This window comes from Microvirga sp. GN3, from assembly GCF_055792825.1.
Genome location: NZ_JBVVAK010000034.1, coordinates 1 through 55,767, shown reverse-complemented (window position 1 = coordinate 55,767; position 55,767 = coordinate 1). Strand labels below are relative to the sequence as shown.

Here is a 55,767-nt window from a genome sequence, read left to right as displayed (position 1 = left end):
GACGGGAAGTGGCTTGACGGCCGGCCCGCTGAAATGCGTGGCGCTGAGCTGACGTTTCGTTTCGGACGTGAAGCCAAGATCCAGGAACGCCGTTCGCGGATCGAAGAGGGATTTCGCTGCCGCCGTCTCGTCATAGCCGAGAATGGCTTCAAGCTCGGGAACGATCCTTGGTGCTGGGGCTGAGACAATCGCCGCCAGTGCATCCGACGTTGCATCCGGCATGGCGGCAGCCGCGAGCTTGATCTCGCGCGGGCGCTGCGGTGGAAGGGGCACCGTCGCGACGATCTCCTTGAGGCTTTCCGGATCAGCCGAGGCAACCATCGTCGATGTGCTCGGAGCCGGATTCTCAGTCTGCTGCGCGGGTGCGGTGTTCTTGCCGCCAAAGAGATTGGCAAACAGATTGCCGATAGACGGCCCGCTTCCGGCCGAGGCCTGCGTGGCGAGAGAGGCGTTGCGGGACAGGATCTCGGCTTTCGCCAATTCGTAACCTGCCAGCGGCTTGCCGTCGGAAGGAAGGTGAAGGGTCTTCCCATCGGGGAACAGCTGAACAAGCTGCTGCTGGGTCATGCGCGGCCAGGCGCGCACATTGCCGGTATCCACATGGACGAAGGCGGAGGACGCATAATAGCCCACGCCGCCATACTGCATCTTCATGGCGACGGCGCGCAGCCGGGCCGTATCCACATCGGGTAGACGGATATCCATGGCCTTGCCGAGCATGTGCTGGCTATTCTCGGCGACACCGCTCGACCGGCGACGCAAGGCGCCGTTGGTTTCCGGCGACCGATAGGCGGAGATGATGTTGATGGGCTGCGAAGAGCCGGATTCCCGGTAGACTTCCCAGAGAATATCGAACAGGCGCGGATCCATCTTGGCCGGCTTTTCCACACGCCAATCGCGCAGGAACCAGTTGAGCTGCTGTAGCCCGGCGGAGTCGTATTGCCCATTGCGCCGGAAGGTTACAGTCAAGCTTTCCCGCGTGTGAGTATGGAAGAATGAGAGGGTACGCGTCTCTCCGAAAGCGGCGGCATCCTGAACGCGAGCTGTCGCCAGTAGGAGAAAAGATGCCGTACTTAAGAGACTTAATGCCAGATAAGATGCGCTCTTCCTGCCGGGCAGGTAGCTGCGTTTGGACGCAGATACTGCCCTGCGTCCGCCAGCCGATCGTTCGGATCGGGCGAAAATTCGCGCCATGGTTCGTTAGTTCCCGCGTCCCTTGAGCGACGTGTGATCGTTAACCATGGCAAAAATAGGCGCGAACCGTACCTTTTTGCTTAATCAGGAACGCGCAGCGGTCTGATTTCGCTTGGTGCGACCAGAAAGCACCACCACCTTCGTGCCCGTCGGGGTGTGATTGTACAGGTCGATGACGTCCTGATTGATCATGCGGATGCAGCCGGATGACACATTGGTGCCGATGGTCCATGGCTCGAAGGTGCCGTGGATGCGGTAGAGGGTGTCCTTGTTGCCCTGCCAGAGATAAAGGGCGCGGGCGCCAAGAGGATTGCCGGGACCTCCAGGCATGCCGGCACCGCCGGGCAGTTCACCCATCTGCTCCATGAGTTCGGGTTGCCGCCCGAACATCTCCTTCGGCGGATACCAGTCCGGCCATTCCTGCCTGTCCTTGATGGTGGCGGTTCCGGACCAGCTGAAGCCCGAACGGCCGACGCCCACTCCATACCGCACGGCCATGCCATCGCGCATGACGAGGTAGAGATATCGCGCCCGGGGATCGATCACGATGGTGCCTGGCGGCTCGGTCGTGTCGTAATGAACCACCTTGCGCAGGTAGGCCGGATTGATCCTGGATAGCTCGATCCCAGGAACCGGGAAAAGATCGTCGTCGATGGGGGCGTACATGCGCTGATAGGCGGACATCTCCCGCACCGACTGGGCGTAGCCGCGGTGGATCGGCAGACCGGCGCCTACGGCAGCGGCTGAGGCTCCAAGCAGGAAGGTTCGGCGGCTGAGGTCCATTATGCTCTCCCCGACAGACTTAACTCGACAATATGAAGACGCTGGACCCCGCGTCTCGGTTTCATGATAGCTGCTATGCTTCAGGGTTAAGAGAAAGCCTGGCCGTTCACATTCGGGCGAGCGCGGGGCAGGGGCAGCTCATTATGGCGATTGAAAATCTCTCGTGGTCGTGGCTGGCAGGAGTTGCGCTGCTCGGCATCGTGTTCGTTCTGGTCCTCTTCTGGACCCGCAAGCCGCGCTATCGCCGCCACTCGATCATGACGGAAAACGAGCGCGAATTTTACCAGCGTCTTCTTGCAGCATGTCCCGATTGCCAGATCTGGCCCCAGGTTCCCATCCTGGCGCTCGTCCGGCCCGATGCGAAGGAAGGCAGCCGTGCCTTCTGGATCGCCTTCAAGAAGATCTCGAACACGCGCGTCGATTGGGTCGTCATTCAGGACATGGAGGTCATCGCGATCATCGAGCTCGACGACCGCTCTCACGATGCCCGGAAAGATGCGCAGCGTGACAAGGTTCTGAAGTCATGCGGCTATCGCGTCATCCGGTTCAACTCGAACCGCAGGCCCGATCCGCAGCAGATCCACGATGCCATCTTCCAAGTGCAATAGGGACTCAGGCGCGCATTGCCCTTCGTTCGTCTGCTCGGAAGCTCTCAAACACCTCCTCCCGAAGCACATCCGGCCCCGACAGGTAGCGGGCGGAATGATGGAATGGCGTGACGTACCGGACCCCGGCTTCGCGGGCGATGGATCCGGCTTCCCACGCGGTCAGGTGAAGAGACGCGATGGCGAGCGCGCGGTCGCGCTCCAGAAAGACGGCTTCAATGAAGAGTTGGTCGGCTTCGCGGGCGAGCTGCAGGATTTTCGCGCGGTTTTGCGGATGCGGCGCCGCGTCCGTGACATAAGCGACCGCCTGACCGGAGGCGATGTGCAACGCGCTGCCCTTCAGCTCACCCAGGCGGATGCTTCGTCCTCCAGGGATGGCGACGGGATGATCGTCGGGCATACCGAGGCGGACAGCCCGCTTGGCATCGTTGAGCCAGGGGCCGGTCGGAAGATCCAACTCGTTCAACATGCCTCGCCACACATTCACTTGAAGCACCTCCCGTAGGGCGAAGGCGAGGGAAGGGATACCATGGTCGAGGGCGACGCACTCGATCCTGAACTCACCTTCCATCAAGGCGACGCTTTGCGGAAAGACGGGCGGCTCGATCTCGCGTCGGGTGAAGGCTTCACGAGCATGGAACTCAGCAGCTTTCGTCAGACGAAGGCCATCGCAGTCCATCGCTCTCAGGCAGAAATCGACCGAATTCTCGTCCAGAAGATTCCAGGTGAAGCTTCGGATCCTATGTTCCACCTGCGCCACGAAGCCCGGCGGGCCGATGAGGGTCAGGGGAAAGGGGCGGTGAAGGCAAAGGCGAAACAGCCGGTCGAAGCCGGCCATGTGGTCCACGTGCGTGTGTGAGACGAAAACGTGGCTCACCCGCAGCAATTCGCGAGAGGAAAGGGCGCCGACATCGCCAAGATCGAAAAGGATCGCCCGGCGGCCATAGCGAAAATCGAGATAGAGGCCCGGATCGCCGAAAGGATCGTTCACAAGGCGAGGTTGAACAAGCCAGCTCATGCGGCGCCAACGGCCCCGATCTCGGCAGGTTCCCTCATACGAGAGCGAGCCCAGAGGCCTTGGCTCGCTCTCGTATTTTTCAAGATGCTGGCTGATCCGACCTACAGGTCGGAGAGATCAAGGTTCGTCCTCGACCTCCTCAGGGTCGGTCACGTCGACCAGGAACATGATATAGGGACCTTCTTCCCCGTCATCGTCATCCTCGTCGTCATCGAAATCCGCGTTCTCGAATTCGGTCTTTTCCTCTTCCGTCGAGGCCCTGACGTTAAGGGTGGCGAAACCGTCCCATAAGGGAGCTCCGTCGCTCTCAAGCACTTTGAGATCATCCTTGAAATCCTCGCTCATGAGGAGCTCGCGGGCTTCATCTTCATCGGCATTGGTGATGGCAACCGGCTTGTCGCTGATCGTAAGCGTGAACATGATTCTTCCTTTCCATTCGCCCGCAAGGGATAACCACTAACGCTCGACCCCGCACGTTCGTGGCAGGGGATATGCACATGAAGCGACATGAAGATGACGGAGCGCAGGACCGATCATGGACAAGACAAGCCCCGCTCACTGGACGCCCTTCTTCTTCAACCAAGCCTGCATCTCGGCAATCTCACGCTCCTGTTCGCGGATCACGTCGGTGGCCCATTTGCGGATCTGCTCGTCCTTGGCATGTTGAAGCGCCACCTTCGCCATATCGATGGCGCCCTGGTGATGCGGAATCATGCTCCGAACGAAATCCACATCCGAGTCGCCGCTGAATTGGATGTCCATGTTGCGATGCATCGTCTCATTGGCCTGGCGGTAGCCCTGCGTGGACGGGCTATTCGATGCCTGCGCGGTTTGAGCAGGCATCGAATGGCCGGAATGGCCTCCATGGGAAGTCTGCGCCAAGGCGAGGGCGGGAAGAACGGTCAAGGCGACGGTAAGGGCAAGGGAGTGGATCTTCATCATTGCTGCTCGTGACTTGAAAGAAATCAGATGGGACCAATCCGCGTGAATGGAACCCCATGGCGGTATGGGCATGTCTATTGTGGCGTCGCTCTCAAGCGTCCTGATGAGAGAGGAGGCGGGCCGGGCAACCCGCCTTGTCCAGGGCCTGCAGTAGCAAGGTTTCCCCTCGGCTTGAGGCGACCGTGACGATATGGCTTTCCAGGTCGACCTCAACCAGGGGCTGGTGGAGCGAGTTCGTGAATCGCTTGGCTGACGGCTCTGAGGCAGCCGCCGCAATGCATATCCGGAACGTGGAAGTGGTGAATGGTCGGGATCCTTTTTCTCAAAGGCCCGAGGTTTCTAGGCCTTCCTACGATGGGAAGGTCAAGGGAAGCGGGAGAGGTTATTCAGGCTATATGCTTGTCAGCATAAAGGATGTGATTGCAGCAGCTTATCTTCTTCGAGTAGCTCTGTTATCGCGGATAAAGATACAAATTTTTTAGGGGTAGCCGACCGTGGTCGGGACGAAAGAAATGAAGGTTGTAACCCATAGCGGCACATTCCATGCCGACGATGTCTTCACCTTCGCCATTTTGCGGGAGGCCTTGGGGGCTTTCGACTTCGCGCGGACCCGCGAGACTGCCCTGATCGAGACGGCCGATCTCGTTTTTGATGTGGGCGGCATCTACGATGTCGCGAGAGGCCGCTATGATCATCATATGCGGGATCTGCCCCGCCGGCCCGATGGCACGCCCTATAGCTCGGTTGGCCTGATTTGGCGCGATTTCGGGCGCAATGCCCTGCCCAAACTCATTCCGGGGATTGACGAAGACCTGCTGGACGCCGTCTGGCAGGATATCGATCAGGGTTTCATTCTTGTCATCGATCAGGCCGACAACGGCGTTGCCTCTGTCAACCAGGGCCACCTTTCGCTTCTGATCGAGGCGTTCAATCCCACCTGGGCCAGCGAACAGGCCTATGACGACGCGTTCCTCGAGGCGGCCGATTTTGCCAGAGGCATCCTGGTTCGGGCATGCCAGCAGGCCCATGCGGAAGCAGAGGCCCAGTCGTCCGTACTGGCGGCAGCCGGGAAGGCGTCGGACCCCCGGATCATCGTTCTCAATCATAAGCTGCCCTGGGAAAAGGCCGTCTTTGAGGGCGGATTGCGCGATCTTCTCTTCATCATTTACCCGAATGAGGATTCCACATCCTGGTACTGTCGAACCGTTCCGCCTGAGCCCAGCTCCTTCGGCCAGAGACTGTCTCTACCGGAGGCTTGGCGCGGATTGCAGGAGGAGGAGTTTTCTCAAGTCGCCGGGATCGCGGACGGTGTCTTCTGCCATCCGAGTGGATTCATCTGCGGGGCGCGCTCCCAGGGATCCGCTATCCGGCTGGCCGAGAAGGCGATTGCTGCCGGTCATTAGTGCACTGAACACAAGAAGTGGAATCCACTTTTAGGACCAAACCTATGCTCCATCTCTTGGCTGGTGCATCGTTGGGCGCGGCTCTTCGGGACCGTACGATGCGCTAGACGAGGTGTCATTCGCGAGAGGTGAGACATGAAGCAGGTGCCGATCATTTCTCATCCCGCCTATGAGGCCACGCTGCCGGACGGCCACCGCTTTCCCATGCGGAAATATGGGCGTCTGGCAGAGGTCGTCGCGGAGAAGGGACTGGCGTCCAACGGTTTTGCCAAGCCGGAGGAGGCCCCCGCCGAACTGATCGCTCTGGCCCATGATCGCACTTACGTGGATCAGGTCTTCGCCTGCTCCGCTTCCCGCGAGATCGAGCGGAGGATCGGTCTCCCCGTCAGCGAAAGCGTGGTGCGCCGCGCGCGAACCTCCGCCGCCGGGACATTGCTCGCGGCAAGACTGGCACTCCAGCATGGTCTGGCAGGCAGCACCGCCGGTGGCAGTCATCATGGGCAGCGGGAGACCGGGGCAGGTTTCTGTGTCTTCAACGATGTCGCCATCGCGGCCAAGGCACTTCGAGTGGAAGGAGCGCTCCAACGTGCGGTTATCGTCGATCTCGATGTGCATCAGGGCGACGGCACCGCCGATTGCCTGCGCGATGAGCCGGATCTCTTCACCTTCTCGATGCATGCGGAGAAGAATTATCCTGTCCGCAAGATCCCGAGCGATCTCGATATCGGGCTGCCGGACTCCATGCAGGACAATGCCTATCTGGAGGCACTTCGAGCCCATCTGCCGCGCCTTCTCGAGGCCGTCGAGCCGGATCTCGTGTTCTTCAATGCGGGCGTCGATCCGCACCGGGATGACAAGCTCGGGCGCCTTTCCCTTTCCGATGAGGGCCTGCGCCAGCGGGACGATTATGTGATCGAGCAGGCGCGCAGCCGCCAGGTTCCGCTCGTCGCCGTCATCGGTGGAGGTTACTCCACCGATATCGAAACTCTGGCCCGGCGGCATGCCATCGTGTTCGAGGCGATGGCAGCCTGGAGCGAAAGAGGGTAAGGCGCTTATCGCGTCAACGATACGGCGAGTTGTGCGGCCAGTGCGGCATTGTTCTTCACCAGAGCAATGTTGGTGGCAAGACTCCGCCCGACGGTCTTCTCGAACAGGTGGGACAGGAGGAAGGGCGTCACGGCCTTTCCGATAACGCCGCGAGCCTTCGCCTCGGCCACGGCCGCATCGATGAAGGTTTTCATCTCATCCGCAGGGATTTCATCGGCACTCGGCACGGGATTGGCAATGAGAACGCCGCCATCGAGCCCAAGCGCCTCCTTGGTGCGGATCAGATCCGCCATCGCGTCCGGACTGTCGAGGCGCAACGGGACGGACAAGTCACTCGTCCGGCTCCAGAAGGCCGGAAAGCGGTCCGTCCGGAAGCCGACCACGGGGACGCCGCACGTTTCGAGATACTCAAGGGTCCGCGGCAGATCGAGTATGGCCTTGGCACCGGCGCAGATCACCGCGACCGGGGTGCGGGCAAGCTCGTCGAGATCGGCGGAGACATCCATGGTGCTCTCGACGCCCTGGTGGACGCCGCCGATGCCGCCAGTGGCGAAGACGCGGATGCCCGCCAGATGGGCACAGATCATGGTTGCGGCCACCGTCGTTGCACCGTGCCGCCTGGAGGCGACCGCATAAGGCAGGTCGGCGCGGCTCAGCTTCATCACGTCCTTGGCGGTACCGAGCCAGTCGAGCTCCGTGTCTGAGAGGCCGATCTTGATGCGGCCTTCGATGATCGCAATCGTAGCGGGCACGGCACCGTTCTCACGCACCACCGCCTCCACCTCGCGGGCCGTGGCGACGTTCTGCGGATGCGGCATGCCATGGGTGATGATGGTGGATTCAAGTGCGACGACTGCGCCGCCTGCGGCGAGCGTGGCCTGTACCTCGGGAGCGATGTCGAGGAAACGGCTGGCATTGTCGTGTTTCATAAGGGCTCCCGTTCAAAGGTTCGACGCTCTAAGGGACAACGTGGATTCCAGCAAGGCGAGTGACAGATCGGGCCTCACGCTCGTCGGGCTTTCCACCGTCAGAGCCGCTGCGATTGTGCCAAGCCGGGCAGCCTTGGCCAAAGAGGCATCCTTCAGCATGGCGACGAGAATGGTTGCAATCAGGGCGTCCCCTGCGCCGGTTGCATCGACAATCTCGGCCTTGACCGCGTTGATCTTCACGATTCCGGAAGAATCCGCCGCGACAAGACCCTGATCGCCAAGCGTCAGGACAACCTGTTCCACGCCACGGTCGAGCAGGGCCTCTACCGCCGCTTCCGGCGAAACCTCATGGCGGTCGAGATACGCTCGAGCCTCGTCGAGGCTGAGGAAGAACACGCCGACGCCTCGCAGATCCTGTGGCAGGCGCATCACCTTCGGCGTCGAAACTGCGTCGACAGCGAGCATCAGGGCTTGTTGCCGGGCAAGGCCGACAAGCTCATGCAGGGTCTCGGAAGGCAGGTTGCAGTCGGCGAAGACCCATGCCGATCCGAGATCGGGCTCCGCCCGGCGCAACAGGGCAGGGGTGGTCCGATCGAAGATCGCCATATTGGCGAGCCCGACGGCAAGCTCGCCATCGGGCTGCAGCACGGCCACATATTCCGCTGTCGCATCTGTATCGGAAATGGTCACGCATCGGGTGTCGATGCTGAGGCGCTTCAAGTCTTCGAGAAGAGCGCGGCCATTGTCATCGTCGCCCACAATCGAAACCAGCGAGGCTTGTACTCCGAGCCTCGCAATGTTCTCCGCCACATTACGGGCGACGCCGCCGAACGAGCGTTCTGAAACGACGGGATTGGAAGTTCCCGGCTGGATTGGCGCCAAAGCGTGGTACTTGCGGTCGACGGCCGCTCCGCCGATGCAAACCACCCTGCTCACTCCAGGCTTCATGTCCGGACCTTCCGCTCGTCGATCATATGCTGGGCAGACGATATGCCGAATGGCCGGCCCTGTCGCAATGGGCCGAGGTGCCGGCGCTTGGCCAGAGTAAGAACGGTCACCGCCGTTTACACTCAAATCCCCTCCGCAAAAGCACAACCGATTTGCGATGGATCAAAGACAGGACCGTGCGTCTCTATAGGCTTGCCATGACAACATGGAGGCTACCATGGGTTTGGGAACAGCGATCAAGCGATGGCAATCGAACTGGATGCGGGCACATGAGTTCGCTTCCCTCGATCCGGATCAGAGGAACGCGCTCGCCCGCGACATCGGGGTTCCGGCAGAAATGCTGCCCATTCTCGTCGCGCGAGGCCCCGAGGCTGCTAGGGAGCTGCCGCGTCTCATGAACGCGCTCTCCCTCGATGCCGACCGGATCAGGCATATCCATGCAACATTGATGCGGGACATGAGCCTTACTTGTTCAGGGTGCACCGCGGCCGTCCGCTGTCGGCACGATCTTGATCGTGGGCGAGCGCCAACCCATTACGGCGAGTATTGCCCGAACGCCGAGACCTTGCAGGAATTGCAAGGCGAGGGCGTTTTAAAGCCTGTTCAGGCCTGAGGGAGGGGAACCCGCCGCCATCTTTAGGGGTATTCTGAGCGCGGTCAGGTGTTCCCGATCGCTAACATATGTTTATTTTCAGGCTCGGTCATGGCATTGTGTCGTTACGGTAGGGCCAAGCGGGAAGCGGATTCAGACCTGTCCGGATACGCATGGCTGCAAGACATCGTGATGGGCCGCGCTTCGCATTCAGGGTTTACCCTTGGATCGCCTCTGGGAATGGAGCGATGCATAGGTGAGGCCGGCGTCCCATCCCTGCGAGGGAGGTGGCATGCCTGCTGCGTCCGCAGCCGGACCTCACGTTGCGTTAGGGGTCTCATCGTCCAAAACCCGTAACTGGATTATCCTGGCGGCCGCCGTTACCGCGAGCCTTGCGTTCCTGATCGCCGCTTCCGCTATCTATTGGCATGCGATCCAGGATCGCCACGGGATCGTTCACAGGGGCTTGTCGGCATCGGCGGCGGCATCCCACATTCTTGACCGGGAGGCCGAGGCGCTCGGTAACATCCTGAAAGGTCTTTCGACATCGCCGCTGCTCAAGGCTGAGGATCTCAAGCCCTTCCACCAGCAACTCCGGGCAACGCCTCGCCCGAGCGGGTCCCGGTTCGTCCTTTGGAACCAGGAGCGCCTGCTCCTTAACTCGGCCTTCGCCTATGGGGCGCCTCTGCCTGCCATCAACGTTCTTCCCATCAGCGAGCAGCGGCTTCAGCTGCTCCGCCGGGTTGGCGTCGCCATGTTGGAGCGCATCCACGCGTCGCTGACAGAGGAGTGGATCATCGCGGTGAGTCTGCGGCTCGGCAGTCCCGATCGCGGAGGCGAACGAATCCTGACGCTGGCTGTGCCCGAGGCTCATCTCGGCAAGGTTGTCCGGGACAGCGCCCCCCGGTCGGGTGGACCGTGTTCATCCTCGATCACAAGCTTCAACATGTGAAGTGGAACGACGCGGAACTTCCGCTCGCCTCGCAACTGCATCCGCAATTGGCAGAGGCCTTGGCGAGCGGAGAACATAACGGACATTTCGAAGTCGATGGCGATGGCGGTACCATTCTCGTGGCCTTCGAGCGATCGGACAACACCGGCTATATCGTCCTGTCGACAATACCAACCGCGCTGATCAACGAGCCGCTCTATCTGGCTCGCCGATGGATCTGGTATGCGGGGATTATCCTGGCCTTGGCAGGGATCGGATCAGCGGCGCTTACCCTGAGAAATATCGGCTCAATCGATGCTCTGAAAGTTTCTGCCGTGTCGACCAGGGCGGAGCTTGTGGAAACGAATGAGCGTCTTGCCGCAATCCTGACGAGTGTCAGCGACTGCTACCTCACGCTCGATCGCACATATCGCATTACCGATATCAATGCTGCGGCCATACGCTGGTTTGGGCTGCCGCGAACTGACGTCATCGGGCATTCCTACTTCGACATTGTCGGGCATCATCCGCAATTCGATGCCGCCCTGAAAAAGGCCCTTGAGAGCGAAACTCCATTCCATGGAGAGTTCTCATCGACGTACAATCCCGGGAAACATATCGATTACAGGGTCGAGCCGACCCGACAGGGAGTCAGTGTCTTCTTCAGAGACGTCACTGAACAGTACCGGGCCCGACTTTCGCTCATGCAGGAGCGAGAGTTTCTCCAAGCCTCTCTGGATGCTCTCTCAGTCCATGTGGCGGTCCTCGATAGTGCGGGTACCATCATTTCCGTCAATGAGGCCTGGCACCGCTTTGCTCGCGAGAATGGATATCCTGGCCCATCACACGGCCTTGGCATGAATTATCTCGATGTTTGCGCTCGGGCCGGAGAATATGATCTAGCCGCAAGGCAGATCCATACCGGGCTCAAAGCCGTCACATCCGGGCAACGGCACGACTACCGGGATGTCTATCGATGCGACGGGCCGGGGGAGCCGCGCTGGTTCCAGATGAGAGCGACGCGCTTCATCGCAGGGGAGTTGTCCCGTATCATCGTGACCCACGAGGACATCACCGAGGTTGTCGCCGTCAAGGCCGAGATCACTGCGCTGTCGGGTCGCCTGCTCACTGTTCAGGAAGAGGAGAGGGAAAGGATTGCCGTGGAGCTGCACGACTCGACGGCACAGCATCTCGTGGCCGTCAGTCTCAATTTGATGCAGGTGGAAAACTTCTGCCTGCCTCCCTCCGGGCGACGGATTCTCGACGAGATCGACCGCTCGCTGGAGGAGGCGCTGAAAGAGCTGCGCATCTTCACCTATCTGCTCCATCCTCCCAGGCTGGAGACGGACGGCCTCGTGAGCACCGTACAAAGTTTCACGGAGGGCTTTTCGAAGCGAACGAACCTGCGGACCATCCTGCGCTTCGATGAATCTGCCGATGATCTTCCGGTCGATCTCCAGCGCGCCCTGTTTCGCATCATCCAGGAAGGGCTGACCAATGTTCACCGCCATGCCGGAGCCTCCGAAGTCATACTCAATCTGCGCCTGACATCCGATCAGGTCATTCTGTTCGTGGCGGATAATGGACGTGGCATGCGGAGCCGGCGCGGTGAGCCAGCGGTGCGGCAACCGACCCTCGGTGTAGGCATCCCGGGAATGCGCATCCGCCTCAGTCAGTTCGGAGGAAGCCTGCAGATTCGCAGTGGCCGGCGTGGCACCATCATCCGCGCGACTGCGCCGCGATTTATTCCAGTGGTTGCAGCCTTGAAGGCATGATCGGTGGGCGGCAAAACAAGCAGCCTGTTCGATTGGGAATTGCCCGAGTGGTTTTCAGGGTTTTTCCTGAGTTCCGCTGTGGAGCTTTTAGGCTATAAGAAGTCATTGCGGGGAGGGTGCAATCCGCCATGACGCGCATCCTGATTGCCGATGATCATGACGTGGTCCGTTCCGGACTCCTTACCATCCTGGGCAGTCAACCCGGATGGGAGGTGGTCGCCGAGGCGGAGGATGGCCGCAAGGCTGTTGAACTGGTTGTCGAGACCAGACCGGATGTCGCCATTCTTGATTACCAGCTTCCCTATCTCAATGGCGTTGATGCAACGCGGGAAATTCGCGCCATCCGGCCGCAGACGGAAGTTCTGATCTTCACCATGCATGAGAGCGAGCTATTGATGCGCGAGCTGCTTGAGGCTGGAGCTCGTGGTTACCTTTTGAAATCCGACGCCCGCAAGTTCCTGATCGCGGCAGTTGAATCACTATCCCAGCACAAGCCGTTCTTCACCGGACGCGTCTCCGAAGCTCTCCTGAACGCTTTCCTCTCTCAGGGACATGCTGCTGACGGCGCATTGACCGCACGTGAGCGCGGAGTTGTTCAACTCATCGCAGAAGGCCATAGCAATAAGGAGGTGGCCCAGATCCTCGGTCTCAATTTGAAGACCGTCGAAAGCCATCGGGCGTCGGCCATGCGCAAGGTCAACGTCAATTCGACAGCAACCTTGGTACGATACGCGATCCGCAACAAGCTCGTCGAGCCTTGATGCAACTCGCCCGATGCTGGCTCTTCCTCCTTCTCAGGGTATTTTTTGACGATCTCGGGGTTTATTCGACCACGCCCGGGATTGCCTCTTTGGGCATGACGAAAGATGCTGGCCTGAAAAGGACTGCCGGGGTGAAGGTCAGAAGCCCGCCAGCTCTTTCGTTCGTCATGCGATCGATGAGGAGGTTCGATGCCGAAAGAACCGATCAAGTCAGACGACGAGGAGCGCAGAGCGCTCGAACGCGAACTGGACGAGGAACTGGAGGAGACCTTTCCGGCCAGTGATCCCCCAAAGGTGACTCGCGTCCCCCGCAGAAGCCAGATCATAAGCGACGATGGCGACGATGAGGGCGAAAACCGGCATTGAGCCGACATCAGCAAAGGAAGCAGTCCTCATCCCGATTGGGAGCCTGAATACTCATGCCATCTGACCCCATGCCTCAGACGACAGCCGCCCCAGGATCCGCTGCCGGAAGCATACGAAGCGCACGGCCCTTCCGCTTCGTGGCACTGAGTTTCCTGTCGCTGCTGGGTGGACTTGGCTGGGGATCGGCGCAAGCCACGGAAGGGGGCGCGAGCCTCTTCATCCCGGGCGGCCATGGCCCCGGAGCAGGCATCGTTCCGCCGCCCGGCTTCTATTTCGCCAACGATTTCTTCGCCTATTCCGGCGAACTCACCGGCGGCCGCCAGATCCAGATCGGCGGCGCGGTGCTGGCGGACGTGAAGACGGAGGTTCGGGCGGACTTCCTGACCGCAACCTGGATCACGCCGCTGGAGATCCTCGGCGGGCGTGTCGGCTTTGGCCTCAGCCTGCCGTTCGGCGTGCCGCGGGTCAGCGCGGGCATCCTTATCGAGGCGCCACGGCTAGGACGGACCTTTGCCTTCAGTCAGCGGGACGCCTCGTTCGTCCTGGGCGATCCCTTGCTGGCCGGCCTTGGGATGCGGGCAAGTTCCACTGGTCGATCGGCGCCACCGTCAACATTCCGGCTGGCGGCTACGAGGAGGGTGAGCTCTCGAACCTTGCCTTCAACCGCTGGATCGGTGACGTCTATGCTGCGCTCACTTGGCTCGATCCGGAACTCGGCCTCGACCTCTCGGGCGCCGTCGGCTTCGAGTTCAACGGCGAGAACCCGGAGACCGACTACCGAAGCGGCAACGCCTTCCACATCGATGTCTCGATCAGCAAGCACCTGACCAAGGAGTTCTCGGTCGGACTTCTCGCGGGCTATTACGACCAGGTCTCCGACGACGGCGGCGTGGGCAACCGGATCGGTCCCTTCAAGGGCCGGGTGACCGCAGTGGGCGCCACCGCCGGCTACGACTTCACCGTTGCCGGCACACCGGTCTCGACCCGGATCAAGGTGTTGCGCGAGGTCGACGTCGAGAATCGACCACAAGGTACCATCGGCCTGTTCTCGCTGGGCTTCCCTCTTGGCGGGCATGCCCCTCCGGCCGCTCCACGAGCGGTCACGGCAAAATATTGAACCGGCCGCCGGACTCTTACCGCTCGCCGAGATAGGTGAAGAGCGTCTGGCGCCACCACTCTCCCTGGATCGTATCGAGCATCACGACGTCAATCGGCTTGCGCAGCCCGCTGCCGAGAGGCAGGGCGATGCCGTACATCTGCTGGTCGAAGGTGACATCGAGCATTGCGGCGGACGAGGAGAACTGCTCGCGCACGATCCAGGCTAGCAGTGGCTTGTCGTAGACGAAGGCGTCCAGCGTACCGTTCCGGATGGCAGTCAGGCCGTCGTGAGGCGTCGGAAACCTTTGGTAGGAGATGCGGCGGGAGATGAGATATTCCTCCGTCGAAGATCCCTGGACAGCCCCGACACGGGCCGATGCGAGGTCGCCGACGGTCGTGACCAGCCCTTGCAGCTTGCCTGCGGTCAGGGTCGAGGTGACGCTTGCGGTGAACACGGCGATGGCGACGATTGATGCCACCATCCACAGAACGGCGAGGGCACGGCCGAGGCCCGTTCTTGGGGCCAGGTATCCGGTGCTGGCCTGAGTCATGGCCTCGGCGGACCACCAGATGCTCGTACCGAGCCCCTTGATTGCGCCGCCACCGAAATCCTCGTTGTGGCGGCGCTCGAGGAACCAGATCAGCAGTCCGACCGCAAGCGTCAGGCCAATGAGAGCCAGGATCGCCTGGACGAAGCCGACCGACGTCAACGTGCGGACGATCAGCGTCCAGGCGGTGGGCGATGCGGAGGGAACGGCGATCCCAAGCCCGCTGAGATAGAACGGATGACTGAAATCGAGTACCCGTTCACGTTCCGCCGTGATGGTGAGCGCGGCCACCGACGCATCGTAGCGTCCGGCTGCCGTGCCTTCGAGAAGCCCCTGGACTGTGGGTTCCTCGACGAACCTGTATCGAAGCTTCGCCTGTTCGGCGATCCGGTGCCAGAGTTCGATGCTGATGCCCCTCCAGGTGCCGTCGGGCGCCTTCATGGAAAAGGGCGCGGCTTCCTTGGTGGCAACGACCAGTTCCCGCTGAGATGGCTCCTGAGAATTCGCCTCGCCAATTCCCGTCAGGAGCAGCCCGAGGCAGAGCAGGGGGGCAAGACAAGAATGGAGGAGCGACGTTTCCCGGAAAGATCCATGCATCGGTCTACCTTCACAGGAATGGAGCTCTACGCCCCATGATGGCGTGCGGCGGGCCTTTCCTTCGTCTAGCGCATCGTGCGGAAAAGTGGACCCGGTTTTCCGCACCCAACGATGCGCCGCTTAAGGGCTGAGCATCGGATTAGATCCCAAAAGTGGGTCCACTTTTGGGTCCGATGCTCTAGAGGCCGCGCCGTTCCGCTCAGGGGAAGATGATACGCCAGTCTCTTTTCATGTCGACGAGCGTCCAGCCGCGCGCGGTCGCCTCGTCCAGGGCCTTGTTGAGCCTGCCGACATGTGACTGCCGGTCATAGGCCCATTCGCGCTCGGCGTCGGTGTGATGGACGATACCCATGAAGCGCGGGCCATTGCCCGCTGCCGTCCATTGCAGCATCTGGAGGTCGCCGTCCGAGTTGCCGAAGGCGAAGATCGGACGGCGTCCGATGAAGCGGTTGATGCCGATGGGCTTGCCAGGACCGTCGTCGATGAACTCAATCTCGGGTTCCTTCACAATCGTCGGCTTGCCGTCTGCACCGATTTCGAACTTTGTTACGCCGGACGAGCCGACCACCTGCTCGGGTGGGATTCCATAGATGCGTTCCGCGAAGACGCGCATGAACTCCACGCCTCCGCCGGACACGATGAAGGTCTTGAAGCCGTTGGTCCGCAGATAGCTCAACAGCTCGATCTGCGGCTGATAGACGAGGTCCGTGTAGGGACGGTTTTTGGTCGGATGACGCGCCGTCGCAAGCCAATCCCTTACCGCCTTCGTGAACTCGTCGATGGGCATGCCGGAATGGGTCACGGCCATGATCTCGAGCAGGCCTTTCTCGCCCGCGACCAAGATACTTTTCAGATCTCCTGCGACCACGGAGAGAAACGGCTCCTTGTCTTTCCACTCAGGCCGCTGCGGGGCGAGCCGCCTGATCTCATCGAGAGCGAACTCGACCTGGAAATAGATCGGCTGCTCGGCCCAGAGGGTGCCGTCATTGTCGAAGGTCGCGATGCGCTCGGGCGGCGGAACGAAATCGGGTCCGCCCTCGCGGGTCACGCGTCCGACGAAGTCGACGATGGCCTGCTTGACTGGCCCGTCATTCCAGGATGGGAGAGGGTCGGTTTGCGCATGAACTGGGGCCAGCGGTAGCCAGAGGGCCAGAAGGCCAGTTCCGATCCATGAGAGCAATTGCCGGCGGTTCATCCTAGGCTCCTCTCGATTCCCTTTTCCGCTCCTCGGCTCTCTCGTGCTGGAGTTCCCGGATTTCGGTCAGGTCGCGTTCCAGAAAGAAGTTGAGGAAGGTGCGGATCACCGCAATGGCGCCGAGCCTGGCGACGGATTCCCAACCGGTCGTGATCGATGTTTCGATGATGTCCGCGCCGAGCTGAAAGGTCAGTCCGGCGACGAGAATGCGGGCATAACGAAGCCAGACCTCGCGCCGCGCGGCGTTCGTCATCGTTCCGGCGAACATCATGCGCAAGCCCGAGGCGAAGGCCTCGATCGTGCCAAAGAGCACGATGACGAGCGCCATCGCGTCGATCAGGAATATGGCATATTCCGTGCTGGTGATCAGCCATTCCTTCACCGGCACCTCCGATTGGGTCATGGCGAGGGCCGCTTTTCTGCAGCTGCGCCCGGGAAGACGGCTTTCCAGGCCTCCTTCATGCCGATCACGGTGATCCCGTACTCATCAGCCTTGTCGAGGGCCTCGACCAAAGGGCTCAGGCGGAATTCCCGGTCGTAAGCGAATTCCCGCTCGCCATCGTCGTGATGCAGCAGCAGCGCGAGCCGCGGCCCGGAGCCTGCCAATGTGTAGCGCAGCATCGCCAAGTCGCCATCGGAGTTGCCGAAGGCGAGGATCGGGCGTCGTCCGATGTGGAGGCCGATATTGGCTGGTTTCGCCTCGCGGTCGTCGAAGCTGTTGAGTTCGCCGATCTTCGTCAATAGGGCGCGGCCGTTCTGGATTTCGAAGCGCAGTTTCGCGCTCGATCCGATCATCTGCTCGCGTGGAATGCCGTAAGCCTCCTCGGCAAAGGCTCTGATCAGGTCGATGCCGCCGCCCGAGACGATGAAGGTCTTGAAGTTGTTCGAACGCAGATGTTGGAGCAGCTCGATCTGCGGCTGGTAGGTGCATTGTTTGAACAGGCGCCCGAGCCGAGGGTGCTTCGCGGATGCGAACCAGGCTCTCGCGAGACGATCGAATTCGTCTTCGCTCATTCCGGTATGGGTGGCGGCAAAGAGCTCCATGACGCCCTGTTTTCCGAGTGCATGCAGGGCCGCGTGATCGCGCTCGATGAAAGCCTTGAAGGGCTGCCGTTCCTTGATCGAGGGATCGTGCACGGCAAACTCGCGGATGCGATCGATCAGAAAGAAGATCTGTGTCTGAAACGGCTGTTCGCACCACAGGGTGCCGTCATTGTCAAAGGTTGCGATGCGCTCAGACGGCGGAACATAGTCCGACCCGCCTTCCATCGTCACGCGTGCCACGAAGTCGAGAATGGCGGACCTCGCCGGTCCTTCATTCCAGGATGGGAGCAGTCGATCCGCCATGCTCAGACCTCGTTTTTCATTGCAGATCGGGCGGCAGGGTTGCCGCCCGGCCGATGGTGTTCAGTCGCCGCTGGCGGCCTCCGACATCTTCGCCATGGCATCGTCGATGGTGAAGCTGTTCGGCTTCTGGACCGCCGGGAACTCCTTGAAGGTCTCCGCGAACTTCGCTGCCGCGGCCTGGGCCACGTAGACAAAGTAGGCGTTGTGGAGGAACCAGTCGTAATAGGTGTTCGACGTGATGTCGGCGAACTCGTAGGGATCGGTGCGGAGGTTGTAGATCTTGGGCAGGCGCAGCCGCGTGAACGGCTCCGCCCAGACCTGCATGGTGCCCTTCACGCGCTGCTCCATGAACACGATCTTCCAGTTGTCGAAGCGCATGGCGAGCACGTCGCCGTCGTCGCTGAAGTAGAAATAGAAGTTGCGCGGGCTCTCCTTGGACTCGCCGGTCAGGTAGGGCAGCAGGTTGAAGCCGTCGATGTGGTTCTTGTAGGTTCGTCCAATGGCCTGATAACCGCCCTTCAGCTTCTCCACGACGTCCGGGGCTCCGGCCATGGCCAGGAAGGTCGGCAGCCAGTCGTGGTGCTGCACGATCCCGTTGGAGATGGATCCTGCCTCGATTCTGCTCGGCCAGCGCACCAGCATTGGTACGCGGAAAGCGCCCTCCCAGTTTGTGTTCTTCTCGCTGCAGAACGGGGTCATGCCACCGTCCGGCCAGGTGTTCCGGTGCGGTCCGTTATCGGTCGAGTACATGACGAAGGTGTCGTCGGCGATGCCGAGTTCGTCGAGCTTGTCGAGTAGCCGGCCCACATGCCCATCATGCTCCACCATGCCGTCAGGATAGAGGCCAAGCCCTGTCTTGCCTTCCGACTCCTTCTTCAGATGCGTGAACACATGCATCCGGGTCGAATTCCACCAGACGAAGAAGGGCTTGTCGTCCGCGTTGGCCTTGTCGATGAACTTGAGGGCTCCATCGAGGAATTCCTCGTCCACCGTTTCCATGCGCTTGCGTGTCAGCGGGCCAGTATTCTCGATCTTCTGTGTGCCGTCCGGCTTGGCCCAGCAATGCAAGACACCACGGGGACCAAATTTCTCCTTGAACTTCGGGTCTTTCGGGTAGTCGGGGTTCTCCGGCTCCTCCTCGGCATTGAGGTGATAGAGGTTGCCGAAGAACTCGTCGAAACCATGCACCGTCGGCAGGTGCTTGTCGCGGTCGCCCAGATGGTTCTTGCCGAACTGCCCGGTCGCATAGCCTTGCTCTTTGAGCAGATCCGCGATGGTCGGAGTCCAGTCAGGGATCCCGTGTTCGGAGCCCGGCATGCCGATGGTCAGGAGACCGGTTCGGAACGGGTGCTGTCCCAGGATGAAGGACGCTCGCCCGGCGGTACAGCTTTGCTGCGCATAGGCGTCGGTGAACAGGGCACCTTCGGTCGCGAGGCGATCGATGTTAGGCGTCCGGTAGCCCATGATGCCGTGATTGTAGGCACTGATGTTGTGAACACCAATGTCGTCACCCCAGATGACCAGGATATTCGGCTTGCCTGACTTTTTCGCCATCTCGCTCCTCCCTTTAGCGCTTAGATACTCTCGGCTGACATTCTCTCCTGTCTCGTCCAGTCGTCGTCGCTTGCGTCTACGCCGTTTCTCAGAACAGCAGGCTGCTGATATGGGCCCAGATCACGTCGCGCGGTACCGCCAGCAGCAGCACCGGCACGAACGGCAGCAGCAGCGCGACTGCGAGCGCGAGCAGGTCCTTGAGGCCGACAGGCACCAGCCGGATCGCGTGCACGTTCTCCACGACCGCATAGAGGTCGGCAACGGCGGAGAAGTCGGACGAGTCGCGTGCATCCTCTTCCGCCTTCCGGGTGAGCCATCGGCGCTCGAAGGCGTGCCCAATCCGTTCCGCAAGTGCGTCGTGGGCCAACGCTCCCTGCCGCCAAGTCCGCATCAACGTCGGGGTGAAGACCAGGAGCGGCGCAACGAACAGCGCAGCGATCGCCAGCAACAGGGCGACATTGAAGACGATGTAAGGGTCGGCAACGCGCCACCGGCGAGCACCGCATTCGCCGACCGGCCCGCGGGGATGATCGCCAGCGCCAACCCAACCGCCGCAAGCGCGCGGACCGAAAGACCGAGGAAGCTCAGGCCCGCGCGGCGGTCGGGATGGGATGCGACAAGCCGGAGCTTCAGCCGCGAGACATGCCACAGCAGCCGTGCCCACAATGCGAGCCGCCAGAGCCAGCCGAGGATTAGCGCCAGCAGCAGCGGCAGGCTCACCAGCATGTGCCACCAGCCCGCCAGAGAATACCGCGGCATTCCGCTCACGGGTTGCGCCCAAACCGGCAACTGATCGAGCGGACGCGAAAGAATCGTCGCCAGTACGACCAGGTACGCCAGCACGAACACGCAGATTTCGGCCGCCCTGGATCGCAACAGCCTGCGCGTCGAGGCAATCGCCTCGTCCAGACGACCGCGGTCGCGTTCGTCGACGAACCCGCCATCGCTGATGTGGCGGACGATGGCATTCAACTGTGGTACGCAGGTCGCCTCGGCGAGAACCAACAGCGGCGCGGCGATGAGATAGCGCGTGTGTAACCCGACCTCTCGAAGGACTGGAGTGATGAGATCCATACGGGCCCACGCGCTTTGCAGAACCGCAAGGACAAGAAGGGGCATCCAGGCGGCCAGGATGACTATCAGCGCGCGGCGGCGAAAGGAGAGATCGTTCGACCCGAGAGGGCCCAGCCGCCGTTGAAGGCCGAGCGGCGGCGCGTGCTCGAAGAGCGCTTCGGCATTGCCGCGGCTCATCGCGGTGTCTCCTGCACTGGTGGGCGAATATGGGATCGCAGCGGCCGACATGATGCGTTCCTCACGATACCGGATCGGTGGATTTGCCCGCGAGCCACCGGCGGGCGATCCGCGCGATCGGTCCCCGCAGGAGGAGATAGGGGATGAAGGCGAGCAGCAGGGCCACAAGAACCATCTCGCCCGGATAGAATTCGTTCAGGACCTTGTACTGGTAGATCGCATCCATCCCGAGACCGAGCACGATGATGCGACTGGTCGACAGGAAGCCCTCACGCAGCCGGTCGGTGCGCTGCGTGGGATCGCTCAGGATCGTCCAGAAATAGGGCGAACGCCCGAGCCGTGCATCGTTGACGCCGTCATGCAGCGCGGCGATGAAAGCCATCGTCGGCTGAAGCAGGAACCGGAACGCCATGGGGCCGCTCGGCCGCTCGACGATGTCGTGCCAGATGCGTTGCTGCACATCGGTCGAGAAGCCGTACCAGATGGCGCCGAGCACGCTCAGGATCGCTACAAGGACGATCCCGACCCAGGCGATGATCCGTGCACTTCTTGAATCCGTTTGTGCACTCATGCGTCTCGTCCTCGTCGCACTACGCATCGGAAGCCGATATGGCTTGTCGATGTGTCGACGGGTTGCGCGTGACGGGCGGCCGGCCGATAGCGACGGCAATAGTCCGGGGCGCACAGGTGCGAGCCGCCTTTCAGCACCTTGCGTGGGATGCGGATCTGCGGCTGGCACTGATCGTAGCTGTCGGTCTCCCGCCCGCCGCGCGGGTTTTCGGGAATGCAGCAGGCCTTGGGAGCGTCGGCGGGATGCTTCGGCGTGTAGAAGTCCGAGGTCCATTCCCAGACATTGCCGATCATGTCGTGAAGGCCGTAGCCGTTCGGCGGAAAGGCGGTCACCGGCGAGGTGCGCTCGTAGCCGTCCTCGCGTTTGTTCTGGAACGGGAACGCTCCCTGCCAGGTGTTGGCCATGGGCCGGCCGTCCGGCGTGAACTCGTCGCCCCAGGCGAATTCCGCCCCGTCGAGCCCGCCGCGGGCGGCGTATTCCCATTCGGCCTCGGTCGGCAGATCCTTGCCGGCCCAATGCGCATACGCCAGTGCATCGGCATAGGCGACGTGCACGACCGGGTGATCGTCGAGGCCCTTGATCGACGATCCGCGGCCATAGGGCCGGCGCCAGGTCGCCCCGAAGGTGAAGGCCCACCATTGGCTCCAGTCCCGCAGATCGACCGGATAATCCGGCGGCGTGAAGACGAGGGAGCCCGCCTTCAGCATCTCCGGCAACGCGCCGGGATAATCCTTGGGGTCAGGCTTTCGCTCGGCGACCGTGACATGGCCGGTCGCCTCGACGAAGCGCCGGAAGTCGCGGTTGGTGACCGGCGTCCGGTCGATCCAGAATCTGTCGACGGTGACCCGGTGCACCGGCGCCTCTTCGGGATAGTGCTTGTCCGAGCCCATCCGGAACGTACCGCCGGAAAGCCACACCATGTTCGGATCGGGGGCATCCCGTTGGATGGGCGCGGCGATGGTCGTGTCGAGTTCGGCGAAGGTCATGATCTCATGTTCCCCAATGCCACATGGTTCAGGATGGTGCCGGCGCGTTAGCGAATCTCCTCGAAATCCCCTGGCTTCCAACTTCCATCGAAGGCGGCTTTCTCCGGTCCGTAGATCCGGAAGTAGACGAACCAGCCCTTGCCGGGGATCGTCTCGATCCAGCGGCCATCCGCGCCTGCAGGCGCTGTTGGGCCGAAATGCAGATCGACGGACGAGCCCTGCAGGTCCTTGAGTTCGAACAGGGAGCGGAGCGCCGCCTTTTTCTGTTTGGTCTGGATCTGCGAGCGCGTGTCGGAATCGTAGACCGTCACCGACCAGAAAAGCTTTCCCGGAACGGGCAGGGGGACGGAGAGCTTGTAGCTTTTGCCGCCGTCGAGATAGTCACCTCGCTTGTCGCGCAGGCCCAGCCAGTAGAGCGAGCCTGCGCTTGCGTCGCGACGGAACATGGCGGGCGATGCGCCGATGGCCTGATAGAACCATTTCTCCCGCGCTTCGCTGTCGAGATGGGTTTTGGTGTTAAAGTCACCATCCTCGTAGCGCAAAGCTGCCCATTGCCACTGACGGTCTTTCCAGACCATGCGATCGGAGCGGCGATCACCGAAGGCTTGCACGCGCATCTGCGCATTGCCGACCCTCGCGGCTTCCCCCAGAATGGATTTCATGCGCGCATCGGGCTTGAACGGCTTGCCCTTCTCGATCCCCAGCGCGGCCAGCTCACCGTAATAGTTGTGGTAGCCAACGAAGGCGGGTTCGGCATCGACGGTCTTGTGCAGAACCTCCCAGAAGGAGAAGTTATCCTCCCACTGAAGCGGCGTGGTGTCCTGCGTCTTCCCGGTGACGTCGAGCCATTGCGGCTCCGTCCAGTCGGCACTGGGTTTCAGCGGATAGACCTTAATGGTCGCGAGACGCTCCTTTGCCGCCTTCACGTCGCCGCCGACCGGCAGCGAGCGAGCCCCGACGATCTGCTGGTTACTGCTGGCGCGGTGAACGTGGTAGCCGGAAGGTACATCGCCGTCGTAGTCGGGCAGCAGGAGCAGATGTTTGCCGCCTTTGCCCGCATCGGGGCCTGGCAGGCCCATATCGGCAACCCAACGCTGGTTGATGTCCATCGAGCAGACAATAAGCGGTCCTGGAGGAAGCTCGACAACCAGCGGTCCGACGCTCAGATCCAGCAGCAGCGGGCCGTAGGGCGTGTCTGAATTGGCGGTGAAAACGAGCTGGTCGGGCGCGCAGTCCAGGATGCCGAAGACCTTGTTCGGCACGACGCCGATTTCGCGATTGCCCTTGACGATCGCAGCACCGGAGACGGTCGGGTAAAAGAACCGATAGGTCTGGATCGCGCGATTGAGATCGGCATCGTCATAGGCCTGCTGGACGGTGTTCCCCACCGGAAATCCACGCTCGAAGCTATAGTGGCTTTCGTGCGCGGTATCGATCTTTCTCGCAGCCGATTGCACCATGATCTTTCCTCTGGTCACTGAGCGGAAACCATCTCCACGTCCTGCAATTTCCATGCTTTGTCGAAGAGTGCCTTCGTCGGCGCATAGAGCCGGAACATCAGCTCGAAGCCGCGGTTCGGGTCGGTCGGGACCCAGTTGGATTCCTTGCCGGCCGGTGCCTTCGGGCCGAAGTAGATGTCGACCGAACCGTCGGCGTTCTTCTGCACCTCGGCGGCGTTCGAGGCGCGGCTGGCGCGATCGACGTGCTTGATGAGCGCATGGGTTTGCCGGTCGTAGGCCGTCACCGACCAGTACTGCTCGACAGGCGCATTGGGCGGAACGGTCAGGCGGTAGGTCTTTCCGCCGTCATAGCTCTCGCCGCTTTTGTCCTTGATGTTGATCAGGTAGAACTGTCCTGCGCCCAACCGCTTGATGCCGATGTAGCCGTAGGTGTAAGTGAGGCCGCGCGCGTCGACCGGGTAGTGGTCGGGATCCGCGAAATTGGCTGCAGCCGCCTCGATGAGATCCGGGAGGGCTGGAACGGTCCAGTGCGTGCCTTCGAAAAATGGCGGCAAGCCGGCATCATATCTCGCCTCGAGCAATGCCTGTGCCTCGCGGATGCCGGCTGCAAGGGCCTGCTTCGTCTTGGCATCGGGGGCGAAGGGTTTGCCTTTCTCGATGCTAATCGAGCGCAACTGATCGATCATGGCACGATCCCGATCGAGCCACGGCTCGCTTTGCACGATCCTGTCCAGCCCTTCGAAGAAGCTCTCGTCGTAGCGAATAGTCGAGTCGAAAAGCATGTCCTTGACGTCGGTGAATGTCGTGGCCGGCGGATCGGCGGCCTGGGAGAGCGGATAGACCTTGATCCGCTTGCCGTAAGCCACGGATTTGGCGACGTCGGTATCGCTGTGGCTGGCGAGGTTCGACCGGAAAAGCGCATAGCTGCCATGTGTGTTCGGCTGCAGCGCGACATAACCGTCGGGGATCTTGTCCGAATACCCCGGCGGCAGCATCACAAACTTGATGCCCTGTCCCTTGTCGCCCCCCAGAAGTCCCGCATCCTCGAGCGGTTGCTGCCAGATGTTGACGATATTGGCGTTCATCGATCCGTCTGCACCCGCCGCAGGGATGTCGATCACGATCGGCCCCACGTCCGTCGTGTTGAAGAAAGCCATAAAATAGAGCGTGTCCGGATTGGGCGTGAGGGTCTGGTTCCTCCAGTCGAGGGGGCGCCCCCAGTAGATCACCTGGTTCATCTTGCCAGCAGTCTTTGTCAGCATTTCCTGGCGCATGAGGTCGTAATTGACCGCGGGCATGCCCCAGATCACGGCTTCGACGGCCCGACGCTCGATGGTGCGTCGGGCAAGTTCATCGGCGGAGAGGTTTTGCGCATGGGCCGACATGACAGCTCCTATTACGGCGAGTGTTCCAAGAACGGCTCTGAGCATCGCGTTCCTCCTCTTCACCGAGTTCGATGGATCATGCTCACTCGGCCGGAGCCGGCGGCGTGACGCCTGTCACCTGCGCGGAGGGTTCCTCGCTGAGCCAGCGATAGAGAATGCCGCCGAGCGCACCGCCGATCAGCGGTGCGACCCAGAACAGCCAGAGCTGCGCCAGCGCCCAGCCGCCGACGAACAGGGCAGGGCCGGTGCTGCGGGCCGGGTTCACCGAGGTGTTGGTGATCGGAATGCCGACGAGGTGGATCAGCGTCAGCCCCAGGCCGATGGCGATGGGCGCGAAGCCCACCGGCGCCTTGCCGTGGGTGGCGCCCATGATGATGAACAGGAACATCATGGTCAGCACAACCTCGGCCACGAAGCCGGAGATCAGGCTGTACTGGCCGGGCGAATGCGCGCCGTAGCCGTTGGCGGCAAAGCCCTTGGACAGATCGAATCCGGGAGCGCCGGAGGCGATCAGGTAGAGCACGAAGGCCGCGATGATGGCGCCGATCACCTGGGAGACGACGTAGGGCGCGATGTCCTGCTTCGGGAAGCGGCCGCCCGCCGCCAGGCCGACGGTCACCGCCGGGTTGAGATGGCAGCCTGAGATGTGGCCGATGGCATAGGCCATGGTGAGCACGGTCAGGCCGAAGGCGAGCGAGACGCCGAGCAATCCGATCCCGACTTGCGGAAAGCCTGCGGCAATCACCGCGCTGCCGCATCCGCCGAAGGTGAGCCAGAAGGTGCCGATGCCCTCGGCGACGCATTTGTGAATGTTGTGGCTGTTGTGGAGATCCATGGAGCACTCCTTTGGCCAGCTTGGGCTGACGTCCCCGGAACCCTGCGTGGGCGGAATCCGATCCCATGCAAGAGAGCTTAGGGTGGCCGCGCAAAAGCGGAATTAGGAGAACACCTGAAGTCCGTTCAGGAAAACACCGAGCGCAGGTTCTCTTCGGGAGGAGTGTAGACGCGCTACGGCGTGAGCGTTCCCGACACGGCCTGCCCGAGCCCCTCGACATGCCCCTGGAAATTCTCGCGGGTCCGCGGATCGATCACCGCAACCGGGGCGGAGACGGCAAGACCCGCCGCCGTGCCGACGGCCGCCGCGGCACCGGCCGTGACCTGAATGATCCTGTCGCCGACGCCGACGCGCGAATCCGTCAAGGTCTGACCCTCGGCCAGTTCCCGGCCAATGATGCGCACGACCTCCGGGCTTTCGGCGAACTTGGAATGGTTCAGGGGATCGCCCGTCCTGAGCTTGGAAAGGTTCAGGACGGTGATGCCGGACTTGTCCAACTCGCTGCGATAGGGCTCTTGATCCGGATCGATCGCACCGAGCCGTACCGCATCGCCCCATAGCCGGCGGGAGACGGCCAGCGCCCTGTCGTCCTGGGAGACGAAGAGGGTGAAGCCCGGACGGGACTTGCCCATGTCCAGAACGGCCTCGCGGAACAGGTCGACGTCCACGTCGGGAGCGGCGAGGAGCACGTTGCGGATCTTGGGCGCGACCCGCCCGTCGCGGATCGCCATCTGGCGCAGCGCTTCCAGGGTCACCCAATTGCCCATGGAATGTGCGAGGATCGAGATCTCGCCGACCGCCGGGTCACTGGCCAGGGCCTTCAATGTGCTCTCGAGGGCATTGCGGGAATAGGTGTTGCTCTCCCGGTCGTAGCCATAGGCCAGCACACTGCCGCGCGAGGGCCAGGTGAACAGCACCGGCACCACAGGCGTGCCGGCATCATGCACGATCTGGGCGAAGCGGAAGACCGCATCGTCGAAGCGGTTGTTGAAGCCGTGGATGAAGACGAGCACGCGCCGCTGGGGCACCGTCCGGACGGTGCGGTTGAACCAGGCGACGGCCTGCTTGCGGTCGATCACATCGGCCTTGAGGGTTACGAAATCCGTCGCGGGATTGCCGGGAATGTTCTGCGGCCACTGCACCTCGCCTGGCTTGCGGCTCGCTGCCGGCGGGATCGAGACCGTGAATTCGGCAAAGGACAGTTCCGGTCCGCGGCCGCCCGAATAGAATTCCTGCGGATCCGTCACCCGCATGCGGGTGGTGGCGACCAGCATGTCGACCTTGCTCGCGCCGGGGACAGTATCGGATACGGGAACCAGCGCGCCCTTCATGTTGGCGCATCCGATCAGGCCGAGGGTGAGTGCGAAGGCCATGAGGGAACGGCCGCAAGAGCGCCAGCCGGTTCCTTGTGGGAGCCCCATCGTCGACGCATTACCGCCGCCCTCTTGTCCTGACCATTGCATTCGGTTCGCGTTCCCCGGTGTCGTATTAGGGCAAATCTTCATCAGGTCGTCGTTCTTGTCGAGCGCGGAGGAGTAAATTTCAGTCTCCTGCAGGTAATTGCGGTCGCCGTAACAGCGAGAGCGAGACTGTTCCCCCGATTTCTTTCGCTCCGTCCCGGGATGACGCTGGTGATGGTCGGCTTGTCAAAGAGCCAGCACCGTGGGGCCCGCAGCTTGCGCTGCGAGCCTGAGTGGTGATCGAGGGTGGCGCGACAGGCAGCCCGGCTCGATGTCTGATGGTGAAGGGAAGAGCCGAACTGCCTCTTCGCGCACGGCTTGTTGAGGCGGACAGGCGAGGCCGGCTCAGTCAACCGCCGCAGGCGGTGACCGTCTGCGCGACGGCGGCCTGCGATCGATCCCGACCACCGGCCCACATCCTGGGCCTCCCGTCGGATGAGGCTGCGTCACCTCAGCCACGGGACCGTGCCTGCTCCCACACTGCGACGCCTCGCGAGCGCGCCCCTCGCCAGGAGCAGATCTACGGCAATGATATAGCCAAGATTGGGAATGATGTCAAGAACAAAATGAGAACATCGCACTCGCCTCATCGCGTCATGGCCGGCCTCGTGCCGGCCATCCCCGTCTTTGCCGCGTTGCGGCTTCCAAGGCGTGGATCCCCGGGACGAGCCCGGGGATGACGGCGGACGGGTTGCAAACGTGTCATTCCCGGCCGGAGATGGCAAAGCCATCGGATGGGAAGAGAACCATAGCGCCGAGTGTATGGGTGGAGCCTTTCCCGGCTTGCGGCCACCGGGATGACACCTGCACCATGACGGCCACGCGAGTTGGGGCCATCTGTATCTATAACCTCGCTTGCCGAAGAAAATGGTTCACAGACAAAGCCCGAAATGATCCGCGTCGCTCAATCCCCGTCGTGGAACAACAGCGTCGTGTTGCCGCCGATGCCGCTGGAGGCGACGGGGCGCTTGCTGCTCAGCACTGTCTCTATCTTCGGCGAGGGATGTCGGCTCCCATAGATCTCGAGCCAGGCGATGCGATGAGGCGGCACGGTGCCGTCGCCGGGATAGGGTTCCTGCTTGGTGCCTGTGACCTGTTCGAAGAAGGCGGGATCGTCCAGGGACTCTACCACGCGCTTCACCAGCCGGGTCAGGGCGCCGCCTTGCTCGGCATAGAGATTGACCCCTTGGCTGCGCGCGAGCTCCGCGGCGGCGACCAAAGGCTCGGCGGCGAAGATGTGATAGTCACGGGCGCGCTTGCCGCGGTTGATCTCGAGCGGAAGCGTGCCCTCCGGTGTGACCTGTGCGAGGCCGATCCGGGCGCTGTCGATGCCCCAGTCGGTGAGCCGCCTGTCGCCGCTGGCGATGCCCGCCGCAATGGCGCTCAGCCCCGCCCAGTAGCGGTGGTTGTTCCGGCCCGAGACGCCCTTGCCTGTCTCTTTCGCCTCGACGATCTGCCGGCCCAGGGTCTTGAGCCAGGTTTCGACGCGCTTCTTCTGATCGTCCGCGAGGCCGGGAGCGTTGCGGACCTGCAGATAGGCCAGCGCGAAGCCGCCGAGCGCCTGACCCAGATTGAAATGCGCCTGCTTCGAGCGCAGATCGGTCATGGCTTTCGCCGAAGCCCAATGATCGAGCCAGGTCAGGGCGCAGGCCGCCGCGGCCGTGTTCTTCGGACTGGATTTCACATAGGCGTTGGCGATCCGCGCCAGAGTCTTGCCATAGGCGCGCAGCGGCTCCACGGCTTCGGAATAGGTTTCCTCGGCCTCTTCGTCGATGGTTGCGCGCTGGGCATCGTCCTGCCTGTACTTGCTCTGCGTATCGAGGGTGATCACCGGCGCATCCGGCGCGTCGCATTCGTATTTCGGTTTGGCTTGCACATTGTCCTTCGCGGGCGCGGGCACGAGATAGCCGGTGCTCTGCGCATATGACGGTGTCGTGATGACGAGTGCATTGAGAATGGCCGCGATGGCAAGAGTGGGGCGAAGCGCATGATGCGACACAAGCCGATGTATATTCACCCCTGACACCACTTCCATGCCGTACCCCTCTCGCGAAGCCGATCATGAACTAGGCGTGGAGGTGCGCAAAGCCAGACGACCGAACCTTTGGAGGTAGAGCGATCCAATGGGGGTAGATGCGGACCATCAGGATGGTTGGTGTCATCGCCGGCGGCCGCTCGGGATCACCGGCACGAAGCCGGTGACGACGTGGAGATGGGGTTCGCTGTTCGAGCTCAGATCGCGCGGGCGGAACGTCGGACCGTCCTGCTCCTGTTGGCCATCGGTGGAACGAGATCCTGTCCACGTCCGGCCGTGACGACGAGGCGCTTCACTTCGCCTCTCAGGAAGGCCTGAAGGAACCGGTCGTAGTTCTTGAACGACACGCAGCCGTTCGAGTCTCCCCTGGGCCCGAGCAGATAGGTGTGGGCCAGGATTCCGTCGCGGCCGTAGATGGCGGCGCTGCCGCCGACCGGATTGAGGCGGATGGCGCGTACGCCGTGGAAGAGGGCTTCGCGTTCGGTGAGGACGTAGGTACCCGGCGGCGTCGAGCCTTTCATCCGCACGTTCACGTAGCGCGGATTGTCCATCATCTCGCCGAGGCCCGAATGCGCCTCCAGCCTCTCGCCGTTCGGCAGGATCACCACCTGCGCGGAGATGTCGTAGACGGCGGTCCCACCGCCCCCGGTTTCGGGAGCGGGGACGAAACGCGATGTCGGCGAGATGCTGCCGGTGCCATTGCCGAGCGACGCGTAGCTGAGTGCGGCATCGGGCGGGGAAGCGGGCTTGATGCCGAAGAGCTTTTCGAAGAAGGAGCGGTTGTCGGTCGGTGCGCTGGCGGCAACCGTTGTCCTCTGTGTCATCGGGATACGCGCCGGTGCATTCGCCGTTTGCGTCGGTACAGCAGGCTTCGGAGGCAGAAGGTCGGCCGGGCGTGGCACGGGCAGGGGCACGATGGCAGGGACGGAGGGAGCGGCTTCCGCTATCTCCTGAACGGGCGCCGGCTGAACAGGCGTCTCGGGCATCGGCGGCACAACCGGCGCGATGCTCGCATGCTGCTGCACGGGCGGCGACTTGAACGCCGCCTCGAGCGGAGCGTTGTGTGCGAAGCGAAGAGCCTCGGTCTTCATGGTCGGCGTGGGATTGACCAGCGCCGCGCCATAGGTGACTACCGCCGCCTGCCGCTCAGGCGCAGGGGTGGCGACGCTGTCGACCTGTTCCGTGGACGGCGCATCGCCCGGGCGGGAGAGATCGGCGAAATAGGCGAGGGGGCTCATGGAAATCGCCACCAGGGCCGCTGTCGGAAAAAGACTGCGCCGCTTTCTGCGGGGGGCGCGACCGCCTGACGGATAGGACCTGTGCAACATGGCGAACTCTACGCAACAACTCGACCGCGCATGACATGCCTCAAGCCCGATGTGGCGCTGGAAAGGAGTGCCGGAGAGGTCAAGGCCTTCATGCGTGAAGCAATACCTTCACGAGACGCGATTAAACGATTGCTTGGTTAAATTAGGGATAATCCGATGCGCTTCTGTCGAAGGAATGTGGCGCCTTACTGATCGATTCACGGCAGCGAGAGGGCGTGCGCTGGCTCACAGATCACGGCGCTGCCGCAGGTTTTGGATAGGAAAGGGGGTGTCTCTTCCAATTTTCAAACGGGAGGACCTTGGCATGGGGTTCTATGCACGTCACATCGGTCCGCGTTTCGTCAGCTGCCTATGTTCGATGGACGGCATCACGGCCGAGCGCGAGAAGGTCGTTCCGCAGGCCACCGGCGTGGTGCTGGAGATCGGGATCGGGTCGGGGTTGAACCTGCCGCTCTACGATCCAGCCCGCGTCACCCACGTGATCGGTGTCGATCCCAATGCGGAGTTTCTGGAACTCGGTCGTGAGCGCCGGCATCGCTCACCCGTGCCGTTGGAGATCATCCAGGCGCCGGCAGAGTCGCTGCCGCTGGCAGACGGCATCATCGATACGGCGGTGATCACCTACACCCTATGCTCGGTGGAGGATCCGGTGCAGACACTGCGCGAGGTGCGCCGCGTGCTGAAGCCGAAAGGTCGCGTGCTGTTTCTGGAGCACGGCCTATCGAACGATGCTGGCGTGGCGACGTGGCAGCGTCGTCTCAATCCGATCTGGCGCAAGCTCGCCGTGGGATGCAATCTGACGCGCCCGGTCGAGAGGCTGCTCGATGAGGCCGGCTTCAAGATCCAGCGCATCGAGTCCTACTACCTCGACGGGGCGCCGCGGCCGGTCGGCTTCCAGTGCCAGGGCATCGCACAGGCTGCATAGGCACCGCGCACGAGCCCCGCGAGGTTCAGAGGGACAGCTTACTGGGCAGCCTGGCGGGCGACGGTGCGGATGTCGCGACGGCCGAGGCCTAGATCGGCCAGCTCCCGATCGTTGAGCGCTTCGAGCTCGCGGAAGGTCTGGCGGTAACGGCGCCAGGAGGCGAGGCGGGCGAGGATCATGGACGTGAACATGGGGTATGTCTCCGTAAAAAGCGGCTTCCGGCGTTCCGGATTACCAATCGAGGTGAGGGTGACGACGCGCTGCCTCGCGCTGCATCTGACGGGCGTCGGACAGGATGAGGCGGACGAGACGAAGGACGCTGACGATGATCATGGCGGTCTCCTGAATGCGTGTTTCGGTTCGGGCTGAATCTCAGATGCGATCGATCTTGAGGCCGTAGCGATGGGAAATCCGGGCGATCTCGCGCTCGGCTCTCCGGTGGTTGGCCTGGGCAATGGCCTCGAGCATGGCACGGAGGACGCGTCGCACCGATCCCGAGCGTTGGGCCTCGGTTGGGGCGTTGGCGGTAACGGGGGCGCTGATCTGCAACGTGCTCATCGGGATTTTCCTGGGTCCGGCCCCACAGGGCCTCATACTTTCGTCTAGCAATATGAGTATTCTTGTGCGCCGCAAAAGGTGGGTCAGGGAATATGACCTATGCGATAAGAGCATGCCACAGAGGTAAATGCTTTCTTGCTATGCGAGGAGCGCCTGTTTGAGGGGCAAAGTGCTGCCGAATTAGGCATTGGTTCCGCAAGCCCCAAGCGGGATCCGGCAAGCCAGCCGTTCCCTGTGTCGCGATCAGGCTTCTCCGGATCATGAAACTTTAAAAGTGATATGACTCTTTCGTTTCCTCATTTCATGTGTCATATAAAGTTACATGAAGGACGAAGGAGTGAAGCCATGGCACATGACGTGATCATCATCGGAGGCAGCTATGCCGGTTTGGCGGCGGGACTTCAGCTCGCCCGAGCGCGGCGGCGGGTGTTGGTGATCGACGCCGGGCAACGCCGCAACCGTTTCGCGGGAGCCTCGCACGGGTTTCTGACACAGGACGGCGTGCCGGCCGCCGAGATCGCCGCGATGGGCCGGTCGCAACTCATGGCCTATGACAATGTCGAATGGCTCTCGGGCGAGGCGACCCAGGCGGAGACGACGGAGGAGGGCTTTCGCATCACCATCGGAGCCACGGGAGAGGAGAGAGTGGGCAAAAAGATCGTCCTGTCTCTGGGCGTGAAGGATCACCTGCCGGAGATCCCCGGCCTCGAAGAGCGCTGGGGCAAGAGCGTCTTCCACTGCCCGTATTGCCATGGCTACGAGCTCGACCAAGGCCGCATCGGCGTCCTCGCCCTGTCGCCAAAGTCCCTGCACCACGCGATGATGCTGCCCGATTGGGGACAGACGACCTTCTTCCTCAACGGCGCTTTCACGCCCGATGCCGAGCACGCCGAACAACTCAGACGGCGCGGCGTCACGCCCGACGACGGTCTCGTCGATCGTCTCGAAGGCGAGGGAGCCACTATCGTCATGCGCGATGGACGCGTCGTTCCTCTCGATGGCCTGTTCACCCTCACACGGACAAGCGTCGCAAGCCCGATCGCCGGACAGCTCGGCTGCGCCTTCGATGAGGGGCCGACGGGCGCCGTCATCCGCACCGATTCGATCAAGGTGACGACCGTTCCCGGCGTCTTTGCCTGCGGCGACGCCGCGCGGATGGCGGGATCGGTCTCGCTTGCCGTCGGCGATGGCGCCCTGGCCGGCATGGCCGCGCACCAGTCCCTGATCTTCAACGACTGACGATGGGCCGGGATCTGTGATAGCTGAAGGGGATTGAAGGAAAGCCTGCGCATTGCGACAGAATGGAAGCCTCTCCCGCATCCTCCACGTGCTGCTTCACATGGAGCAGCATCGGGACGCCATGACCTCGGAGCGGATCGGCCAGATGCTCGGCACCAACCCGACCGTGGTGCGGCGGACGATGGCGGGCCTCCGCGAGGCGGGCTATGTCAGCTCGGTGAAGGGCCATGGCGGCGGCTGGACGCTGGCGCGGCCGCTTTCTGACATCACGCTCCTCGATGTCTACAGGGCGCTCGGCGCGCCGGAGCTTTTCGCGCTCGGCATGGCCTCGGACGCGCCTGAATGCCTCGTGGAGCAAGCCGTGAATGCCGCCCTCGGAGAGACCCTGGAGGAGGCCGAGCGCCGGCTGCTCGCGCGTTTCGGCGAGGTGAGACTTTCCGAGATCGCGGCAGATTTCACCCTGCGCGCCGCCGAAGCGAAGCATGGGGTCTGTCAGGGAAAGCACGTCGCCTGACGGCCGATCCCCCACGCCTCATGAACCTTATCGGCAGGACCCGGTTGTTCACGCATGTGGGCTCTCAGGCCCGATCATGAGTGAGGCCGAGAATGACGAATGTCCGCGAGGCGCTGGTGAACAGGATGTGGCGTGGGCAGGATCCGTTCCAGAACTATCCGGGCCGACTCTACCGGCAGGATCATCAGGGCTGGGGTTCGAGCCATCCCTATCTGACGGAAGCCATCGAGGCGCTGCGGCCGTCAGTGGTGGTCGAGGTCGGTGTCTGGAAGGGCGGCTCCGCCATCTCGCTGGCCTCCAAGATGAAGGAGATGAACCACGATGGAGTCGTGATCGCCGTCGATACCTGGCTCGGCGCCTGGGATCACTGGAACAACGACGAATGGTTTGCGCACCTGAACTTCATCAACGGCTATCCCGCCCTTTATCATACGTTTGCAGCCAATATCGTCGGGGAGGGGCTGCAGGACTACGTGCTGCCCCTGCCGCTCGACTCGGTGAATGCGGCGCACGTTCTGCGGCACCACGACGTGCAGGCCGACGTGGTCCACATCGATGGCGGTCATGACGTCCACGCCGTCACGTCCGACCTGCGCGAATGGTGGCCGATGATCCGGCTGGGCGGCGTGCTCATCGGCGACGACTATCCGCACTGGCCGGGCGTGAAGAAGGCCTTCGACGACTACTTTGCCGCCGAAGGCAAATTCCCCTTCGAGTTCGATCCACCGAAGTGCCGGATCTTCAAGTAGCCGGCTTCGCCGCCTATTGCGACTTGCGTGGATCGTCCGCGGGATTCACATAAGCGATCGTCCAGGGGCCGCGCGAGCTCAGCTGCACAACAGTCTCCTGGTCGTTCTGCACGAAATGCTGTGTGCCCGGCGGCATGGCGACGATGCCGCCGGCGGTAAGGGCTGTCGTCTTCGCCGGATCGAACGTGGCGCCCATGCCGAAATTGACTTTGCCGCTGACGACCGTGACCACCTCATCGGTCGAATGGGTGTGGGACGGGATCTTATAGTTGGCCGGGAATTTCAGCCGCATCACGAAGATTCCGTCCTTCGCCGGATCCCCATAGATGACCGCCATCTGCGATCCTTTGGGAAGGGACGGAGGCCCATCCTTCCAGGTAATGTCACCCGGATTGACCATGGCGTGCTGGTGCTGCTGTTGCGCAATGGCCGGAGCCAGGACGAAGAGAAGGGCCGAAGCGCAGGTTGTGGCTCGAAGCATGAATGACTGCATCGCGACCTCCCGAAAGGGTGATGTGGCGGACGCAAACAGGGCGGTCAGGAAATATCGTCTGCCGCAGGATCGAGGGTCCGCCTGTCGCGATGGGTTGTCAAGGAAATGGAGGAGGCGAACTGCTTGAGTATTTTTCGGCGAAATGGCTCCGGTTCGCCGTCAAAAATGCGGCAAACCAAAAAGAGAGCTGTTTCCGCGCTAATGGAAACAGCTCTAGATCTCAACCATGGCCTTGATGACCCCGGCCTCGGGGGACGACCACATCGGAATGAGTCCCGGCGCATCGTCAAGGCCTCCGCGGTGGCTTGCCAGGGCTGCCGTCGGCACTCGGCCGCTGCGCATGGCATCGAGCACGGTCTCGAAATCCTGCCGTGTGGCATTGCGGCTGCCGAGCAGCGATGTTTCGCGCTTGTGGAACTCCGGGTCGTTGAACGTGATGTCGGCGCGCACGATCGACAGGAGAATGTAGGTGCCGCCGTGGCCGACATAGGAAAAGCCCTTCATCATCGCCTTCGGACTTCCGGTGGCATCGATGACGACATCGAAGAAATCGCCATCGGTGGCGGCCTTGAGACGATCATCGATATCGGACGACACCTCGAAGACATGATCGGCGCCGATTCCGTCGCTACAGAAGGCAAGCCGCCGGGCGTTCATATCGAGGACGGAAACGTCGGCGCCCCGGGCTTTCGCGAAGATCGCCGCCGCGATCCCGATCGGGCCGGCTCCCACCACGGCAACACGGCTCGTCGAGCCGGCTCCTGAGCGCCGCACGCCGTGGGCGCCGATCGCCAGGAACTCGACCATGGCGGCCTCGTCCAGGCTCAAGCCTGTCGCGGGCACGACATTGCGCTCCGGCACGGCGATGTACTCGCAGGCTCCGCCGTCGCGGTGAACGCCCAACACCTGCAGGTTCTGGCAGCAGTTCGTCTTGCCCTGCCGGCAGGCGCGGCACGTGCCGCAGGAGATGTAGGGTTCGATGCAGACGATGTCGCCGTTCTTGAACGAGCTGCCGCCGGGGGCGTCGGCGATCTCGCCTGCAAGCTCGTGGCCGATCACCCGCGGATATTCGAGATAGGGCTGATTGCCGTGGAAGATATGATAATCGGTTCCGCAGATCCCGACCCGCCGGATGCGCACCAGCACCTCGCCCGGACCGGCGCTCGGGACGTCCCGCTGGATGACGCTCAGCCGGCCGGGCTCATCGCATCGAAGGGCTTTCATCGGCGTCTCTCCCCACGGATATCTTGGTTCGTATGCTGCAAGCTTAGGGCGGGAACAGGAAAGCGCAAAGCCGACCCTGTTTTCCGCAACAACGATGCGCGGCCTTTAGGATTGAGCAACGAATCGAACCCAAAAGTGAAATCCACTTTTGGGCCCGACACCCTGGGGACCCGACGACGATTCACACGAGACGGCTGATCCGGATGTCAACCTGGCGAGATGAGAAGAACCAGAAGGCACGCGCCCGGCTCGAGAAACGTCTCTCCGCGCTTTTTCCGGCCTGCGTTCTATCCCATGCGCTCCGGCAGCCGCTGATCCCACCGACCCAGCGCCGCGCCGTGGAATCCTACTGGCGGCATCGCCCGCTCCTGGCTGACCGGCTCGCGCGGGCGCTGGCAGCCAGAAGCGGGCAGCCGGCCGGGTGGCAGTGGCGTCTGGGCTCCGACAAGGAAACCGGCCTGCCGATGTCCTTCCGTATGCCGCCATCCCCTTACCGGGAGGCTGCTTTCACGCGTGGGCCGGGGCATTGCTGCGTCTGCGGACAGCCTGTGTACCGGCTGGGCTGGCATTGCGACCTCTGGAGTGATGGCAAGCCGAACAGGAACGCTACATGGCATGCCGCCTGCGTCGTGGCCTGGCAACTCTGGACGGCACCGCCCGATCATCTCAGGATTCTGAAGCTGCGCCAGCAGCGGCGATGCGCAACGAGCGGTCGTCGCCTGCTCAGGACGGCGGAAGTGGACCACCGCGTTCCGCTTTTCGCCGTTTGGTCCGAGCACCGCTCTCGACCCTGGCCCGAACTGCTCGCCTTCTGGGGTGCCCCCAATCTTCAGGTGATCAACAAGACGGTTCATCTGGAGAAAACCGCCGAGGAGGCGGCAGACCGGGCCAGGCGGCGGATTTCCGGACCCGACATGTCACAAGAAGAAGAGTTTATCGCGCCCCTTGCGGATCGCGTTTCGATCCCCATATCAGGCTGACCCAGCGGACATTGTTGTGGACTTCGAGAGCGGCGGGCGTCACCGCCTGCTCCGATGAGACCGTGCCAGGACGGATGTACTCCGGCATGGTCCGTTCCTGCGCCTGCCTGACGATGCAGGCGCCCGTCTGGACCCGGATCAGCCCAGGCCCGTAGCAGGCGCGGCAGGAGATGCGAAGGCATCCCGCCCGTTCGCCCCGGAGCCTGGGCTTTTTCGTTTGATCGGCGGTACGAGGGCAGCCGGCCCGGCTCGAGGCAGGGCATCGCCTTTTAGTCTCAGGCGGACAGCATTCCTGCCGGAATTAACGGAATAACGACAACTCCCGGGGAATTCTGGCGAAGATCGTCGCGTAAAACGAATCGAAGCCCGTTGTGCCAGACTATGTAATCATCTCCCTCAGCATCTTGGCGGCGGCGACCGGGATCATCGGCGCAGCCTTCCTCTTCGTGCGGGGGCACAACGACGATCTCGCGCGGGCCGAGGGCGATCTGGCCAACCTTGCCCTATCTCTTCAGGAGCGGACGGATGGCGTCTTCCAATCCATCGAGAACGTTCTGCGCGATTTGGTCGGCCGAATTCCGCAGGCCTGTCTCAAGGCGCACGAATTCGACGGGTTCGCCGCATCCCAGGCAACGAAGGCCATCCTGGTAGGAGCCTGTCACTCGCTGTCCCAGATCGTCCGCATCGATCTCGTTAACGCCAAGGGGCGGATCGTCGGTTCGTCGACACCGCGCCCGATGTCCGATCCGATCTACCTGAAAGACACGTCCTACTATCGGGCTCTCGCGACGGACCCGTCGCTCACCTTGTATCTCGGCGAGCCGATGAGGATCCGGGCAGCCGAGAAATGGGTGCTCTCCCTCGCCCGGAAGATCGAAGACACGGACGGAAAATTCCTCGGCGTCATCGTCGCTACGGTCGATCTCGGCCATTTCGAGCGAATCTTCAAGGACCACCTCAGAACGCACTCGCAGGCGATCACGCTCTACCGGCGCGATGGCATCATCCTGGCGCATAGTCCGCACTCGGAGAGGGCGCTCGGGCGTCGCGTGTGGAGGCCCAACACCCCCCTGCAGCGGCTGATCGCAAAGAACATCCCGACGCTTATTCGCGACGTCAGCTGGATCGACAGGAAGGAGCGGGTGGTCGCTCTTCATCCTCTCGCCCATTATCCGGCCGGCATCTCCGTCAGCAGAACGGTGTCGGAACTCATGGCCGGGCGGCGCCTCGAAAGCCGCATGGTCGCATTCTTCGCCTATCTGATGGATATCGGGATCGAGGCTGCCACTCTGCTCGGTTTGAGGCATGTTCGAACCGGTATTCTGAGAGCGGCCAGCGAGAGCTACCTGTCGCGCCACGATGTCCTGACCAAGCTTCCCAACAGGCTGCAATTCGTCGAGGACCTGAAGCGGACTTTCCTCGCGTCGCAAAGATCCGGCACCGATTTCGCCTTGCTCCTTCTCGATCTCAACCGGTTCAAGGACATCAATGACAGTTTTGGTCATGGGGCGGGAGACGAGATCGTTCAAACGGTGGCACGGCGTCTGCGCGAACGTCTCAGGAAGACCGATCTCATCGCCCGCATCGGCGGCGACGAGTTCGCCATCATCCAACGGCCGATCAGAAACCGGCAGCAGGTCATAGATCTCGTCACGTCCATACAGACCGCCATGAGGGCCCCGTGCACAGCCGGCAACACGGAGATCGATGTCGGGCTGTCCATCGGCGTTGCGATCGCGTCCTCCGTCGGTAAGACCTCGACGGAGCTCATGAAAGCGGCCGATGTCGCTCTCTACGCGGCAAAGTCCGATTCCAGCAGCAGCTACCGGCTCTACGACGCAGATATCAAGGATGCCAGGGCGGAACGTCGTGCCCTCGAAGGAGCTTTGAAGAGTGCGTTGGAAAACAAGGAACTCGACCTGTTCTATCAGCCGATCCTCGATTTGGCGACGAACCAGATGTGGGGCTGCGAAGCGCTGGCGCGATGGAAGCACCCGACGAAGGGGATGATCTCGCCGCTGCAGTTCATCCCGACCGCCGAGGAGTCGGGTCTCATCGGCCCGATGGGCGACTGGATCCTCGAGGAAGCCTGCTCGACGGCCATGACCTGGCCCACGACTTCGGCCCAGCCGTTGAAGGTCGCGATCAATCTCTCCCCGGTGCAGTTCCGGAGCCGGGATGTTCTCGCCAGCGTCAAGAGAGCCCTGGAGATCTCCGGCCTGCCGCCCCAGCGCCTGGTCCTCGAGATCACGGAATCCGTCAAGCTCACGGAGGAAGCCACGGCGACGCTGAAAAAGCTTAAAGGTCTCGGCGTGTCGATCGCGCTCGACGATTTCGGCACTGGCTATGCCTCGATGAGTTATCTCAGCAGCTTCCCCTTCGACAAAATCAAGATCGATCAGTCCTTCGTGCGGAACATGCTGGATTCTCCGGATAGCCGCGCGATCATCAAGGCGACGATTGGCCTTGCGAAAGACCTGAAGATGAGCACGACGGCCGAAGGCGTCGAGACGGAAGAGCAGCTCAATGCTCTGCGCCTCGCTGGCGCCTCGCAGGCTCAAGGCTATCTCATCGCCAAGCCGATGTCCCGCGAAGTGATCGCGACTTTCATTGCCGACGCCCAAAAGCCTCAGTCCAAGAAGCGGGACGAACAGGCCCCGGCACGAGCCGTCGCCTAAAGGACCGCGTCAAACAGCGTGAAGAACTGCGTCACGCCCGGCCATGACGGCAAGTATTCCCACACGGCAAGTGTTCCCAGGCAGCCGCTTCGCCGCTCACCGTTGCGGGGCAGCTCCGGCTTGGCCCCGAAAGGCCGACCGAATTCCGCTCTCGATCTTACGATCTGGGAGACCGTGACACGGGTGCAACGTCCCGGTATATCGGTCCGACATCAAGCGACATCGAAGCGGCGGTGCGTCGGCGGGCAGCAAGGTCCGATCCGGCGCGATCATGCCCGAGAGTCACGGATCTCGCATGCTCACAGGAGCGAGACGAACCACCGGGGAATACAGGATGCGAAAGGCCCTCGTCATCGGCATCGGGGCAGGCAATCCCGACTATATCACCATCCAGGCCATCAATGCCCTCAACCAGGTCGATGTCTTCTTCGTCGCCGACAAGGGCGGCGAGAAGGAGGACCTGATCAAGCTGCGGCGGGAGATCTGCGACCGCTTCATCAAGGATAGGACGTTCAGGGTTGTCGAATACGAGCAGCCCCGCCGGGGCGATGCTTCCAAATCCTATCTGACAACGGTCGAGCAATGGCACGAGGCCATCGCGAACAAGGTCGGAACCCTGCTGAGGGAGGAGCTCCGGGAGGGCGAGTGTGCCGGCTTCCTCGTCTGGGGCGATCCCTCGCTCTACGACAGCACTCTGCGCATCCTGGCGGCCGTGCAGGCCAGGGGCGGTTTCGAGCTGGAATACGAAGTGATCCCCGGGATCACCAGTGTGCAGGCTCTTGCCGCCCAGCATAAGATCCCGCTCAACAGGATTGGTGAGTCCATTCAGATCACGACTGGCCGCAGGCTCGCCGAGGGCTTTCCCAACAACGCCGACAGCGTTGTCGTCATGCTCGACGGCAACTGCTCCTTCCGCGACGTCGCGTCCGAGGATGTCGATATCTACTGGGGCGCCTATCTCGGCACTCAGGATGAAATCCTTATTTCCGGTAACCTGCGAGACGTGATGGATGACATCGAGCGCGTCCGCGCCGAGGCCCGCGCCCGAAAGGGATGGGTGATGGATACCTATCTCCTCCGGAGGTCCAAATCAGATGATGCTCAGTGAGCCCATTCGTCGGTGGTCGATCCGCGCGATGGTGTGCTCCGGTCCTGATCCATCGCGGCTCTTTCCGTTCCTGGGCGCCGGGATTTCCTAGAGCAGTTATCGGGGTTTCACCTGATACCCAAGTTCGGCACTGCGGCTAAATTTCCTGTGACCGTGTCCCGTTCCGAAGGGAGTGACCAGAACGCAGTTCGTCGTCGCAGCCTCCATGGCGATAGGACCTGGCGAACGCGGGACCGGTCAATCCGTACTTCGGACCGAATGCTCCGGCCTGGATACGGAGAACATGGAGGACTGAATGTCGGGTCTGGACATCTTCGCCTGGATCGTGCTGGTCGTCCTCATCGCGACGGCCGTCGCGATCTTCGTGGCGCTCGGGATGATGCCGGGGCACATCGCGAGAAAGCGCGGACATCCCTGGCCTGAGGCGGTGACGGTCGGGGGATGGACAACGCTGATCTGCGGCTTCGTGTTGTGGCCGCTGGTGTTGATCTGGGCCTATGTCGATGTGCCTAAACGGCGGGAGACGGCGGAATGATCGTCGTTCTGCTCAATTCGTATATCGCTCTTCTGGCCCTGTTCGTCTGGCTCCGGTTCATCCCGTTCAACATGTTCTGGAAGCTGTCGCCTGTCCTCGTGTTGCTGGTCCTCCTGATCGGGCTCTTCATTCCGATGGGCTGGGGCGCGCCCTCGGGGCCAGTGGCGGTCGTCCGCAACTCGGTGCAGATCATCCCCTCGGTGGCTGGCGAGGTCGTCGACGTTCCGGTCGCGGCCAACACGCCCGTGAAGGAGGGCGATATCCTGTTCCGGATCGACCCGACCACCTACAAGGCGCAGGTCGAGACCATCGCGGCTCAGCTCAAGTTCGCCGAGCTGCGCCTGTCCCAGTTCTCAGAGCTCCAGAGCCGCGACACGGGCCGGGCCTTCGACGTGCAGCAGCGCGAGGCCGAGGTCGAGCAGCTGCGGGCTCAACTTGAAGGGGCCAGGTGGAGTCTCGACAGGACCACCGTGCGGGCGCCGGCCGACGGCTACGTGACCAATCTGGCGCTGCGCAAGGGCGCACGCGTCACCGCGCAATCTCCCGTCATGGCGTTCATCGACACGTCGGAGACTATCTTCGGAGTGGAGATCCCGCAGATCTACGCCCGCTACATCGAGGTCGGCCAGCCGGTCGAGCTCGCGTTCAAGACCTTGCCCGGCGAAGTCTTCACTGGACGGGTTGAGACGGTGTTGCAGGCCATCGCGACCGGGCAGACGCAAGTCGGCGGTTTGGCCGTGGCACCGTCGGAAATCCAGTCGGCGCCGTTCGTCACCCGCATCCGGCTCGACGACCAGGAGGTGGCCAAACGCCTGCCGGCCGGAAGCACCGGCACCGCAGCGATCTTCACCGACCACGTCAAGGCGGCACACGTCATCCGCAAGGTCGTCCTGCGGCAGACGGCGATCCTGAACTACGTCAATCCGTTCTGAACGGGGCTGCCGGTCACAGGGCAGGAATGACGAGAGTGGTCTTGACGGCCCTTGGGTTTCCGCCTCCGGCGATCGCCGAGGGTGCGGCCGACAGGGTTGCGGCGGAACTCCGCGGTGGCCTGCCGCAAGAGCGCAGACATGGCGGCCTAAGGAGATCACCTGAGTGTCCCGCCGTCCTCCGAAGGCGTACGCATCGGCGATGGTCAGGAGCGGGATATCCCGCCCGCCTTCCCGTGACATTGCCACAGGGGTGATAACATGACGAACCAATTGAGCGATACCACCATCCATCTCGTGAAGGCCACCGTGCCCGCGCTTCAGGAGCACGGACTGGCGATCACGAAGCGCATGTACGAGCGCATGTTCCAGAACGAGGCGATCCGCGATCTCTTCAACCAGTCGCACCATGGCGAGACCGGATCCCAGCCCAAGGCGCTGGCGAGCGCCGTCCTGGCCTATGCCCAGAACATCGACAATCTCGGTGCCCTGGCTCCCGCCGTGGAGCGGATCGCGCAGAAGCATGTGGGGCTGAGCATCCTGCCCGAGCACTACCCTTACGTGGCCGATGCGCTGCTCGGGGCGATCAAGGACGTGCTCGGCGATGCCGCCACCGACGAGATCCTAGCCGCCTGGGGCGAGGCCTACTGGTTCCTGGCCCATGTGCTGATCGGGCGCGAGAAGGCGATCTACACCAGCCTGGCCAATGCCCCGGGCGGCTGGAACGGCTGGCGCAATTTCCGGATCGAGAGCAAGCGGAAGGAAAGCGAGATCATCACCTCATTCGTGTTGCGGCCAGAGGACGGGAAGCCCGTCCTGCGCCATCAGCCCGGCCAATACCTGACGTTCTGGATCGACGTCCCGGGCCGGCATCCGCTCAAGCGGAACTACAGCATCTCCAGCGCGCCGAGCGACGAGACGTACCGGATCTCGGTCAAGCGCGAGCCGCAGGGCATCGCGTCCAACTGGCTACATGATACGGCCGAAGTCGGGCAGATCCTGAAGGTGGCGCCGCCCGCCGGTGAGTTCTTCCTCAACGAGGAATCGCCTCGGCCCGTGGTGCTCCTGAGCGGCGGCGTCGGGCTGACTCCGATGATGAGCATGCTGGAGACGATTTCGGTCCAGCATCCCAAGGTCGCGGTCCATTACGTGCACGGCACCCTGAACGGCGCGACCCATGCGATGAAGGAGCGCGTCCGGTTCCTGGCGCAGGCCCATCCCAACATCAACGCTGCGACCTTCTATGTCGAGCCGCGACCGGAGGACCGGCCCGGAGAGGACTTCGACCATCCGGGAGTGATCAGCGTGGAATGGCTCGAGGCCAACACGCCGCTCACCGAGGCCGATTACTATCTGTGCGGTCCACGCCCCTTCCTGCGTGCCTTCGTGGGCGGCCTGGCTCTCGCAGGCGTCCGGTCGGACCGCATCCACTACGAGTTCTTCGGGCCCGCGGACGAGATCCTCGCGGCGGCGTAGTCGCCCGGATTCTCCGGTTCCGCACGATGCGCTAAAACGCCCCGCCGGTTAAGCCGGCGGGGCTTTTTGCGTTTCGGAGGTGAAGTCTCCGAGCTATTCAGGGTGTTCTTAAGCCGCTTTCCACGCCTGCTGCGCTGTCAGCGTCTCGGCCTGCTCGTGCGCCCGTTTCGCTGCGGGGCGATGGACGTGTCTTTCGCTGTAGATCTCGAAGGCGGCGCGCTTCTCGATCATGCCTGTCATCATGCCCCATTGCAGGTGGCTGGCGAGCACGACATCGGCGGCGGTGAAGTGATCGCCAGCCACATAGGTCCTGTCCTTCAGCCAGGCGGAGAGGGTGTCCAGCACGCGCACATAGGAGCCGTAGCCGAAGCTGCCTTCCATGTCGGACGCGGGATCCCAGCCGCTGGCGTGGTTGGAGACGGCGGGCTCCAGGCAGGAGGCGGTGAAGAAGAGCCAGCGGTAGTAATCGCCGCGATGCCGCGGCTCGGGCGCGAGGCCTGCCTCGGGGAAGGCATCGGCCAGATAGGCGCAGATGGCGGCGACCTCGGTCACGACGGTCTTGCCGTGCGTGATCGCCGGCACCTTGCCCATGGGATTGATGGCGAGATAGTCCGGCGCCTTCATCGTGGTCGTGAAGTCCAGCACCTTGAGGGTGTAGGGACGGCCGATCTCTTCCAGCATCCAGTGCACGATGGCGCTGCGCGATTGCGGATGGGTATAGAAGACGAGGTCTGCGCTCATGGTTTGTGTGCTCATGGGTGTCTCCCTGGTGTTGTGTGAACGGGAGACGGAATAGCGCATGGTGCTGTCAGATTCTGGCAGTAGCGTTTTCTGCCATTCCTTCATGAGCTGCCGGCGGGGCCGGGGCAGGCGCTCGGGCAGGATCTCCGCCGCCTCGATCCGGTCGGCGCGGAAGTGCCGGAAGCCTTCACGCAGCTCGCACCAGGCCACCAGCACGCGGGTCGTCTCGAAGAAGCCGAGCGACACGGGCCAGACGATCCGCGCGGTGCGTGCACCCTTCTCGTCGGTATAGGTGAGGGACAGTTTTCGGCCCTCGTTCAGCGCGCGCCGCAGAAGCGCGAGATCGACCACCTGCGGACGATCCCAGCCGTGACCGACGACCATGGCATCGTCCTCCATGCGCTCGCGAAGATCGGCGGGAAGGACCGCGGCGACTTTGGCCATGACGTTGCGGGCCGCCTGTCCCATCTCCTCATCGGTGCGCCGCCCGACCCATTGCAGGCCGAGCGCCAGTGCCTCGATCTCCTGGGCGGAGAACATCAAGGGAGGGAGCAGGAAGCCGGGCTTTAGCACATAGCCGAGCCCCGGCTCGCCCTCGATCTGCGCGCCCAGGGCCTGGAGCGAGGCGATGTCCCGATAAAGCGTGCGCAGCGAAATCCCCGCCTCACGCGCCAGCACCGCCCCGCTCACCGGGCGGCGGTGATGGCGGAGGATTTGCAAAAGATCGAAAAGACGTTCGACGCGGGACACAGGCTGAACTTAGCATGAGATGCTGTCAGATCGTGACAGCAGGATCGCAATGCCCTGTGGGTGATGAGAGCGTGGGAGGCGCTGTCGGGTAAGGGCGCTCTTGCGGCGAGCAAAACAAGCGCCGCATCCCTCGCCGTCATCCCCGGGCCTCGTCCCCGGAAATTTCCCGAGCATCCACGTTTTATCCATGTTGATGTTCCCAAGACGTGGATGGCCGCAACATGGGCGGCCATGACGGGTGTGGATGACGACAGGTCTGTCAAAGAGCCAGCGCTTTCGGGCCGAGGCCCCGCATGCCACCCTCAATATATTGCCCACTTCGAAGGAGGAGGTCGGTCGGCTGGTGCTCACGAGGAAACTGGATTGTGCGATCATCCCCAATTTCGACCGGCACGACCAGAATCTGACGGTGTCTGAAGTCGGCCGGGACGACTTGGTCTGTGCGATATGGAGCGGCAGCGAACTCCTTCGTGGACCTTTGACCCTTGAGAGATATCTGGAGGCCACGCACCTTCAGATTTCTGCCGACGGTCTATCGGAAGGTTTGGTGGACAAGGCACTCCGCGAGATAGGGCTTCAACGACATGTCGCGGCGACGATCCCTAATTACCTGGTCATACCTTGGGTTCTGCGGGGATCGGATCTGATCACGCATTGTGCCGACAGCATTGGCTTGCTTCTCGATGGGAACAGTGAGGTGCGTTTGGTAAAGGCGCCACTTGCTCTCCGGTCCATGCCGATATCCTTGATCATGCACAGGCAGATGGCGACCGATCCGGCAACGACTTGGCTGAGGCGTTTGATCGAGGAAATCTACGCGGATCGACAAATTCGAAAGGACGCCGCCCGTGCGAGCGGTCCTTAGGCCGCCCGTTCTCAAGAGAGGGAGCAGGATCAAACATATGCCCGCATGAAGAACGCCATCGTGGTGCCAGCGGCCAGCAACAGCGTTCCTGCCCGAATAACCTTGGGAGGCAGGATCCGCCCAATATGCGCACCACACCATCCGCCTGCGATAGCACCGAGCCCCACCAGGAGGCAGGCCGTCCACGCAACAGCGCCAGCAACGATGAAAGCGAGGACGGCAATGCCGTTGGCGGCGCTCACCATCAACGTGCGCGGCGCGTTCAACGCCTTGACCTCGGCTCCATCGAGAATGCTCCAAACCGCCATCATCATCAGCCCGACTGCACCGCCGAAATAGCCTCCGTAGACGCCGAGCAGGAATTGCAGGCTTAGGATCGTTGTAAGGCCGGCCCGAAAGCGCGCGCGAAGCGCTGGCCCGATCTGCCGACCAAATGCCAGCATCATTGTAGCGACGAGCAGCAGCCAGGGCAGGACCTGATCGAACAGGGCGGCTGGCGTCCACAGCAACAACAGACTTCCGACGAGTCCCCCGACCAGCGTGACGATCGCGACCGGCACGAGAGGCACGCCGCACACGCCTGTCAGGCCGTCCCGATAGACCCAGGTGCTGGCGAGGCCCCCTGGAAACAAGGCGACCGTGCTGGTGGCGTTGGCGCTGACCGAAGGCACTCCGGCGCCGATCAGTGCAGGCAGGGACACGAAAGAGCCCCCACCCGCCAGGGCGTTCATGCTGCCCGCGAGCAAGCCGGCGAGCAGCAGAAGCGGCGTATCATTCATCAACCGATCCAGCTTGCAAGTTCGAGTGCGAAGGCGCAGTCCAGCGCGGAACCCCGAGCAGCCCAACAATCATGCTGCTCTATCGTCCGCCTCCTTTACGCACGGGTCGATGCGGCGCAATGCGGATGTTTTTTAGTCATCCTTCGGTTTTGGCGAAAGAAGGGGCAGCTTTCTCTAAGCTGGTGCATAGCCAGCCTTCGTCTTCGAAGAGCTGACGACTTCCCTCGATTAGAAGCCCGGTTCCATAAACGGCCTTCCGCAAAATTGAACATGAATCATGGACCTGTAAGGTCTCCGAATGGCACGTCCTTGACGTGCGCCGATTGTCTGCTCTCGCTGGGAGCGCCAGACATTCCGAAAAGTCGGGGAATTTCACTGCCAAATCCCGAGCAGACCTTCAGAAGCCAATCTCTCTATGTGGCTCACCTGGGCGGCAATGGACGGGGACGGGAACCGCTGTCGATGGCAACGAACGTGAAGACCGCCTGTGTCACCTTGATCTGCTCGTCGCCATCGCGGGAGCGGCGCCAGGCCTCGACCCGGAACTTCATGGATGTGCGTCCCGTAGAAATCAGGTCGGCGTAGACAGACACCTCGTCACCGACATGGACTGGCGTGTGAAAGACCATACCGTCGACCGCGACTGTCACGCAGCGGCCGCGGGCCCGCCGGGCTGCGGCGTTGCCGGCAGCCAGGTCCATCTGCGACATCAGCCAGCCCCCGAATATATCCCCCGCAGGATTGGTATCCGAGGGCATCGCGATGGTCCGAATGACAGGCTCTTTGCTGATGCCGTTCCCTTCCATTGGAGTCCTTTGAGTGCCGGCGTGTTTCTAACCTAGGCCCGTGATCTGCGCCGCGTGCCGACACGAGGTTGCTGGTCAACAGATGCGAAGGCCATGGCCTCCGCCCTGCGTTCCCCAGCGCTTCGGATGTGCCGCCGCATCATGATCTCGGCCAGCTCGGGATCCCGGTCCTGGATCGCGTCAAGAATACGCTTGTGCTCGACGAGTGCGCGAGTCCTAAGCGCGATGCTGTCGCTGCGGCTACGATAGAGCCTCAGCAGCGGGTAGAACTGATTGCACAGATACTCGATCAGGAGCGGGTTTCCGCTCGCCCGCGCGATCCGGAAGTGGAAGTCCCGGTCGGCAGCGCCCAGCGCGTTGTGAACGCCCGGCTGAAGCCCGGCGATTTCCGCCTCGTGGCGACGGACGCCCTCGGCGAGCGCTGCGATGTCCTCCGCGCTCATGTTCCGCGCCGCCTCCCGGGCGGCAAGGCCCTCAAGCACCTCGCGCACCCCATAGATCGATTGCAGCATCTCGGGCGTCGCCTCGACGACCCGCGGGCCCTGGTTCGGAACGCGGGTAATCAAATGGCGCTCTTGCAGCCGGTGCAAGGCTTCGCGCAGAGGCCCGCGGCTGACACCGTAACGCTGGGCGAGCGCCGGCTCGCTGATTTTCGACCCGAGCGGGATCTCACCCTGAAGGATGGCGTCCGTCAGGCGATGGAAAAGCTGCTCGGCCAGCGTCTGGCTCGCTTCCGCGGCGTCAGTGGCAGAGGTCAGGCGATCTTCAGAACCATTCATAGCTTATCAACCTTGCCGTTCCACAGCATTGAGCATCATCGGCTCGAAGGCGAGGACGAACAAGAGCCGCAGCGTCTGATGGCATCTCGACATCGATCCGAGAGACCAAGGCGACAGTAACCCAATTGCCAAAAAGGCATAGCTGCCGTCCGTCCTGAATAATTGAGCACTTAAACCGATGGCGGCGGGCGGTCCAGGACCGCTCGCCGCGAAGCCTCACTGGGTCGCGAGACCGAGTTCGGTCAAGATTTCTTTCGCTTGGCGCGTCTCCTCCGCGATGAAAGCCTGGTAGGGCTGTTCGGGCAAATACAGGTCCAGCCAGCCACGATCATTGAGGATCTTCTTCCAATGCGCTGACTTGACGAGCTTGGCGAACAGGTCGGCCAGGGCATTCGCCGACTTGTCATCGAGGCTCTTGTGGACGGAGACACCGCGCCAGTTCGCAAACACTACGTCATAGCCGAGTTCACGCAGCGTCGGAGCATCTACCCCAGGAAGCCGCTCGGGCGAGGCGACTGCGATCAGCCGCAGTTTCTTTGCCTCCACTTGCGTCTTGAAGTCCTGCAATCCGCCGCCGACCACGGTCGCCTGCCCATTGAGTGCCGAGACGACAACCTCGCCCGTGTTCGGGTGCGGGATGAAGTTGACCTGCTTCGGCGTCATGCCGGCGATCTTGGCGAGACGGGCAAAGAAGATGTTCTCGGTCGACCCGGGCGAGCCGCCGCCCCAGGCGATCGAGCCGGGGTTGGCCTTGAAGCGCGCCATCAGGTCCTTGAAGTCCTTGACGTCGGAATCCTGGCGGACGGCGATTACCTCGTACTCGCCCGCAAGCCGGGCGAGGGGACGGACATCGGCCAGGGTGACGGGCGTCTTGTTCGTGAGCGGGAAGAAGACCGTGCCCGCGCCCTGCACGACGACGGCATTCTTGTTGCCTTCCTTGGTGGTCACGAACTGCGAGATCGCGATCATGCCGCCGCCACCCGGCACGTTGTTGACCTTGATGTTATTGATACCTTCAGCCCGCAATGCCTCCTCGATCCCGCGCGCCGCCTGGTCGAGCCCGCTGCCCGGACCGCCCGGCACGGTGATATCGAGCGAGCGGATCGTCTGCGCCTGGCTGGGCGCAACCGCTAGAAGGAATCCGGCAGCAAGTGCCGTGATCGCCGTCCGTCGAGTAGTCTTCATCTAGTCCTCCCAGTGAAAGTGATTGTTGAGGGATCGCGGGGTGGGGGTGTTATTGGGTCATACCCACCTCGGATTGGGGCTTTGGCCGTCTCAGGCCGGAAATGATCGGGGTTGCGACGAAGGCGAGCGCCACCAGCAGGAAGACCGCCGAGACCGGGTGCGTGACAAACACGGTCCAGTCGCCCTGGCTGATGGCCAGCGAGCGACGCAACTGCTGCTCGATGAGCGGCCCCAGGATCAGCCCCAGCACGCACGGGACAATCGGCACCCCGACGACCCGCATGACGAAGCCGACCATGCCGATGATCCACAGGATCACGAGATCGACCGCGTTGCCGTTGAGGCTGTAGACGCCGAGGGACGACAGCACGAGGATGCCACCGTAAAGCCAGGGCTTCGGCAGCGACAAAAGCCGCACCCACACGCCGGCCATGGGCAGGTTGAGGACTAGCAGAAAGACGTTGCCGATATAGAGGCTCGCGATCAGGCCCCAGATCAGGCTGGAGTTCGTATCGAACAGCATCGGGCCGGGACGCAGGCCGTATTGCTGGAAGGCCGCGAGCATCACGGCGGCGGTGCTCGACGTGGGAAGGCCCAGCGCCAGCAGCGGCGACAGGGCGCCGGCCGCCGATGCATTGTTGGCGGCCTCGGGACCGGCCACGCCCTCGATCGCGCCAAGGCCGAACTCCTCCGGCTTTTTGCTGAGTTTCTTCTCGAGCGTGTAGGACAGGACGGTCGGGATCTCGCTGCCACCCGCGGGGATCGCGCCAATCGGGAAGCCGATGAACGCGCCGCGCAGCCACGGCTTCCAAGACCGCTTCCAGTCCTCGCGGCTCATCCAGAACGAGCCCCGCAGTTTGTGGAGACTGTCGGCCTTTCCGCTGTCGGTGGCCGCCATGTAGAGGGTCTCGCCGATGGCGAAGAGCCCGACAGCCACGACGACTGTATCGATGCCGTCGAGCAGTTCCGGAACCCCGAAGGCGAAGCGGGCTTGTCCGGTCTGGGGATCGAGCCCCACCGTGCCGAGGAGCAGCCCGAAGAACAGCGAGGCGATCCCGAAGGCGATCGATCCACCTCCGGTTGGGTTGCTCAGCATGGTTGTCACGGTTGCTAGCGACAGAACCATCAGGGCGAAGTAGTCGGGTGCCGTCAGCTTGAGAGCAATCTCGACGAGAAGCGGAGCGGCGAAGGTTAGTCCGATCGTCCCGATCGTGCCGGCGACGAAGGAACCGATCGCGGCAGTCGCCAGGGCCTGGGCGCCGCGGCCTCTGCGCGCCATGGCGTTGCCGTCGACCGCGGTCATCATCGACCCGGCCTCGCCGGGCGTATTCAACAGGATGGAGGTCGTCGAGCCGCCGTATTGGGCACCGTAGTAGATGCCGGCGAACATGATGAAGGCGGAGACCGGCGGCAGGCCCACCGTCAAAGGCATCAGGATCGCGACCGTGGTCGCGGGACCGATCCCGGGCAGGACGCCGATCGCGGTCCCGAGGGTCACGCCGATGATGGACCAGATGATGTTGTCCGGCGTGAGCGCGACGGCAAAACCTTGGGCAAGCAATGCAAGTGTTTCCATCACTTGGCTCCCTCATTGATCGAGCTGGAAAAGCGGTTCCAGCGGCCCGAGCGGCAGATCGATCCCGAGACCGAGGGTGAATGTCAGCAGGATCGCGGTAGCGAGGACGAGGCCGATGACCGCGTTCGATAGGATGCGGCGGTCGCCGAAAGCGTAGGTTCCGGCCACGAACACGGTTGCCACGACCGGGATCCAGCCAAGTCGCGAGATCAGGGCAGCCTCCAGCAGCAGGGCTGCCGAGATCAGGCCCACCGGCCAAAGGTTGAGCTTCGGCTGATCGGGCAGATATTCGAGGGAAGCGCGCCGCGCGCTGATCACGCTTGCGACGCCGGACAGGACGAGGCCAACGCCGATCAGGTTGGAGAACATGGCCGGCCCGACCACGTCGTAGGTGAATCCGGTCTTGATCTGTTGCGAAGCGACGACAACCGCCACGCCGAGCGCGACGACGGCGGAGCCAAACAGCGTTGCAGGTAGTCGATGTGCCGACATTGTCCTCCCTCCCGTCATTTTTTGGTTGCGGCCAGCCTTCGAGCGTCATGCCAGCCTTTGTTCGGAAGTTATTGAGTCAAATAAAATTGTCAACACATTATCGAGATTAGCCGTTAAAATTCGCGTTTTTAACGCGTTATGGCAGCCATGTGTTGACATATTCGGCTAACTTGGATTTCTTGTTGTCAGGCCGCAGTGGTCGCTAAATGTGAGGGAGGTCATCCATGCATCTCAGACCCAGGGTTATCGAAGGCCGTATGAGCGCGGAACTGCGGCGGCAGCTTCGAGAGGAAGCCCACCCGATTTGCGCGATCTCCGGCGCAACGCCCCATCATGCACAGTTGGCGGAGGCTGCCGGCTTCCGATTGTTCTTCCATTCAGGCTCGCAAGCTGCCGCGACGATCCTCGGACTGCCGGACGCCAGCCTGATGACGCTGACGGAAGCTGTCGACAATATCCGGCGCATCTGCCAGTCCGTCTCGATCCCCGTGGTCGCGGACTGTGAGACGGGATTTGGAAACGTCATCAACACGACGCGGGCCGTGCACGAGTTCATCACGGCCGGCGTTGCTGGTTTCTTCCTGGAAGATCAGGTTTTCCCGAAGCGCTGCGGCTTCACCGCGGGAGTTGAGGTGATCCCGATCCCCGAGGCTGTCGGCAAGTACCGCGCGGCCGTAGCGGAGCGTGATCGTCTCGATCCCGATGTGGTCGTCATCGCCCGCACGGACGCCAGGGCGGCCGTTGGCGGAAGTGTCGACGAGGTGCTTCGGCGCTGCGAGGCCTATCTGAAGGCCGGCGTCGATATGTTGATGGTTGTAGCTCTCCAGAGCCGTGAGGAGATGCGACAAGTCATGGAGGCATTTCCTGGCATGCCCATCTACATCAACGCCAGCGCTATCCGCCCAGGCCTCACGCATGCCGAGTATGCCGAAATGGGAGTTGCGACCTACAACATCTCAGTCGCCAAGGTCGCGCAGATCATGATGGAGCGTTTCCTGGACGATTGCAGGCAGCGCGGTGCCGATGCATTCAACGATTTCATGACATCGGAAGCGGCAACGGGCCGCTCGACCTTCGGCTATCTGAGCCTGACCGGGTTTCCTGCCGTGGTCGAGATCGAACGCGCCTTCCTGCCCGCTGAGGCAATGGCGAAGTATGACACTTCGATCGCAGAATATGATCCGCGATGATACGCAAGCCGTCTAAGCCAAGCGCTTTTGATACGGTACGCTTGGTCAGAATAATCGATTAGTCCCGCTCATTGGTAGCGGGGCAGAGCGGTGGACAAACGCACCACCACGTGAAGCTGTCCAAATTGGGGAGCGGTTGTCCAAGGATGTTAAGTGCACTTGGCAGCACCATTGCAGTCCGAGCTCTTCTCGGCTTCGTCTCGGGATGCGTGGGGGGAGTCCTTTTCAGGGAATTGGGCTTCCCGCTGCCATGGACCCTTGGATCGCTGACAGCCGCTGCCGTCATTGCTGTGGCCGGACTTGACTGGAAGTTGCCGAGTGCAGCCCGCAACGCCGCCCGTCCCGTCATCGGCGTCATGGCCGGAAGCGCCTTCACCGCTGAGGTGGCGCGCTCCATGCTGCATTGGTGGGAGGCCGTCCTCCCACTGGTCTCGTTTCTCGTCCTCATCACCCTGGCCGGCCGGGCGTTCTTCACCCGCTTCTGCGGCTTCGACAAGACAACAGCCTTCTTTGCGTCGACCCCCGGAGGACTGAGCGAGCTGACGCTGCTTGGAGCACAATACGGGGGCAATATCCGCCAGCTCGTTCTCATTCATTCCACCAGGATCATCACGGTCGTCTTCCTCGTGCCATTCGCCGTTCGTCTCCTCTTCGACTTGGAGGGTGTCGGGAAAGCAGGCCCTGTTCACGCATCGGAGGTCCTTTCCGCGCTTGATTGGCTGGTCCTACTGGGCTGCGCCGCCCTGGGCTATGTCATCGGGCGCCCACTTAAGATGGTGGGCGGCGTCATGGTCGTGCCATTGATCCTAAGCGCGATCGTCCATGGCACCGGCTTGACGCAGCTTCCTCCGCCACCCTGGCTCGTCGCGATCATGCAGGTAGTCATCGGCTGCGTCGCCGGCTCCCGCTTTGCCGGTGTCCAATGGCACGAGGTCCGCACATCAGTCGTCCAGGGACTCGCGTGGACGGCGATCATGCTGTTGGCGGCACTCGCCGCGGCCGTCCTGTGCTCGACATTCGTCGATGCGTCCGTGCCGGCCCTTCTCCTCGCTTTTGCGCCCGGTGGCATCGCCGAGATGACGATCGTTGCATTTGCCATGGGCATCGAGGTCGCGTTCGTCGTCTGCTGCCATGTCTTTCGATCTATTTTCCTCGTTGCCGTGGCACCGGCGCTCTATCGCGGATTGCACAAGGGTTGATGGAGACAAGAAGACCTTGATGATCGGAGGTTCGAACGCGGCACAAGATCCGTCCGGCGCGCTGATCCTCCATCACCGTCCAAGGTCATCACTCGGTATCAGCCAACTGGCAGGCTGGTTGGCTTCGATGAAGGCTGCGCCGCCAGAAGGAATCCGACGGAGCAAAAGAAGATTACCGTTCCAAAGGTGGCTGCCACGCTCAGGACGAGGGTAAACCCGCTCATCCCGTGAAGGAGCGCGATGAGCGGGACGGCCAGGCCGCTTGTCGTGAACCCAAGGAAGTAGCGAACGCTGAACGCCCGGGCCCTGTACTGGGCCGGAACGTAACGGGCGACCATCGCATCGTTGATGACAACCTGTCCGTAAATCGCCGCCATAGCCAGGACTAGACCGCCGAGCATGGGAATCCCGGTTGTCAGAGCGGCGAGGCCAAGCCCAAGTGGCTGTAGGATAGAGAGCCCGACGAAGATCCTCGGAAGTGTATATCTGTCGACGAGGCGCCCCATCAGGAGTTGCGTCAGCGCTCCGAAGACGAACACGAGTGTGGCCAGGGATCCGGTCAGGACAAGTGGCAGGGAGACGCCGGCACGCTCGTCGATGATCTTGGGGAGTGCGATTGTTGTGATATTGAAGGTCATGCCGCCTGCCACGACCGCCGTCGCAAACAGCAGGAAAAGCGTCATCGGACGTGCAACCGGGATTACGGCTTTGCTACCGCCGGAGTTGCCATGACTATCCCCGTCGCCGGGCACAAGGCTGACAAAGGCAATCCCAACAAAGAGGCAAACGAGTCCGGGAAGAATGAAGGCAGCGCGCCAGCCGAGGCTTGCGGCCAGAAGGGCCGTAATTCCTGAAGCGAAGGCCGCACCGAGATTGCCCCATACCCCATTGATCCCGAGATCCCGTCCAAGTTGACTTGTATGGCTTACCCCACCCTATTCATGAGACATGTTGATGTTTGCCGTTCTGGACTGCGATCGCGGGCGCTCGTTGCGTCTGTTTCATCGCGATGAGGTCTGGAATATGGGGAACGCGTTGGCAGGAGTTGGATGG

At 62.3% G+C, this 55,767-nt stretch carries 55 protein-coding genes and 1 pseudogene (1 of these 56 only partly in view); 22 read left to right on the top strand and 34 right to left on the bottom strand.

Translation table 11 applies throughout. The annotated features are described in order from the left end of the window. Positions 1-1,194, bottom strand: partial view of a peptidoglycan L,D-endopeptidase MepK gene (gene mepK, locus ACS5Q1_RS17865; protein WP_473099446.1) — the 5' portion only. Its footprint begins 27 nt before the window's first position; only the first 1,194 of its 1,221 coding nucleotides appear in the window; its start codon is at positions 1,192-1,194; its stop codon lies beyond the left edge, outside the window. A gap of 84 nt (positions 1,195-1,278) precedes the next feature. Then, positions 1,279-1,977 (bottom strand): L,D-transpeptidase, encoded by a 699-nt coding sequence (locus tag ACS5Q1_RS17860; RefSeq protein ID WP_473099445.1) that lies wholly within the window; start codon positions 1,975-1,977, stop codon positions 1,279-1,281. 143 nt (positions 1,978-2,120) lie between these two features. Here ACS5Q1_RS17860 and ACS5Q1_RS17855 point away from each other — a divergent pair, with 143 nt between their 5' ends. After that, the gene (locus tag ACS5Q1_RS17855; protein WP_473099444.1) at positions 2,121-2,585 is read left to right on the top strand and encodes a DUF2726 domain-containing protein; all 465 of its coding nucleotides are present in this window, start codon (positions 2,121-2,123) and stop codon (positions 2,583-2,585) included. Between the two features lie 4 nt (positions 2,586-2,589). On the opposite strand, the gene ACS5Q1_RS17850 is transcribed toward ACS5Q1_RS17855, so the two are convergent. From ACS5Q1_RS17850 to copM, 3 genes are all read right to left on the bottom strand, one after another. Beyond that, the gene (locus ACS5Q1_RS17850; RefSeq protein ID WP_473099443.1) at positions 2,590-3,600 is read right to left on the bottom strand and encodes a ribonuclease Z; all 1,011 of its coding nucleotides are present in this window, start codon (positions 3,598-3,600) and stop codon (positions 2,590-2,592) included. A gap of 117 nt (positions 3,601-3,717) precedes the next feature. Further along, entirely contained in the window at positions 3,718-4,020 is a 303-nt protein-coding gene (locus tag ACS5Q1_RS17845) for a hypothetical protein (RefSeq protein ID WP_473099442.1), read from the bottom strand. Positions 4,021-4,155: 135 nt separating this feature from the next. Further along, positions 4,156-4,539, bottom strand: coding sequence for a CopM family metallochaperone (gene copM / locus ACS5Q1_RS17840; protein WP_473099456.1), 384 nt, complete (start codon positions 4,537-4,539; stop codon positions 4,156-4,158). Between the two features lie 515 nt (positions 4,540-5,054). Here copM and ACS5Q1_RS17835 point away from each other — a divergent pair. Both ACS5Q1_RS17835 and ACS5Q1_RS17830 read left to right on the top strand, forming a co-directional pair. After that, positions 5,055-5,945 (top strand): MYG1 family protein, encoded by an 891-nt coding sequence (locus ACS5Q1_RS17835; RefSeq protein ID WP_473099441.1) that lies wholly within the window; start codon positions 5,055-5,057, stop codon positions 5,943-5,945. A gap of 135 nt (positions 5,946-6,080) precedes the next feature. Beyond that, positions 6,081-6,992 (top strand): histone deacetylase family protein, encoded by a 912-nt coding sequence (locus ACS5Q1_RS17830; RefSeq protein ID WP_473099440.1) that lies wholly within the window; start codon positions 6,081-6,083, stop codon positions 6,990-6,992. 5 nt (positions 6,993-6,997) lie between these two features. Here ACS5Q1_RS17830 and ACS5Q1_RS17825 read toward each other — a convergent pair whose 3' ends face one another. Both ACS5Q1_RS17825 and ACS5Q1_RS17820 read right to left on the bottom strand, forming a co-directional pair. After that, positions 6,998-7,921, bottom strand: coding sequence for a pseudouridine-5'-phosphate glycosidase (locus ACS5Q1_RS17825; RefSeq protein ID WP_473099439.1), 924 nt, complete (start codon positions 7,919-7,921; stop codon positions 6,998-7,000). A 12-nt stretch (positions 7,922-7,933) separates the two neighbouring features. After that, on the bottom strand, positions 7,934-8,857 hold the full coding sequence (locus tag ACS5Q1_RS17820; RefSeq protein ID WP_473099438.1) for a carbohydrate kinase family protein: 924 nt from the start codon (positions 8,855-8,857) through the stop codon (positions 7,934-7,936). A gap of 229 nt (positions 8,858-9,086) precedes the next feature. Here ACS5Q1_RS17820 and ACS5Q1_RS17815 point away from each other — a divergent pair, with 229 nt between their 5' ends. From ACS5Q1_RS17815 to ACS5Q1_RS17790, 6 genes are all read left to right on the top strand, one after another. Next, positions 9,087-9,482, top strand: a complete 396-nt coding sequence (locus ACS5Q1_RS17815; RefSeq protein WP_473099437.1) for a DUF6455 family protein — start codon at positions 9,087-9,089, stop codon at positions 9,480-9,482. A 271-nt stretch (positions 9,483-9,753) separates the two neighbouring features. Continuing rightward, the gene (locus ACS5Q1_RS17810) at positions 9,754-10,413 is read left to right on the top strand and encodes a hypothetical protein (protein ID WP_473099436.1); all 660 of its coding nucleotides are present in this window, start codon (positions 9,754-9,756) and stop codon (positions 10,411-10,413) included. Then, positions 10,380-12,167, top strand: a complete 1,788-nt coding sequence (locus ACS5Q1_RS17805; RefSeq protein WP_473099435.1) for a PAS domain-containing sensor histidine kinase — start codon at positions 10,380-10,382, stop codon at positions 12,165-12,167. Before ACS5Q1_RS17810 ends, ACS5Q1_RS17805 begins: the two co-directional genes overlap by 34 nt. A gap of 128 nt (positions 12,168-12,295) precedes the next feature. Further along, positions 12,296-12,928 carry a response regulator gene (locus ACS5Q1_RS17800; RefSeq protein ID WP_473099434.1) on the top strand — a complete coding sequence of 211 codons (633 nt, stop codon included), beginning with the start codon at positions 12,296-12,298 and terminating at the stop codon, positions 12,926-12,928. Between the two features lie 189 nt (positions 12,929-13,117). After that, entirely contained in the window at positions 13,118-13,294 is a 177-nt protein-coding gene (locus ACS5Q1_RS17795; protein WP_203443481.1) for a hypothetical protein, read from the top strand. A gap of 94 nt (positions 13,295-13,388) precedes the next feature. Then, a complete protein-coding gene (locus ACS5Q1_RS17790; RefSeq protein WP_473099455.1) occupies positions 13,389-14,411 on the top strand; it encodes a SphA family protein in 1,023 nt (340 codons plus the stop codon). 16 nt (positions 14,412-14,427) lie between these two features. Here ACS5Q1_RS17790 and ACS5Q1_RS17785 read toward each other — a convergent pair whose 3' ends face one another. From ACS5Q1_RS17785 to ACS5Q1_RS17715, 15 genes are all read right to left on the bottom strand, one after another. Beyond that, positions 14,428-15,537, bottom strand: coding sequence for a transporter substrate-binding domain-containing protein (locus ACS5Q1_RS17785; protein WP_473099433.1), 1,110 nt, complete (start codon positions 15,535-15,537; stop codon positions 14,428-14,430). A gap of 199 nt (positions 15,538-15,736) precedes the next feature. Beyond that, positions 15,737-16,732 carry an HAD family hydrolase gene (locus tag ACS5Q1_RS17780; protein WP_473099432.1) on the bottom strand — a complete coding sequence of 332 codons (996 nt, stop codon included), beginning with the start codon at positions 16,730-16,732 and terminating at the stop codon, positions 15,737-15,739. 1 nt (position 16,733) lies between these two features. Then, positions 16,734-17,135, bottom strand: a complete 402-nt coding sequence (locus tag ACS5Q1_RS17775; RefSeq protein ID WP_203443485.1) for a DUF1622 domain-containing protein — start codon at positions 17,133-17,135, stop codon at positions 16,734-16,736. Then, positions 17,132-18,079: an HAD family hydrolase gene (locus ACS5Q1_RS17770; protein WP_473099431.1), complete on the bottom strand. Its 948-nt coding sequence runs from the start codon at positions 18,077-18,079 to the stop codon at positions 17,132-17,134. Before ACS5Q1_RS17770 ends, ACS5Q1_RS17775 begins: the two co-directional genes overlap by 4 nt. Before the next feature lie 60 nt (positions 18,080-18,139). Continuing rightward, entirely contained in the window at positions 18,140-19,633 is a 1,494-nt protein-coding gene (locus ACS5Q1_RS17765) for an arylsulfatase (RefSeq protein WP_473099430.1), read from the bottom strand. A gap of 88 nt (positions 19,634-19,721) precedes the next feature. After that, a complete protein-coding gene (locus ACS5Q1_RS17760; protein ID WP_473099429.1) occupies positions 19,722-20,000 on the bottom strand; it encodes a hypothetical protein in 279 nt (92 codons plus the stop codon). 23 nt (positions 20,001-20,023) lie between these two features. Continuing rightward, on the bottom strand, positions 20,024-20,884 hold the full coding sequence (locus ACS5Q1_RS17755) for a hypothetical protein (RefSeq protein ID WP_473099428.1): 861 nt from the start codon (positions 20,882-20,884) through the stop codon (positions 20,024-20,026). Positions 20,885-20,945: 61 nt separating this feature from the next. Further along, positions 20,946-21,455, bottom strand: coding sequence for a hypothetical protein (locus ACS5Q1_RS17750; protein WP_473099427.1), 510 nt, complete (start codon positions 21,453-21,455; stop codon positions 20,946-20,948). After that, positions 21,452-22,441: a formylglycine-generating enzyme family protein gene (locus ACS5Q1_RS17745; protein WP_473099426.1), complete on the bottom strand. Its 990-nt coding sequence runs from the start codon at positions 22,439-22,441 to the stop codon at positions 21,452-21,454. The genes ACS5Q1_RS17750 and ACS5Q1_RS17745 overlap by 4 nt, the downstream gene beginning before the upstream one ends. Positions 22,442-22,488: 47 nt before the next feature. Continuing rightward, positions 22,489-23,901 (bottom strand): DUF1254 domain-containing protein, encoded by a 1,413-nt coding sequence (locus ACS5Q1_RS17740; RefSeq protein WP_473099425.1) that lies wholly within the window; start codon positions 23,899-23,901, stop codon positions 22,489-22,491. A 14-nt stretch (positions 23,902-23,915) separates the two neighbouring features. Then, a complete protein-coding gene (locus tag ACS5Q1_RS17735) occupies positions 23,916-25,331 on the bottom strand; it encodes a DUF1254 domain-containing protein (RefSeq protein ID WP_473099424.1) in 1,416 nt (471 codons plus the stop codon). 37 nt (positions 25,332-25,368) lie between these two features. Further along, a complete protein-coding gene (gene aqpZ / locus ACS5Q1_RS17730) occupies positions 25,369-26,121 on the bottom strand; it encodes an aquaporin Z (protein WP_473099423.1) in 753 nt (250 codons plus the stop codon). A 173-nt stretch (positions 26,122-26,294) separates the two neighbouring features. Then, entirely contained in the window at positions 26,295-27,494 is a 1,200-nt protein-coding gene (locus tag ACS5Q1_RS17725; protein ID WP_473099422.1) for an alpha/beta hydrolase, read from the bottom strand. 991 nt (positions 27,495-28,485) lie between these two features. Continuing rightward, complete coding sequence (locus tag ACS5Q1_RS17720) at positions 28,486-29,616, bottom strand: alginate lyase family protein (RefSeq protein WP_473099421.1); 1,131 nt, start codon at positions 29,614-29,616, stop codon at positions 28,486-28,488. Positions 29,617-29,813: 197 nt separating this feature from the next. Then, complete coding sequence (locus tag ACS5Q1_RS17715; protein WP_473099420.1) at positions 29,814-30,944, bottom strand: DUF2778 domain-containing protein; 1,131 nt, start codon at positions 30,942-30,944, stop codon at positions 29,814-29,816. A gap of 304 nt (positions 30,945-31,248) precedes the next feature. On the opposite strand from ACS5Q1_RS17715, the gene ACS5Q1_RS17710 reads away from it, so the two are divergent. After that, the gene (locus ACS5Q1_RS17710) at positions 31,249-31,869 is read left to right on the top strand and encodes a class I SAM-dependent methyltransferase (protein ID WP_473099419.1); all 621 of its coding nucleotides are present in this window, start codon (positions 31,249-31,251) and stop codon (positions 31,867-31,869) included. Between the two features lie 38 nt (positions 31,870-31,907). Here ACS5Q1_RS17710 and ACS5Q1_RS17705 read toward each other — a convergent pair whose 3' ends face one another. Continuing rightward, complete coding sequence (locus tag ACS5Q1_RS17705) at positions 31,908-32,060, bottom strand: DUF1127 domain-containing protein (protein ID WP_246776796.1); 153 nt, start codon at positions 32,058-32,060, stop codon at positions 31,908-31,910. Positions 32,061-32,241: 181 nt separating this feature from the next. After that, entirely contained in the window at positions 32,242-32,427 is a 186-nt protein-coding gene (locus ACS5Q1_RS17700; protein WP_473099418.1) for a hypothetical protein, read from the bottom strand. Between the two features lie 345 nt (positions 32,428-32,772). Between ACS5Q1_RS17700 and ACS5Q1_RS17695 the strand changes: the two genes are divergently transcribed. The 3 genes from ACS5Q1_RS17695 (at position 32,773) to ACS5Q1_RS17685 (ending at position 34,929) form a co-directional block, all read left to right on the top strand. Then, positions 32,773-33,666 (top strand): NAD(P)/FAD-dependent oxidoreductase, encoded by an 894-nt coding sequence (locus ACS5Q1_RS17695; protein ID WP_473099417.1) that lies wholly within the window; start codon positions 32,773-32,775, stop codon positions 33,664-33,666. A 52-nt stretch (positions 33,667-33,718) separates the two neighbouring features. Further along, positions 33,719-34,180, top strand: a complete 462-nt coding sequence (locus ACS5Q1_RS17690; RefSeq protein ID WP_473099416.1) for an Rrf2 family transcriptional regulator — start codon at positions 33,719-33,721, stop codon at positions 34,178-34,180. Positions 34,181-34,272: 92 nt separating this feature from the next. After that, positions 34,273-34,929 (top strand): class I SAM-dependent methyltransferase, encoded by a 657-nt coding sequence (locus ACS5Q1_RS17685; protein ID WP_473099415.1) that lies wholly within the window; start codon positions 34,273-34,275, stop codon positions 34,927-34,929. A gap of 13 nt (positions 34,930-34,942) precedes the next feature. On the opposite strand, the gene ACS5Q1_RS17680 is transcribed toward ACS5Q1_RS17685, so the two are convergent. Continuing rightward, positions 34,943-35,422: a cupin domain-containing protein gene (locus tag ACS5Q1_RS17680; protein WP_473099414.1), complete on the bottom strand. Its 480-nt coding sequence runs from the start codon at positions 35,420-35,422 to the stop codon at positions 34,943-34,945. Between the two features lie 213 nt (positions 35,423-35,635). Further along, a complete protein-coding gene (locus tag ACS5Q1_RS17675; protein ID WP_473099413.1) occupies positions 35,636-36,646 on the bottom strand; it encodes a zinc-binding alcohol dehydrogenase family protein in 1,011 nt (336 codons plus the stop codon). 203 nt (positions 36,647-36,849) lie between these two features. Here ACS5Q1_RS17675 and ACS5Q1_RS17670 point away from each other — a divergent pair, with 203 nt between their 5' ends. The 6 genes from ACS5Q1_RS17670 (at position 36,850) to hmpA (ending at position 44,352) form a co-directional block, all read left to right on the top strand. Then, positions 36,850-37,626 carry a hypothetical protein gene (locus ACS5Q1_RS17670; RefSeq protein ID WP_473099412.1) on the top strand — a complete coding sequence of 259 codons (777 nt, stop codon included), beginning with the start codon at positions 36,850-36,852 and terminating at the stop codon, positions 37,624-37,626. 371 nt (positions 37,627-37,997) lie between these two features. Further along, the gene (locus ACS5Q1_RS17665) at positions 37,998-40,304 is read left to right on the top strand and encodes a bifunctional diguanylate cyclase/phosphodiesterase (RefSeq protein ID WP_473099411.1); all 2,307 of its coding nucleotides are present in this window, start codon (positions 37,998-38,000) and stop codon (positions 40,302-40,304) included. Positions 40,305-40,638: 334 nt separating this feature from the next. Further along, complete coding sequence (gene cobF / locus ACS5Q1_RS17660; protein ID WP_473099410.1) at positions 40,639-41,412, top strand: precorrin-6A synthase (deacetylating); 774 nt, start codon at positions 40,639-40,641, stop codon at positions 41,410-41,412. Between the two features lie 295 nt (positions 41,413-41,707). Next, positions 41,708-41,947: a DUF3302 domain-containing protein gene (locus ACS5Q1_RS17655; RefSeq protein ID WP_473099409.1), complete on the top strand. Its 240-nt coding sequence runs from the start codon at positions 41,708-41,710 to the stop codon at positions 41,945-41,947. Continuing rightward, positions 41,944-42,879, top strand: a complete 936-nt coding sequence (locus ACS5Q1_RS17650; protein WP_473099408.1) for an HlyD family secretion protein — start codon at positions 41,944-41,946, stop codon at positions 42,877-42,879. The genes ACS5Q1_RS17655 and ACS5Q1_RS17650 overlap by 4 nt, the downstream gene beginning before the upstream one ends. Before the next feature lie 258 nt (positions 42,880-43,137). Then, positions 43,138-44,352: an NO-inducible flavohemoprotein gene (hmpA, locus tag ACS5Q1_RS17645; protein ID WP_473099407.1), complete on the top strand. Its 1,215-nt coding sequence runs from the start codon at positions 43,138-43,140 to the stop codon at positions 44,350-44,352. A gap of 108 nt (positions 44,353-44,460) precedes the next feature. Here hmpA and ACS5Q1_RS17640 read toward each other — a convergent pair whose 3' ends face one another. After that, positions 44,461-45,843 (bottom strand): HTH domain-containing protein, encoded by a 1,383-nt coding sequence (locus tag ACS5Q1_RS17640; protein ID WP_473099406.1) that lies wholly within the window; start codon positions 45,841-45,843, stop codon positions 44,461-44,463. 244 nt (positions 45,844-46,087) lie between these two features. Here ACS5Q1_RS17640 and ACS5Q1_RS17635 point away from each other — a divergent pair, with 244 nt between their 5' ends. Continuing rightward, the gene (locus ACS5Q1_RS17635) at positions 46,088-46,708 is read left to right on the top strand and encodes a LysR substrate-binding domain-containing protein (RefSeq protein WP_473099405.1); all 621 of its coding nucleotides are present in this window, start codon (positions 46,088-46,090) and stop codon (positions 46,706-46,708) included. A 29-nt stretch (positions 46,709-46,737) separates the two neighbouring features. On the opposite strand, the gene ACS5Q1_RS17630 is transcribed toward ACS5Q1_RS17635, so the two are convergent. The 6 genes from ACS5Q1_RS17630 to ACS5Q1_RS17605 all read right to left on the bottom strand — a co-directional run bounded on the left by ACS5Q1_RS17630 (position 46,738) and on the right by ACS5Q1_RS17605 (position 52,325). Further along, entirely contained in the window at positions 46,738-47,487 is a 750-nt protein-coding gene (locus ACS5Q1_RS17630; protein ID WP_473099404.1) for a sulfite exporter TauE/SafE family protein, read from the bottom strand. A gap of 422 nt (positions 47,488-47,909) precedes the next feature. Further along, positions 47,910-48,293 carry an acyl-CoA thioesterase gene (locus ACS5Q1_RS17625; RefSeq protein WP_473099403.1) on the bottom strand — a complete coding sequence of 128 codons (384 nt, stop codon included), beginning with the start codon at positions 48,291-48,293 and terminating at the stop codon, positions 47,910-47,912. Between the two features lie 32 nt (positions 48,294-48,325). Further along, positions 48,326-49,072: a GntR family transcriptional regulator gene (locus ACS5Q1_RS17620; protein ID WP_473099402.1), complete on the bottom strand. Its 747-nt coding sequence runs from the start codon at positions 49,070-49,072 to the stop codon at positions 48,326-48,328. 216 nt (positions 49,073-49,288) lie between these two features. Then, entirely contained in the window at positions 49,289-50,257 is a 969-nt protein-coding gene (locus ACS5Q1_RS17615; RefSeq protein ID WP_473099401.1) for a Bug family tripartite tricarboxylate transporter substrate binding protein, read from the bottom strand. Positions 50,258-50,306: 49 nt separating this feature from the next. After that, positions 50,307-51,833 (bottom strand): tripartite tricarboxylate transporter permease, encoded by a 1,527-nt coding sequence (locus ACS5Q1_RS17610; RefSeq protein ID WP_473099400.1) that lies wholly within the window; start codon positions 51,831-51,833, stop codon positions 50,307-50,309. Positions 51,834-51,845: 12 nt separating this feature from the next. Beyond that, the gene (locus tag ACS5Q1_RS17605) at positions 51,846-52,325 is read right to left on the bottom strand and encodes a tripartite tricarboxylate transporter TctB family protein (protein ID WP_473099399.1); all 480 of its coding nucleotides are present in this window, start codon (positions 52,323-52,325) and stop codon (positions 51,846-51,848) included. A gap of 224 nt (positions 52,326-52,549) precedes the next feature. Between ACS5Q1_RS17605 and ACS5Q1_RS17600 the strand changes: the two genes are divergently transcribed. Beyond that, positions 52,550-53,515: an isocitrate lyase/PEP mutase family protein gene (locus tag ACS5Q1_RS17600; RefSeq protein ID WP_473099398.1), complete on the top strand. Its 966-nt coding sequence runs from the start codon at positions 52,550-52,552 to the stop codon at positions 53,513-53,515. A 146-nt stretch (positions 53,516-53,661) separates the two neighbouring features. After that, complete coding sequence (locus tag ACS5Q1_RS17595; protein WP_473099397.1) at positions 53,662-54,714, top strand: AbrB family transcriptional regulator; 1,053 nt, start codon at positions 53,662-53,664, stop codon at positions 54,712-54,714. Between the two features lie 98 nt (positions 54,715-54,812). Here ACS5Q1_RS17595 and ACS5Q1_RS17590 read toward each other — a convergent pair. Next, positions 54,813-55,619, bottom strand: a pseudogene (locus ACS5Q1_RS17590) (MFS transporter); the annotation flags it as partial. Positions 55,620-55,767: the final 148 nt, after the last annotated feature.

Coding starts and splice junctions, on each gene's coding strand:
- ACS5Q1_RS17595 (WP_473099397.1), top strand. CDS start 53,662: ATGTTAAGTGCACTTGGCAGCACCATTGCAGTCCGAGCTCTTCTCGGC.
- ACS5Q1_RS17735 (WP_473099424.1), bottom strand. CDS start 25,331: ATGCTCAGAGCCGTTCTTGGAACACTCGCCGTAATAGGAGCTGTCATG.
- ACS5Q1_RS17765 (WP_473099430.1), bottom strand. CDS start 19,633: ATGGCGAAAAAGTCAGGCAAGCCGAATATCCTGGTCATCTGGGGTGAC.
- ACS5Q1_RS17850 (WP_473099443.1), bottom strand. CDS start 3,600: ATGAGCTGGCTTGTTCAACCTCGCCTTGTGAACGATCCTTTCGGCGAT.
- ACS5Q1_RS17715 (WP_473099420.1), bottom strand. CDS start 30,944: ATGTTGCACAGGTCCTATCCGTCAGGCGGTCGCGCCCCCCGCAGAAAG.
- ACS5Q1_RS17785 (WP_473099433.1), bottom strand. CDS start 15,537: ATGCATGGATCTTTCCGGGAAACGTCGCTCCTCCATTCTTGTCTTGCC.
- ACS5Q1_RS17610 (WP_473099400.1), bottom strand. CDS start 51,833: ATGGAAACACTTGCATTGCTTGCCCAAGGTTTTGCCGTCGCGCTCACG.
- ACS5Q1_RS17675 (WP_473099413.1), bottom strand. CDS start 36,646: ATGAAAGCCCTTCGATGCGATGAGCCCGGCCGGCTGAGCGTCATCCAG.
- copM (WP_473099456.1), bottom strand. CDS start 4,539: ATGAAGATCCACTCCCTTGCCCTTACCGTCGCCTTGACCGTTCTTCCC.
- cobF (WP_473099410.1), top strand. CDS start 40,639: ATGCGAAAGGCCCTCGTCATCGGCATCGGGGCAGGCAATCCCGACTAT.
- ACS5Q1_RS17705 (WP_246776796.1), bottom strand. CDS start 32,060: ATGTTCACGTCCATGATCCTCGCCCGCCTCGCCTCCTGGCGCCGTTAC.
- ACS5Q1_RS17635 (WP_473099405.1), top strand. CDS start 46,088: ATGACGACAGGTCTGTCAAAGAGCCAGCGCTTTCGGGCCGAGGCCCCG.
- ACS5Q1_RS17710 (WP_473099419.1), top strand. CDS start 31,249: ATGGGGTTCTATGCACGTCACATCGGTCCGCGTTTCGTCAGCTGCCTA.
- ACS5Q1_RS17685 (WP_473099415.1), top strand. CDS start 34,273: ATGACGAATGTCCGCGAGGCGCTGGTGAACAGGATGTGGCGTGGGCAG.
- ACS5Q1_RS17775 (WP_203443485.1), bottom strand. CDS start 17,135: ATGACCCAATCGGAGGTGCCGGTGAAGGAATGGCTGATCACCAGCACG.
- ACS5Q1_RS17630 (WP_473099404.1), bottom strand. CDS start 47,487: ATGAATGATACGCCGCTTCTGCTGCTCGCCGGCTTGCTCGCGGGCAGC.
- ACS5Q1_RS17695 (WP_473099417.1), top strand. CDS start 32,773: ATGGCACATGACGTGATCATCATCGGAGGCAGCTATGCCGGTTTGGCG.
- ACS5Q1_RS17740 (WP_473099425.1), bottom strand. CDS start 23,901: ATGGTGCAATCGGCTGCGAGAAAGATCGATACCGCGCACGAAAGCCAC.
- ACS5Q1_RS17825 (WP_473099439.1), bottom strand. CDS start 7,921: ATGAAACACGACAATGCCAGCCGTTTCCTCGACATCGCTCCCGAGGTA.
- ACS5Q1_RS17600 (WP_473099398.1), top strand. CDS start 52,550: ATGCATCTCAGACCCAGGGTTATCGAAGGCCGTATGAGCGCGGAACTG.
- ACS5Q1_RS17655 (WP_473099409.1), top strand. CDS start 41,708: ATGTCGGGTCTGGACATCTTCGCCTGGATCGTGCTGGTCGTCCTCATC.
- ACS5Q1_RS17750 (WP_473099427.1), bottom strand. CDS start 21,455: ATGAGTGCACAAACGGATTCAAGAAGTGCACGGATCATCGCCTGGGTC.
- ACS5Q1_RS17700 (WP_473099418.1), bottom strand. CDS start 32,427: ATGAGCACGTTGCAGATCAGCGCCCCCGTTACCGCCAACGCCCCAACC.
- ACS5Q1_RS17835 (WP_473099441.1), top strand. CDS start 5,055: ATGAAGGTTGTAACCCATAGCGGCACATTCCATGCCGACGATGTCTTC.
- ACS5Q1_RS17830 (WP_473099440.1), top strand. CDS start 6,081: ATGAAGCAGGTGCCGATCATTTCTCATCCCGCCTATGAGGCCACGCTG.
- ACS5Q1_RS17855 (WP_473099444.1), top strand. CDS start 2,121: ATGGCGATTGAAAATCTCTCGTGGTCGTGGCTGGCAGGAGTTGCGCTG.
- ACS5Q1_RS17800 (WP_473099434.1), top strand. CDS start 12,296: ATGACGCGCATCCTGATTGCCGATGATCATGACGTGGTCCGTTCCGGA.
- aqpZ (WP_473099423.1), bottom strand. CDS start 26,121: ATGGATCTCCACAACAGCCACAACATTCACAAATGCGTCGCCGAGGGC.
- ACS5Q1_RS17780 (WP_473099432.1), bottom strand. CDS start 16,732: ATGAACCGCCGGCAATTGCTCTCATGGATCGGAACTGGCCTTCTGGCC.
- ACS5Q1_RS17725 (WP_473099422.1), bottom strand. CDS start 27,494: ATGGCCTTCGCACTCACCCTCGGCCTGATCGGATGCGCCAACATGAAG.
- ACS5Q1_RS17845 (WP_473099442.1), bottom strand. CDS start 4,020: ATGTTCACGCTTACGATCAGCGACAAGCCGGTTGCCATCACCAATGCC.
- ACS5Q1_RS17815 (WP_473099437.1), top strand. CDS start 9,087: ATGGGTTTGGGAACAGCGATCAAGCGATGGCAATCGAACTGGATGCGG.
- ACS5Q1_RS17605 (WP_473099399.1), bottom strand. CDS start 52,325: ATGTCGGCACATCGACTACCTGCAACGCTGTTTGGCTCCGCCGTCGTC.
- ACS5Q1_RS17650 (WP_473099408.1), top strand. CDS start 41,944: ATGATCGTCGTTCTGCTCAATTCGTATATCGCTCTTCTGGCCCTGTTC.
- ACS5Q1_RS17720 (WP_473099421.1), bottom strand. CDS start 29,616: ATGGAAGTGGTGTCAGGGGTGAATATACATCGGCTTGTGTCGCATCAT.
- ACS5Q1_RS17860 (WP_473099445.1), bottom strand. CDS start 1,977: ATGGACCTCAGCCGCCGAACCTTCCTGCTTGGAGCCTCAGCCGCTGCC.
- ACS5Q1_RS17680 (WP_473099414.1), bottom strand. CDS start 35,422: ATGCAGTCATTCATGCTTCGAGCCACAACCTGCGCTTCGGCCCTTCTC.
- ACS5Q1_RS17745 (WP_473099426.1), bottom strand. CDS start 22,441: ATGACCTTCGCCGAACTCGACACGACCATCGCCGCGCCCATCCAACGG.
- ACS5Q1_RS17795 (WP_203443481.1), top strand. CDS start 13,118: ATGCCGAAAGAACCGATCAAGTCAGACGACGAGGAGCGCAGAGCGCTC.
- hmpA (WP_473099407.1), top strand. CDS start 43,138: ATGACGAACCAATTGAGCGATACCACCATCCATCTCGTGAAGGCCACC.
- ACS5Q1_RS17755 (WP_473099428.1), bottom strand. CDS start 20,884: ATGAGCCGCGGCAATGCCGAAGCGCTCTTCGAGCACGCGCCGCCGCTC.
- ACS5Q1_RS17625 (WP_473099403.1), bottom strand. CDS start 48,293: ATGGAAGGGAACGGCATCAGCAAAGAGCCTGTCATTCGGACCATCGCG.
- ACS5Q1_RS17620 (WP_473099402.1), bottom strand. CDS start 49,072: ATGAATGGTTCTGAAGATCGCCTGACCTCTGCCACTGACGCCGCGGAA.
- ACS5Q1_RS17810 (WP_473099436.1), top strand. CDS start 9,754: ATGCCTGCTGCGTCCGCAGCCGGACCTCACGTTGCGTTAGGGGTCTCA.
- ACS5Q1_RS17615 (WP_473099401.1), bottom strand. CDS start 50,257: ATGAAGACTACTCGACGGACGGCGATCACGGCACTTGCTGCCGGATTC.
- ACS5Q1_RS17770 (WP_473099431.1), bottom strand. CDS start 18,079: ATGGCGGATCGACTGCTCCCATCCTGGAATGAAGGACCGGCGAGGTCC.
- ACS5Q1_RS17670 (WP_473099412.1), top strand. CDS start 36,850: ATGTCAACCTGGCGAGATGAGAAGAACCAGAAGGCACGCGCCCGGCTC.